Below are 55283 nucleotides of genomic sequence, written 5' to 3' on the forward strand. Positions count from 1 at the left end.
GGCGGCATCTTTGTTATTTTCCGCCTCCGCCTTGTCCAGCGCATCTAACTGAGCGGCGCTTAGTAATTTATACTTTTCGTCCAACGCACGGATGGCTGAGAAGTCACCGGAAATACTTTTAGATAGAACAGAGCCTATTTTATCCAGATCTTCTTTCTTGGTAACATTCCCAATCGTGGCCATGGTTTCGGCGAAGTCGGCGGCCATATGCTGTAATGGGGCTGACAGCGTTGGCGCCGCGTTGGTGACTGCCTCTATCATATTTAGGGCGGCCAGCTTGCCAGCGCCGAACTGGATAACCAGCTGATTGGCCCAACCTTCCACCACCTTGGGAGCGGCCTCAGCCCCCCTACCCATCAGGGCCATGTGACCCGATATGGATTTGATTTTGTCGTCCATCTCCATGAAATACCGGACGGTGCTATAGGCTGCGGCCCCGACCGCCGCGACGGCAATTCCAGCTAAACCACATTTTCCTGCCAACTCAGCGAACGTGACGACAAGCTCAGGAAGTTGATCCATTAACACCTGGAGGGGACTGGCGCCTTCCTCCATCGCCTTCCTGGCGTCCTCCGACGCTTTCGATAGCTCCTTGAACGCCTCAGCACCGCCTTTTAGTTTTTCACTGACCCCCTCCACATGTTCGCTTAGGTTTTTTACCTCTTTACCGAGATTCTTGACCTCACCTGCCGCGTTCTGAGTATCGGCATTGACTTTGATGTCGGCAGAGCTGGCCATGACATTCTCCCTCTTGAAGGCGACACGTCTTATGGAGGTGGGCGTAAAGCTCAGCCCGCGCCTCGTACCAAGCACCGCTGAGTAGAAATTGTCGCGGTTTTGCTCGGCACCGAGGCTTGAGGGGGTGGTTCGACTGATAGGCAGCATCAACGTAACCTGCCGCCCCCAAATAAGGAAAAATACTTAAACTCCCCGCATATTGATATTATTTTATATTTCGCCAAAATTAAACCGTTATTATCTCATTTTTTGCCGTAAGCCGCCCTCATTTCCGATATGATTGGTCTCTTTATTTGCATTAAATCCAATAGATCTTTTTCGTTCATATCTACCATTTTCATTTCCACATCAATCAAGTCCAAATCACCTTCTATCGACCATCTTGCACACGCCGGATGTAATGTGGCCTTTAGTTTAATAGCCGATATGCACCCGAATTCCTCGTCTGCGATGTATAAGTCAGAAATAAAAAATCCAAGATCAACTGACGAACCGGCAATAATCTTCCCACTCTTTATGAGGGTGTTTGGCTGACTGAGCTTCGCAGACCTCGCTGCCTGAATACAGGGCCAGAGTTCAGACGTCTTTTTATTCTGCTCGCAATGGAGGAGCGGCATTGCGCCAGCCACCATCAACTTCTGTATCGCACCGGCCAAGTCAGCCGACACGGCCGCTTTCCCTACGTCACACGTCAGGAAAATCGTAATGAGACAGCTCAGAAAACCCATGAAAAGCCGGCGCATTGAACTCCCCCACATTGGTTGCCTTTTCAGCATCCAACGACACCACCAATATGGCAACAAGATACTGCAACTTTCAGCCGATATTCCCCTCACCAAACATCGCCAGCAAGTCTGCCAACCCGACCTCGTCAACCGGCGGCGGCCCCTCTGGCTTGACGCCGAGATAGGCCGCCACCATCAGATGAACAGGCGGGTGGTGGCGCCAATAGCGCCACAGCGCCTGATAGCGCGGCAGGGTGAACTGCCGCTCCACCTCGTCCCAGGCGCCGCAGCCTGACGCCACAAGCTCCGCAGTCAGGTCGTCGATGTCATCGACGATCCCGCCTGCGGTATCGGCTCCCCCGTCGGGATCAGCCCCGACTCGCGCAGGATGCCCACCACCGCCGACACCAGGGCCGGGAACTCGGTGGCGGCCAGTTTCTGCTCAATGACCTCAGCCGTCAGGTCCGGCGCGGTGCTTTTAAGGGCAGCCGCCACGATGCGGATGCCGGCGGCCGCTTGGTCCACCGGATCGGTTAGCAGGGGCAGGCCCTTGATGTCGGCCCAAGCGGCCTTCAGGGCGGCGAAGTTCATGGGCGGCACGGGATAGTCCGTGCCGCCGATCACCACATTGGCGCCCATGGCCTTAGCCCTGCACGCTGAGCTTGCCCACCGTGCCGGAGGCATCGGCGAAAGCCATGAAGTCCAGTTCCGGCTGCATGTAATCGCCCTGCTTGGTCGCCAGTTGCAGCTTGCTGGAGGTGCAAGCATTCAGGCTGAGCACGAAGTTCTGGCCGCCGAAGGGCGTGGTCAGCACGCAGGAGAAGGTGGGGGCGACACCCTGCAACTGGTTGGAAATGGTGGTGACGGTGCCGCCGGTGGCGCTGGTGTAGCTGTAACTGATCAGCAGGCCGGCGCCGGTGTCGGCGGCGGCGAAGGTGTAGGTGCCGCCCGACTGGCTGTACTGGCCGGTTGCCGGCGCGCTGGCCACCTTGGCCAGCGGCACACCGGTGGCGGCGAACACCACGCCTTGGTCCGCCTGGAAGCCGGTACTGTTGGCCACCGTGACGGTATAGGGGTTGGTGGCCGGCACGCTGGCCGCCTCGTTCAGGGCCACGAGCTGCTGTCCTGTGGACTGGCCGCCGCCGAAGAACAGGTTGTTGAACAGGGCGCCCTGGATCTGGCCGGTCTTGGCCTTGCCCTGGATCTTGGCCTGGCCACGGGCGACGGACACCGGGAACTGGTTCTGGCCGTACAGTTCCTTGAGCGTGAAATCGATGTCCACGGAGACGGACTGCAGGGTCCCGAACTGGACGGGGGTCGCGTTGGCCACACCGACGGGTGTGCCGAACAGGGAACCGGCGCCGAAGGAATATTGGGGCATGGGATCAGATCTCCTGCAGAATGCGGGCCTTCAGCCCGTCCAGGGTGGTGACAAGGTGGTTGTAGGCGTCGGTCACCCGTGCCACGGGCGAGTTGTGGATTTCCTCCGCCAGCCAGGCGGCCACCGCCCGCTCCAGCCGCTCGGGCCAGTCACAGGGGGCCGGTGCGGAAATGGGCACGGGTTCAGCGGCGGCGGCCGTATCGGCCGGCACGTCGGCATCGGTCATGACAAGTATCCTTGATAGCGATTAGGGAATAAGCAGGTGCAGCGGCACGATCGCCACAGCCTGGGAGCCCAACGCGCCCTCGTCCGTGGTCACTTGCCCCTCGATCCAGCAGTCGTAGACCAGCCCGCCCAGGGTCTGCTTGTCCTGACCGGGCGGGGGACGCAGGGTGGCCTCCACCGCGTCCAGCAGCGGGTTCAGCACCACGGCGCCGGCAGTGTCATCGTCTGGCGCCTGGGCGTAGAGCAGAATGTCCACCCGCAGAACGCGGTGGGCCGGCAAGGTGTCGCGGCGTGTCACCTCCTCCCCCCGGCTCATCAGGAACAGGGCGGGCTGCTGCGCCGGTGACAGGTCGTTCCACAGCCGTACGCGGCGGCTGGCGGTGGCGAAAGGGGCCGCCGCCGTCAGCCGGGCGAACAGGGCGGCGTGGATATCCTCACGGGCCATGATGGATCCTGGTTTCAAGAACTGAGCTGATTGGTGACGGCCGCGCCGATGGCATCGGCCAGGGCGGCACGCATGCTGTCCGTGTGATCCGCTAGGGTCGGCGCCAGGAAGGGATGGCCGTCGTAGTCCACCCGGCGGTCGTAGGCGTGGACCGGGACGCTGACCGGGGAGATGGACCGGCCGAAAGCCTGGGTGATGGTCCGCAGGTGGGCCCGCACGGATTCCGTGGCGTGAAAGCCATATTCCTGGAACGCGGCGTAAGCGGCCGCGGACGAGGCCGCGTCCACCGTCACGCCCGCCGTCGCTGCCAGGCCGTTGACCGTCAGCGTGGGAATGAGGGCCCGGCTGAGCGTGCCGGTCCCCCCTTTCACCTGGCCATCCAAGCGGGCTCCCGCGGCGGCGGCCAGCGCTTGCGCCTGGCCCCGCATGCTGTCCGCCAGGGTAGCCGCGATCACCGCGGGCAGGCCGGCCAGCCTGTCCCGCAGCCGCTCCAACCCACTGGCATCGATAGCCCCACCGCTCATACCGGCACCACGCGGCGGTAGGGGGCCAAGGCGGCCGCCAGGCTGTCCGGCATTTCCTTCTGCAGGTAGCTGGTGGTTTCCCCGCCGTGGGCCTTGGAGACCAGGCCAACCCGGTCACGTTCCCGGTAGCGCAGGGCCACCAGTTCAACGCAGGCCTGCTGCAGGATGGCCGGCACGGGATCGTAGCCCGCCGTCCAGGTGACGACGACCCGTCGGCGCCCCCGGGGGAAAATGCCGCCGGTCAGCACCAGGCTGGTGTCGTCATGTGCATACCCGTAGGCCAGGGGCTGGCCCGCCGGCTGGGCCGGGACCGGCACCCCATCCACCGCCACCGCCATTACCCCGGTCACGGGGTAATGGGGCAGCGGCAGCACGGCGTTGCCGCTGCCGTCCAGGGTTTGGGTATAGGTGGCCAACGATGGGTCACGCCCCAGCCAGGCGCGGATGAAGCCGCTTTCCGCCTGGATCAACCGCGTCAGCAGGGCGTCGTCCGCCGTGCTGGTCAAGGGCGGGCTGAACCAAGCCTTGACCGTGGCCACGTCGGTTAGGGACACGTCAGTAAACGGCGTGGTGTCGTCCATGGGCAGCAACCTCCGAAGGGACGGGGCACGGACGCGCCGGCCCCGCCCGGCCCGCGTCAGCCGTTGGCGATGTTGGTGATCACGCCGAAGGCGGGCGGGAAGTAGTTCTGCAGCACGCCATCGCAATAGACGCCGTACTCGTACCGCCGGGTGCGCAGCGGCCACTCGATCTGGTAGTAGTCGCGCCGCATGCGCATCTGCGTCACGTTGGTGACGTTGGCCAGGGGATAGGGCAGCCGGGTGGTGCGGAACAGGATGGTGCCCGCTGGCATGTTGGGGTGCACTTTGATGTCCAGCGTCTGGCCACCGACCATGCTGTAACGGTTCAGGTAGGTGCGCACCATGACGCCACCGCCCAGCAGGGCCTGGTCGGTGTTGAAGACGAAGCGCTGGGCCGAATTGGCGGTGCCGGTCAGGATCTTGCGGCTGATGGTCTGCGCCTCCTGGCTGCTGACCCAGATTTCCTGGGGCGACAGGCGGTAATTGTCCCAGAAGGCCTTCAGCGCCGTCTCGATCTCCACGATGCCGCCAGCGCCATCGGCGGTCAGCGGGGTGCCGGTGCCGGCCGCGCCCGTGGGCATGACCTGGACATAGGCGTTGGAGCCGCCCTTGAACGCCTGGTACAGCAGGCCGTCGAAGGACAGGCTGTTCTGGCTGTTGTCACCGCCACCGAGGCTGGCCGCCGTCTGAGTGCCCGCTGCCAGGTCCGTGATGACGACGGAATTGATGGTGGTGATGGCGCCCAGCTTCTCCGCCCCGGCGGCCCCCCAGAACCAGGCATAGGCGACGGCGCCCGCCAGCGGCGCCACGGTGGCCGCCAGGCTGCCGGCCGAACCGGTGGTGGTGCCGCTGGCGGCGGTGGACGGCTTGGCGGCCCCACCGCCGAATTGGTCGCTGGAACCGTCGGCATTGGTGCGGGTCATCTGGCCCTGGATGCCGCCGGTCACGGAACCATTCAGATAGCCTTCCAGCGTCAGACCCACGGCGATGACGGACCAGGCGCCGGCCGCCAGTGTGCCGCCGCTGTTGGACGCGGTGACCAGCGGCGTGGCCGTGGTTCCCAGCGCCACCGAGGCGTTGCCGCCCAGGATCATCTGCTCTTCCTGGATCATCAGGCTTTCCAGAAGGTTCTGCACCGCCAACGCCCGCACATCGTCCAGGCCTTCGGCAGCGTAGTCGGCCTCGAAGTCCACGCTGGCCTCCAGGCCCAGGCCGCGATAGACGGCGTTCATGTCCTGGGTACGGACGGCGATGACGCCGCCGCGGTTGCCGCCGGACACACCGGCCCGCACGCCGGTGGTGTTGACGCCGGTGATGGCTTTCCAGTTGGCCTGGATGCCGCCCCGACCAGAGACGCGGGGGATGCTGTTGCGCAGTGGCGTCAGCACCGGATAGAGCAGCTTGGCCCCGGGCTCCAGGTCATAGAAGGTCAGGCCCGAGGTGGGGTTGCCGGACTGGGTGAAGGTGGACTTGGCGAGGTCGTCGCCAGCCAGGCGCTGGCCCTGCGCGGCCTTGAAGGCCGCCAGGGTGTCCCCGGTGACGGTGTGGGGGGCGGCGGTGGGAATGCCGGTCATCGATGTCTCCAACAGGGTAAAAATGGCGTGCGGCAGCCCACGCCGCCGTCATCAGGTGACGGGGCGGGCGAACCAGCCGGGGATGGATCAGGTCGGAAGGAAGGGGATCAGAAAGCCGGGCTCATGTGCGCCGGGTGGCGCTGGGCCTTCTTGATGGCGTCCAGCGCGGTGGCCGGGCCATCCAGGGCGGTCTTGGCATCGGCGACGCCCACCACGGCGGTTTTCAGGACATAGTCCTCGGCGCGGGGCTGTGCCTCCAGCGCCTTCACCCGGGCGGCCAGCGCGTCGCGCTGGCGCAGCAGGCCGGCGCGGTCTGCCCGGGCACGGTTCAGCGCCTTGCGCAGGGTGTCGACGCCCAGGCTGGCGGTCTTGTCGTCCGTCGGCTCTTCCTCCTCATCGGTGTCGGCATCGTCATCCGGCGCCTCGTCCGTGTTGGCGGCTTCCAGGGTGGACAGCAGGCTTTCCATGTCCTTGGCCGACAAGCCGGCCACGGCGGCGCTCAGCGCCTTGAGGATGGTGGCCAGCGGGGCACAGTCGGCCAGGGCGTCGCAACTCTCGCCGCCGTCCGACTTCTTGGGCGGGGTGTCGGTTTCGGTCATGTCGGTATCCTCCAGCTTGACCAGGGTGATGACGGCGTCGGGGTTGGCCGGGCGGTCCACCAGGCTGATTTCCGTGAGGCGCAGGGCGGTGATGGTGTTGCGGTCGTCCGGATCACGGGCCACGACCTTGCCGCCGATGGAAAAGCCCTTGTAGACGCCCGCCTTGACCTTGCGGATGGCCACCGGGTCCACCACCGTGGCGGTGATGCGGGTGCGACGGTCGGCGCCCACGGCGGCGGCGTCCACCCGGCCGGCGGCCAGGGGCTGGTGCATCTCGCGCAGGGGCCCGGACCCAAGGCGCAGGAAGTCGGGCAAGGCCGCTTTCACGGCATCGGCCTCCACCACCTCGCCATCGCCGTCCACGGTCTCGGTGGTGGCGATGCCCTCCACCATCAGGGTGCCGTCGGCGCCCTCCTCCACCTTGGTGAAATTGCCGAACAGGCGCATGGCGTCAGGTCTCCTCTTCAGGGGGCGGGTTAGGGGACGTTTCGGGTTCCTGCCCTGGCAGAGCTTGCGTCGCCTGCTCCAGCGGCACGGCCCCGCCACCGGTGTAGATCAGCGGCCGGTCGCCGCCGGGCACGGGGGGATAGCCGATGTCGGCCCGCACCTCGTTCAGGGTCTTGATGCCGGCGCGCACATGGATGTTGGCGATGGTCGCGGCCTTGACGGGGTCGACCTCGCGGGTATCGTTCCAGGCGAATTCCAGGTCGGCGGCGTCAAACTCGCGCTCCAGAACGTCGTCGATCAGTTCCTTGACCCACAACATGGTGGGCCCCAGCCCTTCCTCATGCGCGGCGTCGTGGGCGGTCTGGGCGGTGGCGCGGTTCATCTGCGCCACGAAGGCCTGAGGGCTGACGGAGAAGGCGAAGCACGCCACCCGCGCCAGCCACTCGTCAAACACGCCCTTCAACTCCGGTTCCTTGATGGGGATGAAGGTGCGGGCGACGCCACCGGGTACGAACTTGGCGTGGCGGCGGCTGGCGGTGTCGCCCTCGTGCAGGGCATCCCAATAGGTCTGGAATTGGCGGATCTGGTCGGGCGTCCAGGCGTCGGGCACGCCGATCAGCGCCTCGGGGATGTTGCCCTCGGTATAGTATTGCAGCTGCCAGATCTGGCGGCGCAGCGCGATGTTGACCGTGGTCTCGATCTGCTCCACCGGGCTCAGCCCATAGACCCGGTGTGGCCGCGGGTTGCGGGGGGCATAGATCAAATCGTCGGTGGTGTAGTCCACCGCCGGCAGGCCCTTCAGTTCCTGCTGATACGCCACGGCCGGCGGCAGGGGCGTGCGGCCAAAGGGGTCGATCACCCGCTTTATGGTGGCGCCGTCCATGACCTGCAGCGCTCGCGCCCGGCCGCCCAGGGTGCGCGCCACATAGAGCGTGGGCGCGTCGATGACCAGCAGATCCTCCAGCAGCAGGCGCAGCCAGCGCGACCAGGACTGCACACCATCCGGCCGGCGCAGGAAGGCGGTCAGCGCCGCGATGCGGGCGTCGGGCCGGGCATCGGCGGCGTTGCTGGTTGGCGCCGCCCCGCGCACCCGGATGGTCCAGGTCAGGCCCGCCATCTGGTCCTTGCGGGTTTCGATCAGCAGGCGCAGCAGGTCCCAGCTGTCGGCGAGCGCGCGCAGCGCCTCGAACCGCGTGCCCTCGTAGGCTTTGGGCCGCTGCAGCAGATTGTAGCCGGAGGGGAAATCGAACTGCCGCCCCGCCACCTCGGGCGCCGAGGGCGGCAACGGGTCCAGGGGCCCGAACCAGGAGGAGGCATCACCCGTCACCGTGTAGGAGACGGCCGCCCCCAGGGCGCGGCTGGCGCGGGCAAGAATCCCCGGCGCCACCGCGCGCCCCTTGCTATCGCGGTTACTTGACATGCGTTTCGTCTTTCTTGGTGGAAAGCGGGCAAATGGGATTACGCCGCAGCGCTTTTCGCAGCGGCATGTTTGACCTGAACCCGAAGGATAGGCCGGTGGTTAATGAACGATGTTGGGGCCGCGCGCCGGCGCCAACAGCTGTTTAACCGTGGGCGACAGCGCCGCGATCGACGGCAAACCCGCCCGGCATCTCTTCAAAAGTGCTCCCACCATAGTCAGCGAGAGCCTCCCTTGCCGCCGGGGTGACCTGGCATCCAAACACACTCAATCGGCGCCACGCGGGATGATGCTGGTCAATCATATCCAGAAGGGAGACGAACGCGTTCTTCGGTGACGTCATATCCGCCCTGGTGAAGACCGTGACCTGGTGAGCCTGATCACCCTTGGCCCACAGTTGCTCGGCGGCTTCCCTATTCGCGGGTGATTGACATACCCAAACAGGATGCAGCCCGGCGATTTCGCTGAGCCGCTCACCGAAATCAGGAGCCCGACCATACTATGAGCTTGCCTCAAAGAACTTCGTATTCCCGTGCCGCCACCACCGCGTCACAACCCCAGGAGGGATTAAGAACACACAACAGGATGTCGCCCTTCTTTATTTTACTAACGTAATCATCGATTGTTTTTTTCGGAATCAAGTCCTGGAAAACCCATCTGGCCGCTGACCGCACCTCGTACTCCACGGCCACCACCAACCAGTTCCGGCTGTTTCTACACGCCGGAGCTCATTGGCTGATGTGGTCCTTGCGCTCGATGATTCCCGAGCGCTCATCCTGGCGCGTCGCTCAATTCGACACCTTGCGCCTGCGCCTGATCAAAATCGCCGCGCGGGTCATCGAGATGAAGACGCAGATCAAGGTTCATCTGCCCTCCGCCACGCCTTATCATATCAGGACATCCTGCGGCTCATCCTCGGACGCCTGCCGCGATTGGTCACCTGACCGCCAGGGCTATGTGCCCTCCCGCAAGAAACCCCGTGCCTTCAACCCACCAGACCAATGCTCTCAACCTCGCCGTTTGCGGCGGGAGGCGGAATGGCACGCCTGAAAACAACCAGAAGGGGATGAATCGCCACACACCATTCCGTCCGGCAGCAGCGCGGTGCATAATGGCCGTTAGGATTACACCTGCGCATAACTTATGCGCATTTTATCACGTAAGCCGGTTAGGGCTTTGATTCGGAAGGGATAAAATCGCCTTTTCCCATTCAGCTTTGAACTGACGACTCCACTCCGCTAGCAGCCCATAGTAACCCTCAAGCTCAATCTCAACGCTCTCAATAGTACCGATAAAGTCCTCATCATCTTCCAGATTTTTGAACGCAACTATCTGCACCATGTCTCCACAGTCAAACTGCAGAACAATACTACTATCATCGAAAGCGGCGTCACCATCAGGTGCCCAAATTATAGAATTATCCGAAAGAGAAGCACGCAGATCCTCCGCCGACAGCCCACCAAAGAATATATCATCTTGGCGATTCTCATCGAATTCTGCCGCCCTAACGGCGTCGGCCACCTTATAAGCTTCCTCTGAACAAAAGGGCGCCAGATGACTCCCCCGCTGCTTTATCCTGTCTTGCACAGAATAGAATGAGCAACCCAAGGCAGTCGCCTCCGGTGAATGGACGCCGTACACTTGCCCATTTATGTGAAGGACGAAGTAGCCAATGCCCAGCTGAGATTGCCGAGCCAAAGGAGTTGTTATGCTCGATTCAATGGCAAAACTTGAAATATCTCCAATAATCATTTGCCCGCCTTTGGCTCTAACAGCCGCCTAATTTCGATGGGAATATCACGCGCCTTAATAGGATCAGTTCCGCCCGTGGAGCCATTCCAGTGCGTCTCTCCGTTTCTCGACGCGCTAAATCGATGGATAATGCCATCATTATCTTTCGCCCACCTCACACCTTTATCATCCGGAATCGAATTCTCATAAAGCTCTCCGGCGTTCTTTGGCTCCGGGCTTACCGAGTTTTGATGATGCTTCGGGTTAGTTACGCGGTTAGGCTTTTCCTTTCCATCATCATTTTCCGGACCCGGCGGCGTCGCACTATTGGCTCCAGCTTGGTTGCGCTGAGAAGCCGCTGGTGACTTCTTGCCGTTCTTTATTCTATCTGCAGGCGACCCTGTCTGCCCGTCCTGAGCACTCTGGCCAGGGTTGATTGCCCAGGTTCCAGGCTCTCCTTCGTTAGGCGTCTTCGTCTTCTGCGAGAAAACCCTGTCGCCACCGGCCAGCGCAGCGATGGCTCCCGGGGCCATCGCCAGACCATCCGGGCCTGCCTGTGGAAGCAGGACACCCTCGGGGGTTCGATATTGTCCATTAAGATCACCGCTGCCATCGTAGATCAGGCGCGTGTGCCCGTCACCGTCCTTGACCGTCAAAGTCAACTGGCCTTCCGCGTAGCCGTAGTCCACGTCGGTACCTGGAACCTGGCCGCTGCGTGTCTGGCCGATATTGCCGGGGATGAGGATGGCGCCCACAAGCGTGGCACGGCCCGCCATCGTCCGCGCCACCGCCAGGGCGGCGTCCAGGGCCGCTGTTCCACCGGCACCGATGGAAGTCCAGGTCCCGGGCTTCGCATCCTGGGCACCGGCGGGAATCCGGGGCTGGGTCAGATAATTGGAAGCTATCTGCTTGGCCAAACCATTCTCGTTCTTTCTCACAACGACCGCCCGTTCCGGCAATGGCGGTAGGCGGGCATGCAGCAGGGCGATGTGGGCCCGGACGACATCGCCCTCAGTCAAAGCTCTCGCGACTGCCGCGAGCGCAGGCATGCGGCCGACCAGTCCACAGCCTCGCCGTAGTGACGCGACAGCGTGCTTTCCAGCGCCACACGGTCGCGGGGCCGCCAGATGCCGGACGGCGACCGATCCAGCAATGGCAAGTCGCCTAGGCAGGCACCGGCCCTGCCATCCACGGACGCGTGCCGCCTGTCACCGCCCGGCGGCGCCAAGCGGTATTCGGTGGTCCAGGGATGCATAGGGGCTTTCCTCAGGCCTAGGCGTGGGATGCTGTGGCGGCGGGAACAAGCCCCGCCGCCATCTCGGCGTAGACGGCCAGCAGGCCGGTGCCGTCGCCGGCGGGTTGGGCGTGGGCCAGCACCACGGCGTCGCCCTACGGCATGACGGGCGGAGTCTATCCTTCACGCCAGCGAAATCAGGGGAAAATGGCTGTGACCTAGCCCAAATCCATACCTTACGACGCGCGGCGTCCGCTGATGTCGCCTGTCACGCGCGCCGATGGTCAGGCTTCTCCGTTACGCGAAGCTCTCACCCCATCATCCCGATCGGAAACACCTCCGAGAAGTGTGAGGGCATAAAGGCTTGTTCAAGCGTCGATCCACAGGATCCGTGTCTGATTTCGGCGCCAATGTATTATTGTTTTTTTAGCGTGGAATAGCTTGATGGCACATGTTCCCCGCCTCTTTTGTCATTGTATGAATAGAATTTCTTATGTACCTGTCCCGATTTATCTTCACCGCTGTCATATTGCTCCAGAACCCAAATCCCCTTACCGGTTGCACCTAGAAAAATTGCTGCATGGTTCCCTTTTGCTCGGTTTCCGTATCGTCCATTCGAGTCGAACGTGGCGATCACGGTGCCGGGCTTCAGCGTCTTGATGACATCGGGGGTCAGCTTTTCCCCCTCTCGCCAGTTACCAGACTTCGCTAAGCCATTGGTCAAAGATCGAACCAAGCTTACACACTGATGTTCGTTCCCAGCGTCTATGTTCGGCGCGGAAGAGAGCCAACCACCGACCTTTTGCGCTTCCGCAATTAGCTCCGTAACCTTAGCGTCCACTTGCGCCGCACTAAGTCCCGCAAAGCCGTCAGCGACCCAACGGCCCGCATCGTCTCGCGCTTCTTGCTGATAGGCATCGTTGGCGGCTTTGCCTAAAGGCGTCTTCGTCGCCCTCTCCACCGGCGGCAACCCCACTCGCACCAGGGCGATGGCCGCCAACGGACGTTTGCCCTCGCTTAACGCGCGTGCGACCGGCGCCAAACGTTGAGCCAAGCGCACACCATCGTCCAGGGTGTGGGGGCGGCCATAGGCTTGGGTCAGCATTGCCGCCAGCCGATCGGGCGTCTGTGGCTGCCATGCGTCTCCCAGACGTCGCAATAAGGGGAGACCGCTACCCAAGAAGGCCCCGTGATCGTTCACATAAGGCAGCCCCCCTTTGGGTGGAGCGCCATCAAAGCAGGCGTCCGCGCGGTGGACGGTGCCAGGCCAAAATTCCGTCGATCGTTGCGGCGGCATGGTGAGCAGACCTTTCCGGTCGCGCCCTTTCCGGGCGCTGACACAGCTTGAGCGAAGATGGCCTGAAGGCTCCCGGGCCTGATGGTTATCAGGCCAGGGAACTGGTTGATATGATGGGTGAGGCCAGCCCCGCCGCCATCTCGGCGTAGACGGCCAGCAGGCCGGTGCCGTCGCCGGCGGGTTGGGCGTGGGCCAGCACCACGGCGTCGCCCTTGTCGGGGCTGCGCCCGATGCGGGCCTTGATGTCGTCCTTGGCCTCGATCTGGATGCCGCGCGCCGTCATCTTCCAGCGCGGCGCCACCAGATCGGCCAGCAGTTCGCGGTCCGGCGGCAGGGCCAGGTCGGCGCCCAACGCGGGCTCCAGCGCCTCACGCAGGCTCCAGTACCATTCGGCGCGGCGGTTGACGAAGCCCAGGCGGCCGCCCCGGTCGCGGGCGCCGCTGGCCGCCGCGGCGTTCATCGCCACCATGCGCAAGCCATGCAGCATGCCGAGATCCTGGACGGAGGCGCCGACGCCGATGGCGTCCACCTGCACCGCGACACCGCCGGGCGTCTCCGCGGCCGTGGCACCCGCCAGGCGCCGGAGGACGAGGCCGACGACGGCGGCGCCATCGGGCGTTTCGCGGCCCGGCACCACATCCAGCGGGGCGAACCAGGCCCCATGACGGGCAGCCAGCACGGTTCGGTCCCGCCCGCCGCGCGCCACGTCCACGCCCAGCGCCACCAGGGGCAGGGTGGCCACACCGGCCGGCTGCCAGCGGGCCATGGCGGCCTCCACCCAGGCGGTGGGGATGACCTGCCAGGGATGGTCCTCCCGCCCCGCGCCGAAGTCGCCGCGCAGCATCTTGCTGCGCAGCGGTTCCGGCAGGGACTGCAGGGTGGCGATATAGCCAGCGCGCATCATCACGGGATTATCCTCCACCCGCGCCGGGATGAAGGTGCGGGACTTGGGCGTCAGCACGTCGCCATCATCCAAGGCTACAGGCTCCGGTCCCGGCACCTCACGATCCTGGCCCTGGCCGTCGGTCACAAACCAGCGCAGTTCGCCCGGCGCGGCCGGGTTGGGATACGTCGGATCCAGCCAGGGCGCCCAGAAGCGGATGACCCAGGCGCCCTCGGCATCGGTGGGTGGGTTGCCGGCGCCGATGACGCGGCAGCGCTGGGCAGGGTCCACGCCCGGGCCCGGACGGTTCCAGCCCACCAGGAAGCGGAACTGCGCCTCGGTGAAATGCGGCAGTTCATCAAAGGCGATCAGGTCGTGGGGCCGGCCTTGGTATTTGTGCACATCGTCGGCATGCTGCACGGCGCCGAACTCGATGATCCGGCCGTCATCCAGGCGCCAGGTCCAATCGGACTTGGACCAGCGTCCCCGGCCACGGAACAACTGCTGGGCACGGTCGGTGACGCCCTTCAGCTGCGGAAATTCGCGGCGGAAGATGATGGACAGGCGGTGGCGGGTGTGGGCAGCACCTAGCAGCAGGTCGGTCTTGCCGCCGCCGGCGGCCCCGCCGTAGTAGAGGAAATCGGCGTCGCTGGTCAGCGCCTGGGTCTGTGGCCCGGGAAAGGGCGCCCAGCGTGTGGCCGCCCGCCGCTCAATCTCCGCCCGAACCACCGTCAGGGCCCGGGTCAAAACCCGCCGCTTCCAGGCGGCGGAGAAGGGCTTCGAGTTGGGCATCGTTCAGGCTTTCCAAGGCCACGGGGTCGATGGGCGGCGAGGCGGCGCCACCACTGCGGGGGGACGGGCCATAGCCCTCGCCCTCGCCCTCAAGCGGACCACCATCGTCGACCTCGCCCGCCTTGCCCCCCCACCCCAAGCGCACCCGGCACCAGAAGATGAGCGAGGGGGCGTGGCCCTCCAACGCTTTGGCGTACAAGGTTTCCACGATACGGGCATGGGCGCGGGCCGCCCCCATCTCCAACTCACGCCCAAAATGGCGGCGCAGCGTACGCGGGCTGATGCCCAGCATGCGGGCGATGACGCCCCGGGGGACCCCCTTGCCGGCCAGATCCGCCACCTCCGCCCGGCGATCATCGCTGATCACCAGGCGGGTGCGGGCGGCACGAGCGGGGGTGAGGGCGGGCAGTGCCTGACTGTCGGTTGCGGGAGGAGAGGATAGGGCTTCAGGTTCCGCCCCCTTGATAAGGGACGGCATGGGCGGCTTCTTGCGCGTCGGCACGGCGGCGCACCTCTCGAAGGCTGCGATGTCTGATGGATGTGATGGATCAGGCCCGCCAGCGGCACCGGAGATCCAGCCTGAAAAACGAAGCGCCCGGCAAGGCGTTCAACCTTCCGGGCGCAAATCGGCATTTCATATTTCGATATATACTGGGATCGGCAATCAGCGTCAAGTCTCTTTTACGCTAACGAAACATTTTCCTTTGACCGCAGGACATACGGCTTACGCGGCCATGAACCAGAGACGCATGCCGTTGATGTGCGGCCGCAATCTGTTAAAAAGGCGCGTTGAGCGGGGAAAGCTCAAGACCATCAAGTTCCCCCCCCCCCCGGCGCATCAATCATCATCGTGGCTCTCCCATGGGGGCCCATCATCAGCCCATGGACTGCCGCGATCCTTGGCCTTCTGCCAATATCTTTGCGCCAGCTCCGTTTTGCCCAACTGCCAATAAAGAAGGGACAAATTGCTGCATGCCGCAGAGCTTCCCGCCAAGCAGGACTTTTTATAAAGGACTTCCGCCGTTTTGGCGTCTATGAAAGACGGGGGCGTACTCAGATAATCGGCAAGCATCGTTGTTATCCAGGTGTCCCCCAGGTGCGCACCAATTTTCAAAAGCGAAACTGCGCCTGCTATGTCACCAGATTCTTCTAGTTTCTGCGCAAGAAGACCAAGATTCTCCAGATCCTTATCGTCAATATTGAGATTGAATCGTTCCTGATCCTCGCTCATTGCCATGCCTCATATTGAATCGGGCAAACATCTGCCGGGGGTGAATTGGCACATCTGCTCCTCAAGAAGCTTACCGGGCAGAAGGGTGAATGGAAATAACCCAGGCACCCTGCGAAGGGCCCGATTAGCAAAATATTCCAACTCCTCCTTTGTCGAAGGGCGTTCTCGATCTTTACCATTCTGATCTTTCCACTGGGTCCATCCGGGTTTGTCGGAATGCGGCCGCAGTTTCTTAAACTGATTCCCACTTCCCGCTTTGCTGCTGGACCAATTGCGTTCACCGTCATATCCAACGGGCAGCACACCTGCGCGCCGCCCATCGTGTGCGAGATCATAGGGGGCGGAATGGATGGCCACTCACAGGTCCTGAATAACCAATCAGCATGGGCCGAATGCGACCGTCTGGGTCAGGCAGGTCCGAAAAACAAAACGCCCGGCAAGGCGTTCAGCCTTCCGGGCGCAAATGGGCATTTCATATTTCGATATATAACCGGATCGGAAAGCAGGGTCAAGCGTCTTTTACACTGCGTGGAAATTTTATGGGGTGGTTTCTCGCGTGAAGGTCTCGAACGTCACCGGTTCATAGCTGTAGCCGCTACCGGTCCAGGACAGCAGTTCATAATGCCTGGGATAGACACCATCTTTGCCCGGCCTGTCAGCGTTGGTGTCTTCGTAAATATGTATCAGCCGCCGATATCCCTTGTCAGATCGCCCCAGCACCAACAGGTCGCCCGGATCCGACCAGATCGGGGTGACGAAGGTCCATCGCTCTCCCCGTTTCTGGTAGAGGTAGACGGTGCATCCGGCGCTACCGCAATGGTAGGCATCGGCCACCGCTAGCAACACTTCCGGCGTACCGTCGTCATCCAGGTCGACTTCCGCATATCGCACCGACTTCCTGGGCGAGTCGACCTGGCTAGGCCGGTCGTCCTGCGGCGTGTTCAGCGCCAAAAGGTCACGTACGAACGCGATTTTCTTGCCACTGATCTCCTTGAAGACGATCAGATCCGCTCCAACCCGCGATTGCGCCCGATTCGCCCCCAGCAGGACCAGCGGCAGCGCGATGATAAGGCTTGCGGCATGCCACATTGACTTCATTTCTTGTCACCTTTCGCCGAAGGCTTTTTAGTGCCGTTCAAATCGGTGTAGGGGATGTTCTGGAAGCCCGCGAGACGGCGCTCCACCTGCTGGAAACGCGACGGCATGGCATCCGCCAAGCCTCGCGTATCTCTTCCCTCATATGTTTGGAAATAGGCGATTACCGCGGCTGAGCCCGCCCGCTGCGCCGCCCCTACCAGCCCCGCTTCCGTAATTTTGATGCTGACGCCAGCGCTACTGACAAAGGTCCGTCCTGCATATCGTTGAATAAGAGGGGCCAAAGCCACTTCCTGAAAGGCAAGAAGCGTAGAAAAAGCGCCTTCTTGGGCATCCTCATTATTAAGGAAATCATCGTCGCTCGAGAGATGGAACGCCTTGGCGAAATCTGTGCGCCCCCATCCATCACTTCCCCAACCGCGCTTCAACTCCAGCCCAATAAGGACACTACTGCGCAGCATGTAGCGCCCCAAGCTGGGATCATCAAACCGGGACTGGTCTGGATCGTTGGCCGCATCTACAGCCTTTCGCTTCGCAGCATAAGCCGGATAAACCGCCCCGGAGGCGATAACCCCAACCAACAAAGCACCAACCAGGATTATTCTAGCGCTATAACAGCTCATCGGTATCCCCCGCTCAGTCGAGCACTACTTATACGCAGCCCAGCACGGCACCATATACATTAAGAATTATACCTCCTCCATGGAATCAATTTTCGTAAGGCACGTCCTGGAACAAGCGCAAACGCGTTTCCACCCATTTCTCATGATCGGTTAGTGGACGACCTTTAGTATCCTTTCCTTTGTATCTTCGTAAATAACTCTTGAGGCCACCGATTCCCACTCGATGGTAGGCGGCAAATAAGCCGGATTTTGTTATCTTAATCGACTGCCCGTGCACGCCCACAAATTTTGACCCCTCATAATCAAGATAAATTTTATTTATCTGTCGATCAACATCCTTCTTATATAAGGAAAATGAAGCCTCTTGCGCATCTTCATTATTTAGAAAATCCGTATCATTTTTTATTCCATATTTCCTTCCAAAATCTGAATCGCACTCATTGGCGTGACGACCCGTCTTAATGCCAAGGCCAACAAGGCTATCTTCCAAAAACTGATACCTTCCGAGAGCGTTATTATCTCCAGCATCTGGATTTTTATTATTTCTGTTCGGATTATGCTTAAAAGCCTGATAACCAAAGGAATCTATATGTCCATTTTCGGACTCTTCCGCCGACGCCACAGCAGCTCGGAGTTGGCTATCCGGCTGTGTCTCCCAAGCGGAACGCCACTGCTTTCCGGACGTCGATGTCGATCCCACAGCCCGGGCCGCAAGCGGACGAGACAAGCCGCCATCTTCCGCATCTGGAGTGGCGATGAATCGGGGACCGGAGCTGGCGGATGCCGTGTCATGACCACCTTCCGATGTCCAGCGCCCGCGGCCGTCGCGGGGTTGGTCGGCCGTGTATTTGGCCACAGCGAAGCCCGCCGCCTTCATCAAGGCTGCCGAACTTATCCCCTGATCCAGAAGCGTTTCCGCCAGGAACAGACGCCATGCGGCGATGTCGGCATCCGGCAGGACGCCCAGGCCGGCATGGGCCAGGTGGATGGCCGCCTGCACAGGCTCATCCGCCGCCAGGGCGCGGCCGGCGGCCCGCACCTTGGCCAGGATGCGCCGCGCCTGCTCCGCCGTGTGGGGACGGTCATAGGCGCTGGCAAGCAAGGCCAGCAGGCGGTCGGCATCGAAATCCAAGGCCTGCGGCGCCCTGGCATCATCGGCGCGCTTGGCCAGCAAGGTGCCGGCGCCCAGGATCAGGCCAGCCGGGGCCAGGACGGGATGCCGGACGATGCCTCGGCACCGGCGGTCCCCCCAAGCCTTCGCCAAGGGGGAATGGTCGAACGCCGCTTCGTCAGTGGAAATGCGCAGGCTCATCGTGTGTCCTCCAACGGCGGTCAGTTACGGGGGATGCGGTAATGATCGGCCAAGGCGTCCAGCGCCGTGGTCAATGCCGCCCAGCCCTGGGGCCAATCGCCGGCCCAGGTGGCCTCGAACCGGCGGGGCATGACCTCGTCGGCACAGAGGCTTTCCACCAAGGTCAGGGCCAGCAGGCCATGGGGGCCGCTGGCCCGGATCAACGCGCGGGCCTGGGCCAGGCGGTCCTCAGTGCGGGCCCAGCGGTCGGGGTCGACATCCGGGCGGGCCACGCCGCTGCCGGACTCCGGCACATAGGCGTGGGGCTTGGGCGCCTCCGCCAAGGACAGCCAAGCGCGCCACAGGCCGCCCACAGCCTGTCCAGCATCGTGCTGCCGCTGGGTCAGGCGGCCACGCAGCAACAGCTGTCCCAAGGGCTGTCCCGCCCGCTGGTCCAGCAATTGAGCCATCGGCAGCGAAACCGGAGCCCCCAGGAGATCGGCCCGGCGCTCGAGCGCCTGGGGCAAGATGGCGGCGTCGGCGGCCTGCACCAGCTGGCCGCAGGCATGGCGGACACCGGCCTTGCGCGGACGGCCCGCCCGGCGGCGGGATGGCGCCTTGCGGGCGCCAGAAGCGGTGACAGCGGAAGCGGGGGCGGGAGGGGTCATTCCGAAGGCGTCCTTTTGCCGTAGAGGGACGTGGCGATGGCTTCCACCGCCAGGCGATCGAATTCGTTGGGCAGGTCATCCAGCCGGATCATGGCGACCCCCCGCTTGTGCCAGGCGGCGGTGGCCATGGAGCGCAAGTCATCGGGCGTGGAGGGCGTGCGACCCAGCCGGCCCTGCAAGCTGGTGGTGACGGGCGCGCCCGCGGCGCGCGACGCCGCCGCGCCTGCCGCGCATGGACGGGGGACGGCACCCCGGGAACTGGGGGACATGGGCTTCCTTTCCTATTTTGGGCTTCAGGACCGGCGGGCCGCATTAGCCCCTGGTCATACCGCCAAGGATAGGATAAAATTCTCCCGTTATCTAGGATATAATTCTCCCGCGACGCCGGTATCGCATCAGGGTAAATTTCCCCACATGACACGTGCCGCCAAAGCCCCCCCAGCACCCCCGCGCCCAGCCCGTTGGCTGAGCGGCTGGGCCACCGTCTGTCGGCGCTGGGCTTCGGGTATGCGGAGTTTGAACGGGCGGCCGGCCTGAACGAAGGCACCATCAAGGGCATCATGTACGGCAAGTCCGCATCCCCCCGGGCGGACACCATTTATAAGATCGCGCGGGGCCTGGGCTGCCGAATCGAGGATTTGATCGGCGAGAGCCGGCTGGGCGACAACTCGGCGGCCGGGACTGGTCATCTCGCCACCCCGCCGTCCGCGCCCTATGCTGGACAGGAACCGCCCCCCTTGCCGGAACATGCCGTTCTGGACGCGGTGCTGGACAAGGTGCGCGCCGCCTACCGCCGGGGCGACCTCGACCTGGCCGCCCAGCTTGTGCGCCTGTTCCAGCTGGACTTGGAAAAGCTGAAGATCGAGCGTGAGATCGCCCAGCGCTGAAGCGCTGTTGCCGCTGACCTCGCCAGCCTGGGCGAAGGAGGTCAGCATGACAGCCACCCCAGGCTTGCCGCCACGTCGCGACTGAGCATCATGTCCGCCGGCCCCCGGGTCTGGCCCGCCGTGGCCACCGGCTCAGCCGGCAGGGCGTCCACCAGATAGAGACGCACACGTAAGCCGCCCGGCGCGTCGGCAGGGGCAGGAGACGTATCGAGCGCGACCCAGGCGTCAGCCGCGATGGCCACGCCCCCTGCCACATGGTGGAGGGAGGGCAGCATATCGACCAGCCGATGGCGGGCCAGCGACAACAACGTCCAGGGCCAGGTATCGCTGACCGCAGCCTCCACCGGCACGCCACCCACCACCACCCGCAGGCGTCGCCCAACGGGCGACACCTCGGGCGTGCCGGGATAAACCTCCCCGGCCAAGGGCAAGCGCTGGTGTGACACGCGACCCGACATTCCACTCCTCTATTCCGCACTGGCGCCGGTCTGGTTCCCGGTGCGCTGTTTCCTGACGAGCTGCGCTCCAGCTGGTTCCCCATGAGGGAGAACCAAGCCGGAGCCCCACTGTGATGCGTACGATATCGTTAATGCGTGGCTGTAACTCCCGATTAACGTGCGCTAGCGGATACGAACCGCCCCTCGGCACACCGTCCGCATGTTCTCTTTACGTTCTCATTTTGCCGCAGGTCGGTCAAGCGGCGGCACTACTGCCACCAGCTGGAGAATTTTCCGGCTTGGATATTTTTCTCCCATTTCGCTTGACGGGGTGTTTTTCTCCTGTCAGGGTAAGTCTCACCGGCCGGCGCCTTCCCCCATCGGCGCCGCCTGGCGACGGCGACCCGCCCCCTGCCCCTCCCTGGGCGGGTCGCCCCTTCCCCGGGGCGGGTAGGCGCCCGAGCGGCAGCCACCGCCCCGGGGTTCATTTTTAAAACCAACGACGGAGCCTCCCCATGTCGCCCGCGTCATCCGCGCCGCCCATTACCGCCCTTCCAACCCGCACCTTGGCCATGCCCGCTTTGGCCGCGCAGGTCCCGGCCCTGGCCCGCCTGGTGGCACACGCGGCACTGAGCATCCGCCTGGCCAGCCGGCGGTTGGAGCAAGGGCATGGCCAAGCCGCCCTGAATGAACTGATGGATACGGCAGCACCGGCGCTGGAGCAGGCACTGGAGGGCATGGGGCGCCTGGAAACCGCCTTGGAGACGCAGGGTCAGACCCGCGAGGCGGACTTGCGCCCGGCGGCCACCTTGCGGGTGCGGATGGAGGCGGCGGCCAGCCTGCTGAAACAGGCCGAGGTACTGGCCCGGGCAGGCCTGCCGGAGGAGGCGGGCGACAGCCGTGAGGCGGCGCTGTGGACGCTGGAGCGCGGCCTGGCCCTGGTGCCGCCCTTCAGCCCCACACCGGCGGCGAACGTCCCCGTCCGCGCCCTGCCCCCCGCTATCCAGCCAACAACGTGATCTCGCCCTGACTCTTGGTGTCAGCGGCGCACCACGGTGGTGCCGCCGCTGCCCCAGGCGCTGACCCCGAGCAGGAAGCCGAAATCGTACCAGCGGCCCGGGTTGGGATAGGCGTAGACACGGGTATCGGAAACCAGGCTGTACAGGAAGCTGAAGGGCGCGATAAGCCCGTGCAGCAGCCCATAGAGGAATCCCGGCAATTCGCGGCCCGCCATGGGGGGCGGCTGGGTGGCACAGGCGCTGAGCAACAGCCCGGCGCCCATGATGGCCGCCCCCAACAGCACGGGCTTGAGCCAGCGCCGTCGACGCGCCTGGAGCGTGGGCGGGGACAGGGGCGGCACGACGGATTGGTCCACTTTAACCTCCCGGACGGAGAACAGGGCAACCCCCGCACTGTCCTGGTGATGCGGTGGAAGGCCAAGCCGGCCAAAAGGCGGCCCCCACGGGTGAACCACGGCCATAGGTCCTATCAGAACGGCGCGGACCAGGATCCGGAAGTCAGAGCCGACTGCGGCCACCACGGAATGACCGGATGCCCGCGATGCTGATCAAGAGCATCCAAACGGGCGAATGCCGGTTGCCTGCCGAGCGACGCGCCAGCGTCCTCGTCCACCCAGCGCGAGCAGGTGGCCGGCGCCACCCGCGGCGCCGGGATATCGCGGTCAACCCCGCCCTGCGGCGCGGCCTGCTGGACGGCGGCCACCGGGGGGTGCTGAGCAGGCGGCGGATCAGCCCGAAGCGCGGCCTTCAGCGGCAAGGCATCCGCAGGCAGCAGGTCAGGCGGCCAGGCCAAGGCCCGGTCGGCCATCCCCGCCCCGACGATCAAGGTCAATGTGAGCAATGCGGCGGCTTGCAGTTTCATGGCGGCCTTCCTCCCCTCGTGTCACGGAAACCGCTGATCACGCTAAAACCTCAAGCAAAGTTGAGGTCAAGCCCCATCAGGGCTTGGTCCACACACGATGACGGACATAACCTGACATCCTTTGTCAGGTATGATCTGATAGGCTGAAAATCATGCGCGCCAGCCGTCTTCTTTCCCTGCTCATGCTGCTTCAGACCCGGGGTCGCCAGACCGCCCAGATCCTGGCCGAGGAGCTTGAGGTCACCGTCCGCACCATCTACCGAGATATCGATGACCTGAGCGCGGCCGGCATCCCCGTCTATGCCGACCGGGGGCGGGAGGGTGGCTTTCAATTGATGGACGGCTATCGCACCCGGCTGACCGGCATGACGGCGCAGGAGGCGGAAAGCCTGTTCCTGGCGGGCCTGCCGGGGCCGGCGGCGGACCTGGGGCTGGGCGACACCTTGGCCGCCGCCCAGTTGAAGCTGCTGGCCGCCCTGCCCGAGCAGGGACGCCAGATGGCCGCGCGCCTGAACGCCCGCATCCACCTGGACCCCGTGGGCTGGTTCCAGGAACCGGGCAAGGTGGACATCCTGCCCGACATCGCCCGCGCGGTATGGAATGAGCAGGTCATCCGCATGCGCTATGAGCGCTGGACCGGGATCGTGGAGCGGACGGTGGAGCCCCTGGGGTTGGTGCTGAAGGGCGGCGTCTGGTATTTGGTCGCCCGGTCACGGACGGAGACGGACCAGCCGGACGCGAACACGGCGCCCCCGGCGCCCCGCACCTACCGCATCTCCAGCATCCTGGCCCACACGGTGCTGGAGCGGCGGTTCGACCGCCCGGCCGACTTCGACCTGCCCGCCCATTGGCAGGCATCGCTGCACAGCTTCGAGGCGGGCCTTTACATCGGCACGGCGCGGGTGAAGGCCACGGCCACCGGCCTGAAATTGTTGCGCAACCTGGGGCCGGCCTTCAATGAACGGATCAGCGCCTCACTGCAGCCGGCCAGCGCCGATGGCTGGGCGGAGGCCGACATCCCGCTGGAATCGGTGGAATGGACCGCCCGCCAGCTGTTGGGCCTGGGCCTCACGGTGGAGGTGCTGGGCCCGCCGGAGCTGCGCGCCCATATGGCCGAACTGGCGGCGGATCTGCACCGCCGGTATCAGACAACGCCGACGGCTGAAACGGAAAGGGCACCGGCGTCGCCACCGGTGCCCCCTTCCGACGATGATCCACCGGATCAGTAGGTGACCGTCATCTTGGCGGAAATGAAACGGGGCGGCGCCGGCTGATAGCTGGGCAGGTTGGCCGCCACGCCGTTGTAGGGCTGGGCGTTGTTGCCGAAGTTGATGCCGCCCAGATAGCGCTTGTCGAACAGGTTGGTGACCGACAGCACCAGGCGGGTGTTGAACCGGCCGGTCAGCGATTCCGGCAGGGTGTACCCGGCCGCAACGTCGAAGGTGTAGAAGGACGGCACCTCCTCGTCATTGGTCAGGCTGCTGAAGCGGTGGGCGGTGTACTTGCCCTGGATCTGGGCGAAGTAGTTGTCCCGCTCATAGCGCAGCAGCGAGGACACCAGCCATTCCGGCGTATCGGTCAGCTGCTTGCCCGCCGTCGGCAGGGGAACGGTCGTGCCGTTGGCCAGGCCGACATAAATGTCGTTCTTCAGATGGCTCTGGGTGTAGGCCGCCGACAGATAAGCGGAGAAGCCATCGATGGGCTTCGTGCCGACCTCGGCCTCCATGCCCTTGATGATGACGCCGCCGATGTTCTTCGACACCGTGGTGTTGGCGGTGACGTCGAACAGCGACTGCTGGCGGTTGCTGTAGTTGGTGTTGAAGATCGTGAAGGAGCTGATGAACCACGGCCCGCCGTAGCGGTAGCCCGCCTCCAGATCCACCGTCGTTTCCGGCTGGATGGTGGAGAGGTTCACGCCCGGGGTGTAGAGGGCGGAGTTGTCGGTGGCGCGGAAAGTCTGGGTGGCCGAGACGAAGACCTGGTTGCTGTCGTCGATATGATAGACGGCGCCGGCGCTGGGCACGAACTTGCCCTGGTCCAGTTCCGGCCGGGTCGGCGCCACGGCGTTGCCGGCGGTGCGCAGGCTGACCGGCAGATAGTTGATGCCGCTGCGGTTGATCTGCGAGTGCTGCAGGCCGACGCTGAGCGCCAGCTTGTCATCGAACAGGTTCAGGGTGTCGACCACGAAGGGGCGCACCACTTCCGTCGTCGTCTTCTGGTCCTGGGTGCGAACCACGGAACCATCGGCCCGGACCACGTGCTCGTTATAAAGGTCGGGCCACAGGCTGACCGGGTTGCCGTAGGCGTCCACCGACAGCAGCGGCTTCCATTCCCGCAGCTTGCCGATTTCATACTGGAAGCCCACGACCAGCTCGTTATGACCATAGCTCCACTTCCCGCGCGTCAGGAAGCCGGGACGCATCTGCTGCTGGGCGAAGGGGTTGTAAAACAGCTTGGTGTCCAGCTTGTCGCCGTCGCCGTTGAGGTCGACGCCCGTGAACTTCTGCCCCTGGACGCCGAACTGCGCCGCGTTGGTCTCGGAGAAATAGCCGGCGGTGCCGCCGCCGCCGAAGCCGTACCAGAGATAGGGCTGGACATCGAGGCGGATGCTGTCGGTCAGGGCGAAGTTGCCCTTCACCGACACCACCAGGTTTTCAAACGGATTGGTGGCCAGCTTGTAGTAGTTGGAGCGCTGGGTCAGCAGCGGGCCGTTGTTGTCGTTCTGCACCGTGCCGTTCACCGCCGGCGCGGTGGGGGCATAGGCGGTGGCGAAGTTGAAGTCATAGCCGTATTGAGCCAGCTGCGCCTTGTTCAGCGCCTGGTAGGAATAGGTTTCGGCCGTGTTGTAGAAGGCGCTGAGCGCGATGCGGCTGCTGTCGCCGATATCATGGGCAATGGAGGCGTCGACATGCTGGCGCTTGGTCGTGCCCTCGCCGCGCCACACGTCCACCGCGGCGTTGGAGTAGGAGATGAACGCCTTGGTGCGGAAGCCGATGTCGCCGGTATCCACGCGCACGAATTCACGGCGCAGGCTGTTGTCGCCCAGGCCCTGCTGCACCATGACATGGAAGTCGTCGGACGGCTTCTGGATCACCATGCCGATGTTGCCGCCCGTCTCACCCACGTTGGGGGTATCGGCGTCGCCCGCCCCCTGCATGATGTAGACCTGGGAGAGGTTCTCGGCGTCGATATATTCCTGGGGATAGACGTTGAAGGTGCCGCTGTCGTTCACCGGCACGCCGTCCAGGATCAGCCCGATCTGGTTGGACTGGAAGCCGCGCACGGAAATGGCGCCGCGACCGGTGCCAGTGGCGTCACGCCCGTTGGAGTTGACGCCCGGCGCCAGGTTGATCAGCTGGAAGGGGTTGGCCGCCGCCGGCTGGTCCTTGATGAATTCTTGCGTTACGGAGGAGGCGGACTTCGGCGCCTCCTGCACCGTGATCATACCGTTGGCGTTCACCGGCCGGCTGCCGTTGACCAGGATGGTTTCCACGTCGCCAGCCGAGGAGGCCTCCTGCGCCATGGCGCCAGCGCACACCACCACGTTGAGCGCCACACCGGCCAACAGCAGGCCGCGCAGGCGTGAGCGTTCGCGGGCGGCCGCACCGCCCCGCGTGAACATCATCATGAGAATCCCCCGATATTTATCCAACCGGCACCCTGCTTCCCAACGGGCGCCATCAATGTTTGTGCATTTGCACTAACATTGGAATGTTGCAGTTTCAAGACGTTGGCGGGAAAGCTCGGGGGCAGTATGCCCTTTGGGCTTCGCAAGCGCGAATTTGACAGAAACTTGATCAAACGGTCAGGTTTTGTGACTGTTTTCTGACCGCACGGTCAGACAAATTGCCGCACCTTCGGCCCGCAATGTCGCACGGAAAAGGCGAATCGGCGCAAAATCGCGACGATCGCATCTCGGGGCGTCATGTGAGGACACGGTCGGCGCTCAGCCGCCCTTCTTCCCCTTGCCTTTGCCCTTGGCGGGCAGGTCTGCCACCGTCAGCCGGCCATCGGCGACAGCCTGCTTCAGCAGGACATGGTCCGCCGCGCTGATCTCAGCATAGCCGGCGGCGAAATCGGCCACAGCCTCATCAAAGGTCTCGGAAGTGCCGAGATAGCCGGCGATGAGCGCGGCATCGCCGGAGCGGGCGTGGGCCCGGGCCAGCGTGGCGCCGCACAGGGTGGCATAGAAGTCCAGGCGATCGCTTTCCATCAAGGTGCCGGCCGACGCCAAGCGGCGGTCCTTCAACTGGCGGATATAGAAATGGCGGCCCGCATCATCCGCCGCCCAGCCCAGGAAACCATCGCTGACCGTCTGCAGGGTGCGCTGTCCCACCACCACCCGCTGCCCCTGGTTGGCGTAGGGGGAGGGTCCGGCATAAGGCGCGAGGACGGACGCGGTCGCCTCCTTCACCTGCAGGAATAGCGGGTGGCCATCGGGGTCGATGAACAGGCCGATGGCGCAGAAGGTGCCGACGGAACCGACGCCCACCACCTTGAAGGCCACGTCGGCCAACTGATAGCGGTCGATGAGGAAGCGCCGTTCCTCCGGCAAGGTGTCCCGGTAGCGGGCGAACAGGGCGCGGGCGCGCAGGGCCGCCTGGCCCTGACGGTCCGTCTCTTCATCGAAATGATAGATCAGGGGCGGGGCGTCCCGGATGCGCGCCTCACGCCCGTCACCCTCGGCCAGGCGGGGGAAATCGTCGCCGGCCGACGGCGTGGCCGCGGCCTTGGCCAGCACGTCCATTTCCTTGGCGCGGGCGGCCTCATCCTGGATGCATTGCGCCATGGCGGTAATGTCCACCCGGCTGCTCCAGGCGACCAGCGGGTCCAGCGTCGCCAGTTCGGCCATGCGCAGCCGATAGGCGGTGACGGCGGCCCGCGCCATGTCCTTCGCGGCGCCGGGCGCGTGACCGGCGTCCTGGGCGGCCAGCACCAGGGACGCCGCCAGACGCTTCACATCCCATTCGAAGGGAGCCGACTGCGTCTCGTCAAAGTCATTGAGGTCGAAGACCGCCCGCCCCTCCGGACTGGCGTAGACGCCGAAGTTCATCAGGTGGCAGTCGCCGGACGCCTGGACGCGGATGCCGCTGACGGGCAGTTGCCCCAGGTCGCGGGCCATGACCGCCGCGGCGCCACGCAGGAAGGTGAAAGGGCTGGCCGCCATGCGGGCCCAGCGCACCGGCAGCAGCGACTGGATGCGCTGGGCGGAGGTCGACAGCAGCAGGGCGATGGGATCGGACCGGCCCGCCAGGGCGGGCAGGACAGCGTTGCCGGAGCGGGGGGCGGCGTCGCGCAGGGCCTTGCCGGCGTCCTTGCGTTTTACCGCAGGCAGGGCGCGCAGGGCGGCGAGATCGGGCATAGGGCGTCTCCGGGCAATGGGGGCTCGGGAAGGCGGCGGTTCGGAAAGGCGGCGGAGCCGCGCGGCGAGCGCCAAAGTGTCGGAATGGATTATGGCACCGATACGAACCCCGCCCAAAAGGTCGGGTCACAAACGCGGCGGCGCGTGAGGCGTTTAGGGGCGGACTTTAACCGGACGCTGATCGTTCCCTGCCTGGGCATGGAAACAACACACCACGAAAACGACAACAGCCCGCACCGTCACGTTACCGCGACGCGGACCTAAGCATTTGATTTTTGGGAAGTTCGGATGGTGCTGCCAGAGAGGATTGAACTCTCGACCTCTCCCTTACCAAGGGAGTGCTCTACCACTGAGCTACGGCAGCGCCCGTCCGGTGGGCGGGGTAATTGCCACAGGGGCGGAGGGGATGCAAGCCTTTTGAGCGAAGAAAATGAAAGAATTTTGATCGGAGCGTTGGCGGCGCCCCGCTTCGCCAGGCCGAAACCCTTGGCGTGCCGCCATTCTGCGCCTATTTTCGAGGCCCCGCGATAGACCACAAGGCCTGGGCACCCGCACCAGCCGCCCCCTTAGGAGTAGCCCCACCCCATGACCGACAAGCCGCCCGCGAAATCCGGCGCCGATAAGACCATGACCCGGGAAGAGCGCCTGGCCGCCGCCCTGCGCGAGAACCTGCGCCGCCGCAAGGTGCAGTCGCGCGAGCGGGAGGACGCCACCGACACCCCGGCGGGCGGCAACGAATAAGCCCGGCGGCTTAACCACATGTGGTGGGTGCGGCCGCACACCGGCGCCCATTCCTGGTGCGTATCCCGGCCAGACAGGTGACAGAGTCACCTTGAGCGGCGGACAGGGAGGGTCTAAGAAGGGGAAGAGCACCATTTGTGCACGTCCCATCGACCCCGACCGCAGGAGCGACGCCCATGGCCATCATGCCCGACACCTGGATCCGCGACATGGCGCAGAACCGGGGCATGATCGAACCGTTCGTGGAGGCGCAGAAGCGCGAGGGCGTGATCTCCTACGGCTTGTCCTCCTACGGCTATGACGCGCGGGTGGCGGACGAGTTCAAAATCTTCACCAACGTCGACAGCGCCATCGTCGACCCCAAGCGGTTCGACGACGCCAGCTTCGTGGATCGCAAGACCGATGTTTGCGTCATCCCGCCCAACAGCTTCGCGCTGGCCCGCACGGTGGAGTATTTCCGCGTCCCCCGTAACGTGCTGGTGATCTGCCTGGGCAAGAGCACCTACGCCCGCTGCGGCCTGATTGTGAACGTCACGCCGCTGGAGCCGGAGTGGGAGGGCCACGTGACCCTGGAAATCAGCAACACCACGCCCCTGCCCGCCAAGGTCTACGCCAACGAGGGGCTGTGCCAGTTCCTGTTCCTCAAGGGCGACACCATCTGCGAGACGTCCTACGCCGACCGCTCGGGCAAGTACATGGGCCAGCGCGGCGTGACCTTGCCGCGCCTGTAATCACTAACCCCCGGGGCCGTTTGGGCGGCGGCCCGCCGTCGCCCCAATTCCGCCACACCGTTTCGTCATTACCCTTTCCGCCTTTACCCTTTTCGCCATCTCAGCCGGCACCGCCCGACACCGGGCCCAAGACCGGCATGTTCGAACCGATCGGCCCTTTCCCATGGACAAGTTACGCATCCGCGGCGGCGCGCCGCTGAACGGCAGCATCCGCATCAGCGGCGCCAAGAACGCGGCCCTGCCGCTGATGGCCGCCTGTCTCCTGACCGAGGGGACGCTGACGCTGGACAACCTGCCCCACCTGGCCGACATCACCACCATGGCCAACCTGCTGGCCCAGCATGGGGTGGACATGGTGTACGAGGGGGGCGCCACCTCCTGCGCCCAGCGGGCGGTGAACCTGACCGCCGCCACCATCACCTCCACCGAGGCGCCTTACGACCTGGTGCGCAAGATGCGCGCCAGCGTGCTGGTGCTGGGCCCGTTGGTGGCCCGCTTCGGCCAAGCCAAGGTGTCGCTGCCCGGCGGCTGCGCCATCGGCACCCGCCCCGTCGACCTGCACATCAAGGGGCTGCAGGCCATGGGCGCCAAGATCGAGCTTGAGGCCGGCTACATCCACGCCTCCGCCCCGGACGGGTTGCGGGGGGCCGAGTTCGTCTTCCCCCAGGTGTCGGTGGGCGCCACGGAGAACCTGCTGATGGCCGCCTGCCTGGCCAAGGGCGAGACGGTTCTGATCAACGCCGCGCGTGAGCCGGAGATCACCGATCTGGCCCACTGTCTGGTCGCCATGGGCGCCGAGATTCATGGTATCGGCACCGACCGCCTGCACATCGTGGGCAAGCCGACGCTGCACGGCGCCCGCCACCGCATCGTGTCCGACCGCATCGAGACGGGCACCTATGTCATGGCCGCCGCCATCACCGGGGGCGAGCTGGAACTGGTGGGGGGCAACCTTGAGCACATCCAGGCCGTGGCCACGGCCCTGACGGGCGCGGAGGTGGTGTTCACCCCCACCGACACCGGCTTCAAGGTGAAGCGCGCCAATGGTGAGGTGCTGGGCGTGGACGTGATGACGGAGCCCTTCCCCGGCTTCCCCACGGACCTGCAGGCCCAGATGATGGCCCTGATGTGCACGGCCAAGGGCGCCTCGATGATCACCGAGACCATCTTCGAGAACCGCTTCATGCATGTGCCGGAACTGGCGCGCATGGGCGCCAACATCACGGTCCACGGTTCGTCCGCCCTGGTGCGCGGCGTGCCGCGCCTGACCGGCGCGCCGGTAATGGCGACGGACCTGCGCGCCTCGGTCTCGCTGGTGCTGGCCGGCCTGGCCGCGCAGGGTGAAACCACCGTCAACCGCATCTACCACCTGGATCGCGGCTATGAGCGCATTGAGGACAAGCTGAACGCCTGCGGCGCCCAGATGGAGCGCCTGAAGGGCGACTGAGCCCGGAAGGACTCCGTGGGGCGGTGGCGCGCCGCCCCACGGATGAACTATCCTCATCCGAAAATGGATGAGCCGCCGCCATGCCCTACCACCTGCCGCCACTGAGCACCCTGCGCCCCTTCGAGGCCGCGGGTCGTCATCTCAGCTTCAAGCAGGCGGCGGCGGAATTGAACCTGACGCCCAGCGCCGTCAGCCATGCGCTGCAGACGTTGGAGGATTGGCTGGGCACGCCGCTGTTCACGCGCGGGCACCGCAGCCTGGCCCTGACGCCGGCAGGTGCGGCCTATCTGCCCGAGGTGCGCGGCATGCTGGAGCGGCTGGCCGTGGCCACGGCCGCCTTGCCGGGCCGCGCGCCCAGCGGCCGGTTGGCGGTGAGCGTGGCGCCCACGTTCGGCCTGCGCTGGCTGGTGCCACGCCTGCCCCGCTTCCGCGACCGGCATCCAGGGATCACCCTGACCCTGGACACAAGCCAACGCCCGGCCGACCTGCCGCGCGACGGCGTGGACGTGGCCATCCGCATGCGCCAGGACGACTGGCGCCCCGATGAGGGTGTCGGCCTGCACGCCACCTGCCTGGTGCGGGAAGCCTTGGTACCGGTTTGCGCCCCCGCCCTGGCAGCGCGCGTGACCGCCCCGGCCGACCTGGGGTCTCTGCCCCTGCTGCACGTCGACAGCGTGACGGAGGAGTGGTCCGCCTGGGCGGCGCTGGCCGGGGTGGAGCCCAGCACACTGACCCAGGGCACCCTGACCCAGGGCGCCCGGTTCGACACCGTGCATATGGCGCTGGAGGCGGCGGCGGGCGGCCTGGGCGTGGCCATGGGCCGCCTGCCCCTGGCGGACACCGACTTGGCCACCGGCCGCCTGGTGGCCGTGCTGGGCCCGCCCAGGCCCATCCGCACAGGTTACTGGCTGATCACGGGCCGGGCCGACCGCAACCGGCCGGAGGTTGCGGCCTTCCGCGCCTGGATCAAGGAAGAACTGGCGGCGCTGATAGCTGGTCAGGTGCCGGTGTAGACGGCGGGACGCCGCTCAATCCACGCGCCGAGCCCTTCCGTCAGGTCGTGGCCGGGCACCAGGGCGGCGAAGGCCGCGCTTTCCACCGCCAGCCCTTCGGCGATGGACACGTTCACGCCCCGCGTCACCGCGGCCAGGATGCCGGCCACGGCACCGGGCGCGTGGCGAATGATGCGCTGCGCCAGGTCCCGGGCGGCGGGCATCAACTGGTCATGCGGCACCACGCGGTTCACCAGCCCCATGTCCAGCGCCCGCTGCGGTGTGAAGCTGTCGCCGGTCAGCAGAAACTCCAACGCCCGCTTGCGTCCCGCCAGGCGGGGAAGGCGTTGCGTTCCGCCGAAGGTGGGCGGCATGGCCAGCTTGATCTCCGGCTTGGCGAACAGCGCGCGGTCGCTGGCCACGGCAAGCGGGGCGGCCTCCGTGATCTCGCACCCTCCGCCATAGGCCAGGCCGTTGACGGCAACAATGATGGGCTTGGGGTAGGCCTCGATGCGGCTGGTCAGCGTCTGGCCCCGGCGCACGAAGTCGCGCACCGCCGCCGTGGCCCCCCGGCGGACGCTGGCCGCGAATTCGGGGATATCGCCGCCAGCGGAAAAGGCGCGATCGCCGGCCCCGGTCAGGATGACGGCGCGCATCCTGGGGTCATCCTCCATCGCCTCCAACGCCGCCAGCAGGGCGTCCACCAGGGCGTAATTCAGGGCATTAAGCTTCTCGGGCCGATTCAGGGTCAGGGTGGCGATGCCGTGGTCATCAACGGCGCTGAGCAGGACGGGCGTGGTCATGGGACACCTCGTTGGGAAGGAGGCTCCACTGTTCCCAGGTCTCCACCATCCGGACAAACGGGCCTTTCTCACCCTCAGGTGAAGGATTTTCATCCAACGCGGCCGGGACCGCCTGCGCCTGGACACCCTGTCAACCGGGGCTGCCGTCCGCATACTCCACCCGGTTACGTCCCTGGTGTTTGGCGCGATAGAGCGCCTGGTCCGCCCGCTTGATGATCTCCGCCAGGGGCGGAACGGCGCTGCCAGGTCCGACGCTGATGACACCAAAGCTGCAGGTGACGGTCAGGCTGACGCCGAAGGCATCGACGTGCACGCCCGGCACCTGCCCCTCCGCCTCCGGGTCATCATGGGGGGCCGCAGGGACACCGTCACCCAGGGGGATGGGCGTCTGGCGAATGGCGTCATGGAGGCGGTTCAGCACATCGGCGCAATCGTTCCGCCCCAACCCGGGCAGCAGGATCAGGAATTCCTCGCCACCATAACGGCCGACAGCGTCGTAGCTGCGCACGGCGGCCGACAGCCGGCGCGCCACCTCGACCAACACGGCATCACCCGCCGGATGGCCGTGGGTGTCATTGATGCGCTTGAAATGATCGACGTCCGCCAGCACCACCGTCAGCGCGCCATCATCCCGCCGGCGCGCCAATTCCAGTTCCAGCAGGTCCAGGATGGCGCGACGGTTCCACAGGCGGGTCAGGCTGTCGTACATGGCCAGTTGGCGCAATTGCTCGCGCGAGGCCTCCAACTCCCGCGTCCGCGCCTCCACCAGGATTTCCAGGGTGCGCCGCCGTTCCAGGTCGGCATGGCTGCGCCAGCGATAGATCGCGACGCCCACCGCGACAATGCAGAGGGCGGCGCCGGCGAAGAACAGTCTGGTTTGCCACCACGGGGGCCGGATGGTGAAGGGCACCAGGACGGACGGCGCCATGGCCTGCAACGCCGTGTTGCGGGCGACGATCTCCAGCTCATAGGCACCGGGCGGCAGCGCCGAATAGCGGATTTCCTCCGTGGCGGTGACGTTCCAGTTCCCTTCCAGGCCATTCAGGCGATAGCGATAAATTTGCGCCCCGCGGCTGCGGAAGCTGGGGGTGGTCAAGTGGAAGGTCAGCGGGGAGGTATCCCACGGCAACTCGAAATTGCCATCCAGCGGCAGGTCGACGCCATTACGCTCGATGCCGGTCACCCGGGTCACCAGCGCCGGGCGATTGAACAGCAGATCCGGCCGGGTGATGTGGGTCAGGCCCTTGCTGGTGCCCACCCACAGGGTACCGTCGGCGTCCTCCATCAAGGCGCTCTGGTTGCAGTCGTTCCATGCCAGGCCGCTGTCGTGGCTGAACTGGCGCAGGGCCCCGGCGTTCCACACCAGAACACCGCTGTCCGTGGACAGCCATATCCATCCCCGCCTGTCCTCGACCACGCCCAACACCTGGCGATCCCCCACCAGATCGTTCGTGATGTCGCCCACCGGCTGCAGGACGGTGCCGACCGCGTCCGGCGCGGTGCCTGCCGGTTCCCGCAGATGGGCCAGGCGGACCGTCTCGCCGCCCAGCCACAGGCTGCCATCCCGGGCGCACGCGATGACGTTGAAGCGGGTGCTGGAGGCGACACCGGCGATGGCGGGTGCCGTCCACTTGCCCTCGCCATAGCGCAGGACGCCGGCTTCAGTCGCGAACCACAGCGTGCCGGATGGCGCCTGGCAGCCGCTGGAAATCGAACTGTCCGGGGGAATGGGCAGGGCGACGCCCAGGGGCGTCACCTGCGGATCGGGTCCGTCCGGCCTGTCGACGACGAACAGGCCTTTCTTCCGGGTCATGACCCAAAGTCGCCCCCGGTCATCGACCAGAAGCTGAAAGATCAGGGGCAGATGGCCCACGATGACAGCCGGCGGCGGCTCCGCGCCCTCCTTGGCGGCATCCTGATAAAACAGCAGGCCGGAGAAGGTCCCACCCCAGAGGCGCCCCGACTTGTCGAGCGTCAGGGCGCCCACCTGGTGGTTGCGCACCGGCTGGCCACCCGGCGCCGGGCCCAGACGCGGGGCGCCGTCATCCTCATCGTCCAGTCGGGCGAGGCCGGCGTCGGTGCCGATGACCAGGCCCCCTGCGCTGTCGCGGTGGAAGGACCAAACCGAATCATGAAGCAGCCCCTGGCGCACCGTCCAGTTGGCCCAACTGCGATAGCCAACCCAGTGTGTCAGGCCCAGGCCGCCAGAGCCTATCCAAAGGTCGCCGTCATGATCGACCAGCAACGCGCTGACTTCCCGCGCGGGCAGGCCATTGGCGTCGCTCACCTCTTCCCAATGGGGCTGGGTGTCCCCATCCCCGGACCGCGTCAGGCGTGACAATCCCCGATCGCCAAAGGTGACGATGGCGTGGTCCATGTCCTGCAGCAGCGGCAGGAAGACCCGCACGGTGCTGCGGTTGGACGGTTGCGGCAATTGCGCCGTGAAGCGGGTGGCACCGGGGGCCAGCGCCAGCAACTGGTGGGCGCCACGCGCCCACAGCGTACCGTCGACATCGCGCAGCACGCCGCCCCAGCGATCCTGGGGAACCCCCTGGTCGGGCCCCCATAGCGTCACCGCCCCCTGGCGTATCTCGCACAAGGCCTCCGCGCACCCCAGCCAGATATCACCCCCCCCTTGCTCCCCCACGCCGAAGACCCGAACGCTCTGGATTCGGGTCAGCGCCGGCTGGGCGGCCTTTTGGTCGGCGGTGAAGTAGGGGCGTGCGACCCAACTGGGTCCATCAGCGGCGGAGGCGGACCTTTCCGCCTCCACCACCAGCAATTCCTCCCGTCCCACGACCAGCAGGCGGCTGGCATCAAGCGACGCCAGCTTCTGCCCCTGCCAGACCGGCACGGGACGTCCGTCCCGTGTCACCGGAACGAAGGCGCGGCGGCCATCCCAACGATAAAGCCCCCCCGTGGTGCCGACCCACAGGACACCGGACGGGGTCAAGTGGATGGCACTGACATAGGGTTCTTTCAACCCATCAGCGGGGCCGAAACGCTGGAACTTTCCGCCATCGAAACGATAGAGGCCATTCTCCGTCCCCACCCAGAGGAAACCCAGGGAGTCCTGAGCCAGGGCGGTGATGGACAGGTTGCCCAGACCGTCTTCCTGGGTATAGGAGCGGAAGGCGTATTCCTGGGCGGTCGCCGGGGACCACACGAAGCCCAGGCCCAAAATGAGAAAAAGCAGGACGGCCGCCCAGCGGTGCAGCCTTGGCCCCCCGGCGGTGGTGGCGGTTGCCATGCTCACGATGGTGGCTGGATTCAAAACGATGCCTATGTCTGCCCCCGGCCATCCTCGAGGGTATTCCCCGGATGGCATACACCCCATGATCTGACGGGGTTGGGCGCGACAACGCAAGACCCTTTAGGGGCCTCACTGGCAAAGCGCCCCCATGCCCTGGGGGCGGGGCGGCCCAGGATCAGCCGGCGCCCTGTCAGCCGGCGCCCTTGCTCCGCAGTTCGCCGGGCATGACTTCGAACAGCTCAACCTTGAAGATCAGGGTGGCGCCCGGGGGAATGACCCCATCGCCCGAGCCCTTCTGGCCGTAGCCCATCTCCGCCGGGATGACCATTTCGATCTTGTCGCCGACATGCATGCGGGGGATCACCTCGACCCAACCCTTCACCACCTTTTCCAGCGACATGACCGCCGTCTCATCCCGCTGGTAGGAGCTGTCAAAGACGGTGCCGTCGATCAACCGGCCTTCGTAATGGACGCGGATGCGGTTGCTGGGGCCGGGCTGCTGGCCGACCGCCGGTTCCTTCTTGCGCAGGAAGCGATAGGCCACGCCATTGGTGGACATTTCCACGCCCGGCTGCTTGGCGTAATCAAGGATGAACTGGTGCTGGGCGTCGACCTGACCACCGATGGCGGAGCGGGCGTTCAACGGCACCTGCGCCTGGGCAGTCCCGGCGGCGGCCCCGGCCAGGAACGGAAGGGCCAGCGTCGCCGCCAGCAGGGTGGAGTACATAAAGCTATGCCCGCGCATCAAACCGCTCCTGCGAAACCGGCCGCCCCGCCAGCCCCGCGATAGGGAGGCGTCAGGCGTATGGGCGCCGGTGTTTATACCCTGGACCGTGGCTTGCCCCCACCACGCGGGAATAAGGATTACGGCTTGGGCGCGTCACCGCGCAAGCCTTCCGGCACGGGCGCGTCGATTGGGCCAAAATTCATCATGGTGTAGCCCTTGGGCAGCTCGAACAGGCCACCGTCCTGGCGCCCGCGCTTCAGGTTGGCAAGGTCCAGCCGGATGCTGACCGGACCGTCCCCGTCATTGGCCGTGCCCTCGACCCGCATGTAAATGCCATCGGCGGTGGACCAGACCTGGCCCTCGAAACCGCCCCCCTGCTCATAGGTGCCGACGACACGGTAACGTACCACCGCCTCGCCCCCCAATGTCTCCCGCCCCAAGGCCTCGGCGTCCAGCTGGGACAGGCGCGTCAGGTCGGGCGCGGCCTCTGGGTCCTGGGGCGACAGGGGGGCCGCCATGTGCGACTCCGGTTGCAGCACGAACGCCGCGTCGCGATCGGGCCGCAGGATCAGGATGGTGCTGAGCCCGCCTTCCGTCATCTCCCGCCGTTCCCGCCCCTGGTCCCGGAAGACGCGAAGGTCCTGGCGCACGCCATTGACCGTCAAGGTCTCCGCCGCTTGATAGTCGCCACCCAACCGGGGAAGCCCCCCGGCCGGCAAGTCGCCCGCCGGCCGCGAGGGGGCCGGCTTGCCAGGTGCTGTATTTGAGCCAGGCGCCTTGGCCGCCGGGGCCGCCTGCGAAAACGCCGGCGACGGCAGCGCCAGGGGCACCAGCGCCAGGAGGGTGGCAGGCAGGAGAGCCGGGAGGAGTGGACGTCGCATGGGCGGAATGCCCTTTCCGGTATGACGGGTTTGGACGGCGACCCTAGATCAGATCGTCCGGCGGCGGAATTGCCTTTCAGCATGGTCGGGCTCGCGCGGCCCCTCCGGCGGGGGGCCAAGCCGGTGCCCAGCCGCCCCTTGCCCCACCCCGGCGTCCGGGTTATGCCCAGGGCATCATCCGGGCTAGGTGGGCGCGCATCCCTTGAACATCCTGATCATCGCCGCCGGATCGCATGGGGACGTCCTGCCCTTCGTCGCCCTGGGACGGGAATTGCAACGGCGCGGACACGCGCCGCACCTCTATGCCGCCGCGGTGTTCGAGACCGTGGCGCGTGAAGCGGGCCTGCGTTTCACGGCGCTGGGCACGGCGGAATTTTACAACGCGCTGCTGCGCCATCCCAACCTGAACCGCCCGTTGCGATCACTGCGCGTCATGGCGCAGGCCATGGAACAGACGGGAGAAGCGGCCTGGCCCCTGCTGGATGACGCCGTCATACCCGGGGAAACGCTGGTGGTCGGCAGCACGCTGGCCTTCGTCACCCGGTCGCTGGCGGAACGGCACGGCGTTCCGTCCGTCACGATTCACCTGGCCCCCGCCGCCCTGCGCAGCGAAAACACCCTGCCCGGTCCCGCGAACGGGGCCGCCCTTCCGCCCTGGCTGAAGCGCCTCTTCTGGCGCCTGGTCGACGCCCTGGTGGTGGCGCCCACTTTGGGCGCGGTGCTGAACCGCCACCGGCGCGCCATTGGCCTGGCGCCGGTGCGCCGGCCCATGGGGGCGTGGCTGAACCAGTCGGACCGGGTGATCGGGCTGTTTCCCGACTGGTTCGCGCCGCGCCAGCCGGACTGGCCGCCAAATCTGGCCTTGACCGGCTTCCCCCTTTACGACGGCCTGCCGGGGGCGGAACTGTCCACGGAGCTGACGGACTTCCTGGCGGCGGGGCCGGCGCCCGTGGCTTTCACGTCCGGCACCGCCACGGCGCGGGCACTGGATTTCTTCACCACATCGGTCGCGGCCTGCCATCTGTCCGGCCACAGGGCCATCCTACTGACCCGCCATGCCGACCAGGTGCCGGCCCCCTTGCCAGCCGGTGTGATCCGGGTGGACTACGCCCCCTTCAGCCGGCTGCTGCCCCACTGCGCCGCCTTCGTCCACCATGGCGGCATCGGCACCACCAGCCAGGCCCTGGCGGCGGGCGTGCCGCAACTGATCCGCCCCATGGCCCACGACCAGTTCGACAACGCCGCCCGCGCCGTGGCGCTGGGCGTGGCCACGCGGCTATCCACGCGGGACTATCGCCCGGCCGCCGTGGGCGCGGCGCTGACGCGCCTGACGACCGACGGGACCATAACGCGGCGGTGTGCCGAGGTGGCGGCCGGCTTCGGCGCCGGCACCGCCGTGGCGGAGGCTTGCGACCATATCCTGGCCTTGGCCCAGCGGCGCTAGCCGGCTGCCGGCGGCGGTCCATCCAAGATTGCAAGGCGCTCAAGCCTTTGACGGCGGCCCTGGTACGCCTGGCAAAGAGACAAGCTATCCCGGGGCGATGCTTGACAACCGTTTGGGCCCCTTCCAAAGTGCCGCGCGGCGCCGTTCAGAAGGGACGCGCCGGGGAGTGTTTTCATGTTCCCGGAATGGGCAGAATGCCCACCCGGCAGGATTTCCTGACCGGCCACCGGATCGGAGGGGGCACTCTCCCGCGCCCTGTTTCCATCCTCCGCTCAACTTTTGGCTCTTGGGGGTTTGCGTGTCCTTGAATATCCAGGTCCTTGTCGTCGACGACTATGCGACGATGCGGCGCATCATCAGGAACCTGCTCACGCAGATCGGCTTCACCAAGATCGACGAGGCCGCCGACGGCGCCGAGGCCTTGGCCAAGCTGCGTGCGTCCAGCTTTGGCCTGGTCATCTCGGACTGGAACATGGAACCGATGACCGGCCTTCAACTTCTGAAGGAAGTGCGCGCCGACGTCCGCCTGAAGGGCACGCCCTTCATCATGGTGACCGCCGAGTCCAAGACCGAGAACGTGGTCGCCGCCAAGGAAGCCGGCGTCAACAACTACATCGTGAAACCTTTTAACGCCGACACGCTGAAGAAAAAGATCGAGAGCGTCATCGGCGCGTTGGGGTGATGCCTGTGTCGGATTTCTTTTCCGACCTGTCTGACGAGGAATACGCCCGTATCGAGGACGCGCTGCAGTCCACGGCGCGTGGACGTGCTTTTCTGCGCATGCGGGACCGCCGGGGCCGCGTCGTCGCCATTGACGACGTGCGCCGGCTGCTGAAGGAAGCCAAGACGGGGGGCGAGGTCGACAGCTCCGGCGCCCATATCCGCATCCTGCGACGCGAGTTGCAGGAAATGGCGTCGCACATCGCCCAGACCCGGCGTGAGATCGCGGCCTTGAAGCCGGACGATCCCTCCGCCAACCGCATCATGCTGGCGACCGAGGAATTGGACGCCATCCTGCAAGCCACCGAGCATGCCACCACCGAGATCCTGAACGGTGCCGAGCGCATCCAGTCGGTGGCCGACCGCTTGCGCGGCGAGTCGCCGGCGGTGGCCGGAGAGCTGGATAACGAGGTCATGGAGATCATGACCGCATGCAGCTTCCAGGACATCACCGGCCAGCGCATGACCAAGGTCGTGAACACCATGCGCTATATCGAGCGCCGGGTGCACACCATGATCGAGATCTGGGGGCTGGAGAGCGAGGCCGCCGAGGCCATCATGGACGACCCGCAGGATGTCCGGCCGGATTCGCACCTGATGCACGGACCGGCCCTGCGCGGCGGCATCGACCAAAACATGGTCGATGCGCTCATGGATGGCGGGTTCGCGCCCGTGGCGCCGGCCCCTCCCCCACCGCCGGCCCCTGTCGCGGCCCCCGCCCCGGTGCCGCCACCGCCGCCTCCCCCGCCACCGCCGCCCAAGCCCGCGAAAGCGCCGGAACCGCCCAGCAGTGACGGCAAGCTGAGCCAGAGCGCGGTGGACGATATGTTCCCGTGATACCGACACCCCCGGACGGCCAATCCGGGGGTTCGTTTTTTCCCCTGCAAAAGCCCCCGTGTGAAAGATCGGGGACGGACGACATAAGCGGGCGACAGCCCCATCGTCCTTTGCCATCCTGTCGGGGAATAATCTGGAGGGTTCGGCCGGCGATCGGTTGGACTGGATTTCCCGAGGCTGGGATGGACAGGCGCGGATGAGGACATCCGGCATCAGCATCGCCCAAGGCGTGATGGACCGCCGCCGCCTTCTGGGCCGCGGCATGGCCTGGGGCGCTGTCGCCATGGCCTCGATGGCCGGCAGCGGGGTGGCACAGCCCGGCGTCATCCGCATCGCCGGCAACCCCGCCTGGTACCCCTACAGCTGGGAGGAGGGCGACCACCTGCGCGGCCTGGGGGTGGAGCGGGCGCAAGCCGCCCTGGGGCATATGGGCCTGCCCATCGCCCCGCTGGCGTTCGGCCGTTGGCAGCGTGCCCTGGCGGCACTGGCCCATGGCCAGGTGGACCTGCTGGTATCCGCCCTGTGGAACGCGGAGCGGACGGATCGCATGCTCTACACCGCGCCCTACGCCAACGACGAGGTCTGCGCCTTCGTCCGCCGCCAGGACCTGGGGGCCTATCGCGGCGTGGACGACCTGATGGGGCGCGTCGGTGTCGCCCCGCTGGGCAGCGCCTACGGCGCCGACATGGACGCGCTGGAGGCGCGCGGCCTGAATTTGGAGCGCAGCGGCACGGTGGAGGGCATGCTGCAGCGCGTCCGCTATGGCCGGGCGGATTTCTGCGTCCTGGTACGCCTCAACGGCCTGCACCTGCTGGACAAGCTGCGATTGGCGGAGGAGCTGACACCCCTGCCCTTCGCCCTGGCGGCGCTTCAGGTCCGCATGCTGATCCGCCGCGACGGCCCCCTCGCTGGTCGTCTGGATGCCCTCAACACCATCATCACCGAGGCCTAGCGGATCGGCCCCCGCCTCGACCGGCCCGGACTGGCCTGGGCCGGAATGTCATGCATACTTGTCCCGGCGGCCACGATACCTGTATTCTATTGGGGCCTGTATTCTACTGGGGCTTGTATTCTCCGGGGGTTAGCCCCGCCCGCCAATGGGAACGCCGAACGGAAGACGCCCATGCCCGGCAAACGTTATTTGATCGAGTTCGTCGTCGCCCTGCTGGCTTACGGCCTGCTGATGGCCCTGTCCCTGGTGGCGCTGAACAACGGCTGGGTCCAAGGGGGTATGCGAACGGTGGTCGCCATCGCCCCCATGGTGGCCTGCGTCGGCATCTGGGGGGCGGTGGTGCGCCATCTGAAGCGCAGCGGGCCCGAGGAAGGCCGGGTGCAGCTGATCGCCATCGGTTTCGCCTTCGCCGGCACGGCCCTGCTCACCTTCACCTACGGCTTCATGGAGTTCGCGGGCTTCCCGCGCCTGTCCATGTTCATGATGTGGCCTCTGATGGTGCTGCTGCTGGTCGTTGGCCAGTTCCTCGGCCGCTGGCTGCAGGGGACGGCGGACCGGGATGAGGCGGAGGGGGATGAGAATGACGATGAGTGAGCCCCCGAGCGGCCACCAAGGGAACCTGTCGTCATGAACAACCGCCTGCGTGAGATGCGTGCCCGGTACGGGTGGACCCAGGCCGACCTGGCCCGCCGGCTGGAGGTGTCGCGCCAGACGGTCAACGCGCTGGAAACCGGGCGTTACGACCCCTCATTGCCCCTGGCCTTCAAGATCGGGCGGCTGTTCGGCCTGCCCATCGAAATGATCTTCCGCGACGACACGGCGTCCTGACAGCCATCGTCCGGGTTTACGCCCTTACGCCAGGGCTTCGGCCACGGCCCGCAGCACGGCCGGGTTGCGGCACATGGTGACGTGGGCGCCGTCCACGGCCACCACGCGGCCGAAGGGTTCGGGCACCCAGCAGCTTTCCCAGGCGACGACGCCGTCATCGCGGCTGTAGATCGCCGTGGTCGGCATGGGCAGGGGCTGCGATAGCCGGCTGGGCTCTAGATCCTCGGCATAGTGCCGCGCCAGCAGGCGGATCAAGGGTTCCAAAGGGGTGGCGGTGGGCAGGCGTACGGGGCTGCCGATGGTGACCACCCGACGCACCTGGCTCGGACGCGCCTGCGCCAGATCCCGGGCCAGAAGGCCGCCCAGGCTGATACCCACCAGATCGATGGGGCCGCCGCTGGCTTCAGATATCTCGTCCAAGCGGTGGCGCAGCCCGGCGCGGGCCGCCGCCGTGGGGCCGACGTTGAAGCCCTGCCGCCACGGGTGGGGGGTGTGGCCGCATCGGGCCAGGAAATGACGCAGGGGCTGGGTGAAGGGATCGGCGGTCAGGAAGGCGGGGATGACCAGGACGGTCCTGTCCCCCGTTGGCTCCGACGGCGGCGGGGCGGGGCGATAGGTCGGCAAGGACCAGAATTCCGCCCATAGGCCGCGAACGGGAGGACGGGGCAGCGCCCCGGACCGATCGAATACGCCCGTCAAATCCAGCATCGTCACCTCGCCCCGAAACGATGGGCGGAGAGGCGGGTGGTTTCAAGCGCTGACGCCCGCCCCTAACCCTAATGACCTGCCCCAAGGGCGCCTGGCGCCAGGACGGACCCGGCATGGGCGGCCAGCGCGTCCGCCAGCGCCGCGACCACACCGGGCCAGTCACCCGGCCGGGCCTGGCGGAACAGGGTGGCGGTGGGATACCAGGGGCTGTCTGTACGCGCGGTCAGCCACCGCCATTCCGCCCCGGTATCCAGCATCAGCCACAGGGGGCGCCCCAGGCCCCCGGCCAGGTGGGCGACGGCCGTGTCCATGCTGATGACGATGTCCACCTGGGCCAGGACGGCGGCGGTGTCGGCGAAGCTGCGCAGGCCATCGGCCATGTCCAGGAAGTCAGCCCGGGTCGCCAGGGGCAGGTCCACCGTCTCCAGGTCCCGGCGCCCATCGTCCGTCTGCACCGAAACCCAGCCCACCCGGCCGGCCAGGCGCGGATCGGTCAGCAGCGGCAGCAGGGGGGCCAGGCGCGGCGACCGGTGACGGTGATAGGGAAACAGCGTCGATCCCGCCCAACTGAGCGCCACACGCACCGGCGGCAGGGTATCCAACACGCCCTGCCAGCGGGCCACGGCGTCGGGCGGCGGCGTCAGGTAAGGGACGGTGTGCCCAGCCCAGCCCAGCTCCGTCGCCGCCAAGGACAAAAGGGCCACGCAATCCGCCTGCATCCAGCGGCAGCCTGGCCGGGGCGGCGGTAGGGGCCGGCCCAACGGGCCCACCTCCTCCACCAGGTTGGACGCGGTGATGAGGTCCAGCAGCGTGTCCATGCCACGGAACACCACGCGCATGCCCGCCGCCCGCAGAAGCGGGGCATAGCGGATGAAGTGCAGCACGTCGCCATGCCCCCGGGTGGCGGTGATGACCAGATGGGCGTTCGGCGTGACCGCGCCATCCCACTCCGGCAGGTCGGGCAGCGCGGGCCCCAGGCCGGGCATGTGGCGCCGCCAGGCGAAATGGGGGGCGCCGCCCGCGATGTCCCCTTGCTGCAACAGGGACATGCCCAGCCCCTGGTGCAGGACGGCGATGTTGGCGTCCCGCGTGGGCGGATGCCGCTCCAGGGCGGCGCGGAAGTCAGCCGCCGCCGCCACGGGGTCGCCTTGCCGCAAGGCGATGAAGCCGCGGTTGGCATGCGCTTCGGCGGAGCCGGGGTCCAGGTCCAGGGCGGTGGCGACATGGGCCGCCGCCTCATCGATGCGGTTGGCGTCGATGAAGGCGGCGGCGGCGGTCACCCGCAGATCGGCCCGCTCCGGCGCCGCCGTCACCGCGCGCAGAATGGGCTCGATCGCCGCGTCGGCGTCGTGGGCCGCCAGCAGGGTGATCGCCAGGTCGCGCCAGGCGTCGATGCCGGGCGCCGACGCAGCCCGCTCACGGGCCACCGCCACGGCGTCGCGGGCCAAGCCGCAGGCGCACAGCGCCCGGGCCAGGTTGCCCTGGACACGGGGACGCTCCACCCCCGGGGCCGTGCCTTGGTCCTGTTCCCGGTCCAGATGCTCCAGCGCCAACCGATAGGCGGCCGCGGCGGCGAAGCTGTCCCCCTGGGCGAAGCGGATGTCGCCCAGGTGCGCCAGCAGGCTGGCACGGGCCCCGATCACCACCAGGGCGTTGTTCACCACCTCGGCCGCGTCGGCCAGCCGGCCCAGATGATACAGGGCGGTGGCGTGGTTGGCGTGGTGGGCCGCGACCTGCGGCGCATGGCGCACCGCCGCCGCGAAATGGCCGATGGCCGCCTCATCCCGGGTTTGCAGGGCCAACACGCCCAGCATGTTCCAGGCGTCGGCATAACTGTCGTCCTCGGCCAGCGCCTCCCGGCACAGGCGTTCCGCCCCACCCAGGTCATCCGCGCGCAGTCGCTGCCGCGCCAGAGCCAGCAGGGCCGCGGCGTCACCCTTCGGCGGCGGTGCCGGCAGCGCCTTGGCGGCGACGGCCAGGCGCGCCCGTATCTCCTCGGCCCACGCGGCATCCGGCGGCGCCAGGGTGAGGGCGCGCCGCCAGCAGGCCGCCGCCTCCTCCAGGCGCTGCAGGTCGGCCAGGACCAGGCCCAGGCTGGCATGCAGGTCCGCCATGGTATCGAAACGTGTCAGGGCTTGGCGGATGTGGGTCTCCGCCTCTTTCAGGCGGCCGGTCTGCGCCAGGACCATGCCCAGAAGGTGCGCGGCATCGCCCCGGCCCGGGTCCCGCGCCAGCACCTGGCGGAAGACCGCCTCGGCGGCGTCATGCCGCCCCGCCTGGTGCAGGCCCACGGCATAGCGCACCAGATCGTCGGCGGGCAGCAGGTCGGTCATCGGCATCGCTTCCTTGAAGGCATGTACGTCTTGCACGGGCTTGGTGCCGCGAGTGGGCGCCGACCATTATGCGTTTGGACGCCTGATCCGGCCAAAGGGCGTTTTGCAACCGCCCGCGCCTGCCCTTATCTTCCCGCTATCCGGCATAGGTGACGAGGGTCGCCGTCCGGACCCAACAGGAGGAAGGCCATGTCTCATTCCCGCGCTCCGTCCCTCATCCGGAAGGCCACCGACACCCCGGCCGCCCCCCAGACGGCGGCCACCGTCGCGGTCGCCTTGGCCGGCGCCCTGGCGCTGGCGTCCTTCGCGGCCCCCGCCCATGCCGCCGACAGCACCGAGAAGTGCTACGGCGTTTCCAAGGCGGGTCAGAACAGCTGCGCCAACGCCGCCGGCACCCATTCCTGCGCCGGGCAGTCGACCAAGAACTATGACGGCCAGGATTGGAAGGCCGTGAAGGCCGGCACCTGCGCCAGCATGGGCGGCAAGACGGAACCGTTCAACGGCACCGGAACACCCAAGGACGGCAAGTAACGAGAACGGCAAGTAAGACGTCGGGCGAACGGCAGGGCTACCCGATGGGCAGCCCTGCCGCCGCCCTTGTTGGGGCATGATCCGCCCATCTTTTCCCCCGCGTTGGATGGGCGTACCCATGGCATTGGCAGCATATCGACGGACCCGGCGCTTGTGGTTTTCCCGCGAGGGCTGGCAGCGGCGCCTGGTGTTCTGGGGCGGCGGTGTGCTGGTGGGCCTGGCGGCGGTGGTGTTCGCCGCCTTGGCGGACAAGGCGCAGGAGCTGTTCGGCGCCGCCAGCGCCGGGCGCCCGTGGCTGCCCCTGCTGCTGACACCAGCGGGCTTGGCGCTGTCGGCCTGGCTGACGCGAAGCTATTTCCCCAACGCCGGCGGCAGCGGCATTCCCCAGGCCATCGCCGCGCGTGAACTGCGCGACCAGCGGGAACGGACGGCTCTGGTGTCCATCCGCCTGGCGGTGGGCAAGATCGTGCTGACCCTGGTAGGGCTGGCGGTCGGCGCCTCCATCGGGCGCGAGGGGCCGACGGTGCAGGTGGGCGCCTCGCTCATGCACCGGGTGGGCGCCACCTTCGGCGGACGCTTCCCCGGGCTGCTGTTGGCCGGTGGCGCCGCCGGCGTGGCCGCCGCCTTCAACACGCCCCTGGCCGGCATCGTCTTCGCCATCGAGGAGATGGGGCGCGGCTTCGACATGCGCACGGGCGCCCTGGTGCTGGCCGCCGTGACCGTGGCCGGCGCCGCCCCCCTGGCCATCCAGGGCGATTATCTCTACTTCGGCCAAAGCACGGTCCACATGGCCACCTGGCAGGACTGGGTCCTGGTGCCGTTGTGCGGGGTGGTGGGCGGCCTGGCCGGCGGCGCCTTCAGCCGCGTGGTGGTGCGCATGGCCAAGGGGATCGGCCACTGGCCCGGCCAGGCCGGCCGCGCCGGGCGCTGGATCAAGGCCCACCCCGTCCCCTTCGCCGCGCTGTGCGGCCTGGTCCTGGCCCTGCTGGGCCTGGCCACCGGCGGCGACACCTATGGCACCGGCTACGCCCAGGCCAAGGCCCTGCTGGAGGCGGCATCCCATCCAGAGGCCGCCGCCGCCGTTTCCCCCGTCTTCGGGCCGGCCAAGTGGCTGGCCACCGCCCTGTCGTCCGTCAGCGGCATCCCAGGCGGCATCTTCTCCCCCTCGCTGGCCGTGGGGGCGGGGTTGGGCGCGGAACTGGGGCACCTGCTGCCCGGCGCCAATGCCGAAATCGCGGTGCTGGTGGGCATGGTCGCCTATTTCGCCGGGGTGGTGCAGGCGCCCATCACCGCCTTCGTCATCGTGCTGGAGATGACCGGCAACCACGCCATGGCGGTGCCCATCATGGCCGGCAGCCTGATCGGCTGCGGCGCCGCCCGCATGATGGGGGCGGAAGCGGTGTACCATGCCCTGTCCCACGGTTTCCTGGACCGGGCGCACAAGGCCATCGCGGCGCGCGGCCCCTCCGCCGCCCGCTGAGTTTTCCGATATCGTCGCCCGCACCATGTCCGCTCATGCGGACATGGTGTAACTTATTTTTGACATCACCCGATGTCTGGTATATTTAACATCATGTCCGCTATTCCTGACCCAGAGTGGAGAAGCCGCATGACGTTCCGGGAGAAAAGCGCGTTGGCCACGGCCCTTACGCTGTCGCTGGTTTACGGATTGTATGCCTGGCGGGCCTGGGGTGCCGGCCTCACCCGGGCGGAGGCGATTCCGGGCATGGTAGGCGTGGTCCTGGCGCAGGCCATCGTCGTGGTCGTGGCCCACATCGCGCTGGCCATCCACCGCCGGCCCGAACGACCGGATGAACGGGACCAGGCCGCCGCCCTCCATGGTCTACGCAATGCCTATTACGTCTTGCTGACGGGGGCCGTCGGCGTGCTGTGGCTGTCGCTGTGCGACACGCCCGGCCTGACCGTGGCCCATGCCATGCTGGCCTCGGTCGTGCTGGCGGAAATCGTGCGCCATGCCTCGCAAGTTCTGTTCTATCGGTGGGGATATTGACCCCAATGGGCCAGACCCCCATCCGCAACACCATCCGCACCCTACGCTTTCAAAACGGCGAGATGACGCAGCAGGCCCTGGCCGACCGCGTCGGCCTGACCCGCCAGACCATCATCGCCATTGAACAGGGCCGCTACTCCCCCTCGCTGGAGGCCGCCTTCCGCATCGCCTCCGTTTTCGGTGTGCCGCTAGAAGTGGTGTTCCAATACGATGGCCATAAGGATTGCTGAAGGTCAGGTGCTGACCAACGGCCTATACCGGGTTCGAAAATCCTGATCGTATATTGCATACGATAAAAATCCCGGCTGGAGCCCTTCACGCCATGATCCGATCTCTCGTCCGCGCCGTCCGCATGCGCCTTTTACTGGGCGCCGCCCTGCTGGCCAGCACCACCGCCCTCGCCGCCGGGCCGGTGAAGCCGGTCACCCAAGAGGGTGACGTGACGGTGAGGGATTTCACGTTCAGGACCGGGGAGACCCTGCCGGAGGTGCGGCTGCACTACACGACGCTGGGCACGCCGCACCGCGACGCCAAGGGCCGTGTCGACAACGCCATCCTGATCATGCACGGCACGGGGGGAACCGGCGCCCAGTTCCTGCGGCCGCAGTTCAGCGACGTGCTGTTCCAGCCCGGTGGGGTGCTGGACCCGGCACGCTATTACATCATCCTGCCCGACGATGTGGGCCACGGTCAGTCCAGCAAGCCCAGCGACGGCCCGCATGCCCATTTTCCCCAGTACGATTACGACGACATGGTGGCGCTGGAGCATCAACTGGTGACCAAGCTGGGCGTGGACCATCTGCGCCTGGTCATGGGCACCTCCATGGGCTGCATGCACGCCTTCGTCTGGGGTGAGACCTACCCCGACGCCATGGACGCGCTGATGCCCCTGGCCTGCCTGCCGCAGACCATCGCGGGCCGCAACCGCCTGTGGCGCCAGATGGCCATCGCCGCCATCAAGGCCGACCCGGCCTGGCAGGGGGGCGAGTACAAGACCCAGCCGCAGCAGGGTCTGCGCACCGCCGCCAGCCTGCTGGTCATCGCCGGCAGCGCGCCCATCCAGATGCAGAAGGCCTATCCCACGCGGGACGCGGCCGACCAGGCGGTGGAAACCCTGACCCACGCCCAGATGGACCACATCGACGCCAACGACCTGATTTACCAGCTGGACGCCTCACGTACCTATGATCCCTCACCCAAGCTGGAAACCATCAAGGCGCCGGTGCTGTGGATCAACTCCGGCGACGATTTCATCAATCCGCCGGAACTGGGCATCGCCGAGCAGCTGGTGAAGCGCATCCCCCACGGGCAGTTCATCCTGATCCCGGCCAGCGATCAGACCCACGGCCACGGCAGCCATACCTGGGCGGTGCTGTGGCAGGACAAGCTGGCCGATCTGCTGGCCCGGACGGCGGCCAAGGGCTGAGAACCCCAGGGCGTCAGTCGCCACAAGAGTAACAGGGCGCATTATTTCCCAAATAAAGTGCCCACACTCTTTAGTATAGCTTTGCGCCACATCAATCACAGACGGATAAAATAAAGGACAAAGGCCGCAAAACGCCGCCACCGCCAAGACTTGGCAGGAAGACGACATGCGCGACAACGGCCCCGTCACCCAGCAGGAAGTGCCCATCACCGATGGGGACATGTTGGTTTCCAGAACCGATGACAAAGGCCGGATCACCTTTGTCAATCAAACCTTTGTCGCCACCAGCGGGTTCAGCGAAGCGGAACTGCTGGGCGCGCCCCATAACCTGGTCCGGCATCCCGACATGCCCCAGGCCGCCTTCGCCGACCTGTGGGCCACGGTGCGGGCGGGCCAGCCTTGGGAAGGAGTGGTGAAAAACCGCGCCAAGTCGGGCGACCATTACTGGGTGCGAGCCAACGTCACCCCGGTGCAGGAGGACGGCCGCGTCACCGGCTATGTTTCCATCCGCACCAAACCCAGCCGGGCCGATGTGGCGGCGGCGGAGCGGCTATACGCCAGGCTGCGGCGGAGCGGACACGGCCTCCGGCTGGTGGGGGGCCAGGTCCTGCGCAGGGGGACCCTGCATGCGGCCCTGCGTTGGCTGGGTACGCTGGACGCCCGCCTGGCGGGCCTGGCCTTGATGCCCATCGCCGGACTGGGGGCCGTCGCGGCCGGGGCGCCGGTCGCGGCGGCGACGGCCTTTGCGGTGCCGGGCGCGCTGGTGCAGGCGGGGCTGCTGGCACGGCGCATCCGCGGCATCCTGCGGCAACAGCGCCAGGATATCGACGCCCTGATCCAGGGCGATCACCTGCACCTTATCGACCTGCCGGTCCTGCGGGACTTCCAGCCCGCCGCCGCCCGGCTGCGCGCCTTGCGCGCCATCCTGGCCTATCAGGCGCGCGAGCGCGCGGAATTGGAAACCCGGAGCCGGGAGGCCAGCCGCCGCGCCCTGCTGGAAACCTGCCAGCTGATCGAAAGCGACCTGGAGGCCACCTGGCGCGACATCAACCGAACCTCGGCGGAGGTCGAGTCCGCCGTGACCGGGCTGCTGGGCAACATCCAGGAGGTGCGCCAGGACACCGTGATGGTGGCCGCCGCCGCCGCGCAGGCCAGCGGCACCGCCACCACCGTGGCCGCGGCGGCGGAGCAGCAAGGGGCGGCCGGAACGGAGATCGCCAGCCAGGCGGCCCGCTCCAGCGACATCGCCCGCCGCGCGGTCGAGGATGCCCGCAACGCCGCCCGCGCCCTGCAGCGCATGGAAACCGCGACGGCGGAGGTGGGCCAGGTGTTGGCCCTGATTCATGACATCGCCAGCCAAACCAACCTTCTGGCGCTGAACGCCACCATAGAGGCGGCGCGCGCGGGCGAAGCCGGCCGGGGCTTCGCCATCGTGGCGGGGGAGGTGAAGACCCTGTCGGCCCAAACCGCCCGGGCGACGGACCAGATCGCCCGGCAGGTGGCCGATATCAGCGGCGCCGTGGACGGCAGCGTCCAGGCGCTGGATGCCGTCATCCGCACGATCGAGCGGATCGACCAGGCGGCCACGGCGACGGCGGCGGCGGTGGAGGAACAAGCCGCCGCGAATGCCGAGATCGGGCGCGGGGCCGCGCAATCGGCCGATGTCGCCAACCAGGTCTCGGGCAGCGTCGATCATATCCGGGGGCAGGCTGAAACCGTTTGCCTGGCCGCCGGCACGGTCAGCCGCCAGGTCGCCGCCACCAACCAGGCGGTCGGCGAGATGAAGACGCGCCTGTTGATGGTGCTGCGCCAATCGATGGCGGGGGACAGGCGGGAATTCGACCGCATCCCCTGCGATCTGCCAGCAGCCCTTACCCTGGAGGGCCGGCGCCTGACCGTCCGGATCACGGATCTGTCCCTGGGCGGGGCGGTGGCCCTGCCGGACGGGCGGGAGCCGGACGGGACAGAAATGGCCACGGTATCCGACAGGGCGACCGTGACCCTCCATCTGGACGGCGTCGGCGACCTGGCTTGCGACCTGGCCGGCCGCAGCCCCGCCGGCCTGCATGTGCGCTTCCTCGATCTGGACGGCGCGACCCGGGAGCGGCTGGCGGCGGTATACCACACCCTGATCGCGGCCGATGAAACGCTGATCACCGCCGCGCAGGGGGTCGCCGCCGGCATGGCCCGGGCCTTGGCCGAGGCACTGCGCGACGGGCGCATCAGCCAGGGCGCGTTGTTCGACCAGGGTTTGGAGCCCATTCCAGGCACGGTGCCGGAGCAGTTTACCGCCCCCTATACCGCGTTGGCGGACGCGGTGTTCCCGCCCTTGCAGGACCCGGTGCTGGACCTGGACCGGCGGATCGTCTTCTGTGTGGCGACGGCGGCCAACGGCTACGTGCCCACCCACAACACCGGCCAAGGAGCCCAAGACGGGGCCCGGGGCCGCCGCCGCTACATGGACCGTACGGCGCTGGCGGCGGCGCGCAACAACCGCCCTTTCCTGATCCAGGCCTATCACCGCGACGAGGGGGATGGCCGCACCCGGCGCATGAAGGAAATCGACTGCCCCATCGTGGTGAACCACCGCCTTTGGGGAAACGTGCGCCTTGGCTTCGAGTTCTAGGTTGGACAGGGGCTAAAACCCCGGGCGCAGCATGTCCGCCACATCCTCGACATGGCCGTCATTGCGTTCGGGCTGAATGCTCACCAGGCGGGCCAACAGGGGATAGACATCGACATTGGGGAATTCCGGCACCACGACGCCATGGCGGAAGGCGGGGCCGTGGGCCACGAACAGGGCGCGCATGGCGGGAAGCGCGTTGTCATACCCGTGCTCGCCCAGGGGGGCCGGCTTTTCCTTGCGCGCCGCCAGGACGGCATTGGTGGTGATCACCCATCCCTCGTCCGCCAGGCAGAGGATGGCGGGCACCCGGTCGTTATGCCCGTAGTGGAAACGCGCCGGGACGTCTTCGCGGCGCCAGCACTCCATATGGTCCTGCCGTCCCAGCAGGCGGGCCGCCACCTCCGGTCGGGCCGCGTCGACGCTGAGGGCGGCCAGCGGGCCGGTGGCGACCACATGCAGCGCGGTCACGTCCACCCGGTCGTCCAGCACGATGCGGCGGTCCGGCGACGTGGCGGTCATGCCATGGTCCGAAACGATGACCAGGTTCACCCCGTCGAACAGCCGCCGCCGCTTCAAGCCCTCCACCAGGCGGGCCAGCGCCTGGTCCACTTGGGCGGCGGCCGCGTCGGCTGCGGGGGTGGCCGGCCCGGCCTCATGCTCCGCATGGTCGACCTGGTCGAAATAGAGCGTAATGAAGGCGGGCCGCTGGTCGCCCGGCAGGTCCAGCCAGCCGAGCACGGTGTCCACCCGCTGGTCCGGCGTCATGTTGGCATCGAAGGGCAGCCAATGGTCGGGCCGCACACCCTGGATGGCAGCCTCCGACCCCGGCCAGAACAGGGTGGCGCTGTGCCGCCCCGCTTCCTGCACGCTCACCCACAGGGGGGTAGCCTGGTTCCACCAGCGGGCGTCGCCCGCGGTGTCGCGATCGCTGTAGGCGAAGCGCCCCAGCACCCCATCCTCCATATGGTTGTCCACAATACCGTGGTGATCGGGATAGAGCCCCGTCACCAGGGTGTAATGGTTGGGAAAGGTCAGTGTCGGGAAGGACGGCCGCATGGCCTGGGCCCTGACGCCGTCGGCCGCCAGGGCCGACAGCGTGGGCGTCTGCCCCCGGTCGATCAGATCGGCCCGGAAGCCATCAATGGACACCAGGATCAGCGGTGGCGGCACGGCATCGGCCACATAGGCCGGTGGGGGCGGCGCCGCGGCATCCGGCAGCGGCGCGCCATCCGGAATGTCGACGCAGCCGGCAAGGGCGGCCAATGCCCCCACGGCAAAAGCCAACCCCAGCCGTCGCCCCGGACCCCGGGTCCAATTCCCCATTATCGCCATGATGCCAACCCGCCCCCTGTTGCCTGCGCTGCTGCGGCACTGACACGCGGCAAGGCTGCGGCACCCGTCGGCAAAAAGGGGCGCGGGGGCGTCAGACGGCCGGGCGGACCGTCACCATGACGACACCATGCCCCGCCACCTCGGCGGTGTAGCTGCCCTTGGACGTGCCCTGGTCCTTGGCCAGCCACAGGTCGCGCACCTTGGCCGGCAGCTTCGCCGGATATCCCAGGTCCGCCCAGTTGACGGTGATCGTCGCGGGCGCCGTGCCCCGGTTCAGCAGGACGACAGCCCTGTCGCCGCTGGCCAGGGGGCGGGCCCACACCTCCAGGTCGCCCTGCTTGGCCACACGGCGGCCCTGGGCGCCCAGGGGATCCTGGTCCACCGCGATGACCTCGGTGTTGGTCAGGATGGCCTTGATGGCCGGCGTCATGTTGGTCAGGTCGTTGCCGGCGATGAGCGGGGCGGCCAGCACGGACCACAGGCTGAAGTGGGCGCGGTATTCGGTATCCGACATGCCGCCGTTGCCGACCTCCAGCATGTCGGGGTCGTTCCAATGGCCGGGGCCGGCGTAGGGATAGAGCTCCGCCATCTGGTCCAGGATGTCCATCACTCCAAGCGAATTGCCCTGCCGGCCCTGCCAGCCGTCGTAAATATCCCAGGTGCTGCGCCACAGGTTGCCGACGTTGCGGCCCCACAGCCAGGGCTTGGCGGTGCCCCATTCGCACATGCTGAAGACGATGTCGCGGCCCGAGGCGCGCAACGCGTCACTCATCAGGGTGTAGGCGGCCTTGGCATCCTGCGTGCCGGTGAAGCACCAATCGTATTTCAGGTAATCCACCCCCCAGGCGGCATATTGGGCCGCGTCCTGGTACTCATGCCCCAGGCTGCCCGGCCGCTCAGCGCAGGTCAGGCGGCCGGCATCGGAATAGATGCCGAACTTCAGACCCTTGGCATGGATGTAGTCGGCCAGCGCCCGGATGCCCGACGGAAAGCGCGCCGGGTCGGCCTGGATATCGCCATGGGCGTCGCGCGCGCCGTGCCAGCAATCATCGATCACCACGTACTTGTACCCCACGGCGGCCATGCCGCTGCTCACCAGGGCGTCGGCGGCCTTGCGGATGACCTCCTCGTTGATCTCGCAGGCGAACTTGTTCCAGGTGTTCCAGCCCATGGGCGGGGTCAGGGCCAGGCCGTTGGGCTGGCGGGGCGGCTCCTTACGATCCTCCGCCTTGGCCGGATGGCCCAGCGTCAGCAGCGGGATCAAAAGCAGGGCCGCCAGGGCCAAGATCATTTTTCGCACCGAACGTCTCCTCCGTTCCGGCCCCGTTATGCTGTGGGGCCCTTTGTTGGGCGGGATGCCGCCTTGCGCTTAATTATACGATTAATATGCCTTCATCACAATTCATTCCCTGATGCCAGACCATTCCCCCATGACAAAACCCCCGGGGACGGTGCCCCGGGGGTTTGTCCTTCACACCAGGCGGTGTGCGAAAGGTGCGTTACAGGTGCGGCATGTCCGGCTGGCCGGTGGCGCCACTGTCACCGGGTGCGGCGTCGCCCTCATCACCCTCCATCTTTTTATGATGGGAGGTGTGCTTGCCGGACTTCTTGGATGCCTTGTGGGCCTTGCCCTTGTCATCGTTGGGATCGTGCGGGGGCAAGGGCTGGACCACCGGCGGCTTCTCCGTCACCGCCGGGGCGGAGGGGGAGGCCATGGGGCCGGCCTGGTCCGACGGTGCCGGCGGCATGGTCGAGGGTGAGGACACGTCCGGGCTGCCACGGTCGGCAGGCAGGCTGTGGGCATTGGACGGGCTGGGGGTGGTGGCATCCGGGCCCGGCGGCTGCATTGATGGCGTCGACGGCATGGCATCCCCCGACTGCGGCGTCCCCGG

At 66.5% G+C, this 55283-nt stretch carries 56 protein-coding genes, 1 tRNA gene and 2 pseudogenes (2 of these 59 running past the window's edge); 20 read left to right on the forward strand and 39 right to left on the reverse strand.

The window, feature by feature from the left end; genetic code table 11:
• The 12 genes from ULB03_RS17695 to ULB03_RS17750 form a co-directional block, all read right to left on the reverse strand.
• Window positions 1-738, reverse strand: the 5' end (the start) of a protein-coding gene (locus tag ULB03_RS17695) for a hypothetical protein (RefSeq protein ID WP_322484430.1). The gene continues 2028 nt to the left of window position 1, outside the view; only the first 738 of its 2766 coding nucleotides appear in the window; it begins with the start codon at window positions 736-738; its stop codon lies beyond the left edge, outside the window.
• 242 nt (window positions 739-980) lie between these two features.
• Window positions 981-1406: a hypothetical protein gene (locus tag ULB03_RS17700; protein ID WP_322484431.1), complete on the reverse strand. Its 426-nt coding sequence runs from the start codon at window positions 1404-1406 to the stop codon at window positions 981-983.
• A 148-nt stretch (window positions 1407-1554) separates the two neighbouring features.
• Window positions 1555-1764 (reverse strand): hypothetical protein, encoded by a 210-nt coding sequence (locus tag ULB03_RS17705; protein ID WP_322484432.1) that lies wholly within the window; start codon window positions 1762-1764, stop codon window positions 1555-1557.
• Between the two features lie 11 nt (window positions 1765-1775).
• The gene (locus ULB03_RS17710) at window positions 1776-2102 is read right to left on the reverse strand and encodes a hypothetical protein (RefSeq protein WP_322484433.1); all 327 of its coding nucleotides are present in this window, start codon (window positions 2100-2102) and stop codon (window positions 1776-1778) included.
• 4 nt (window positions 2103-2106) lie between these two features.
• The gene (locus ULB03_RS17715; RefSeq protein ID WP_322484434.1) at window positions 2107-2844 is read right to left on the reverse strand and encodes a hypothetical protein; all 738 of its coding nucleotides are present in this window, start codon (window positions 2842-2844) and stop codon (window positions 2107-2109) included.
• Between the two features lie 4 nt (window positions 2845-2848).
• Window positions 2849-3070 (reverse strand): hypothetical protein, encoded by a 222-nt coding sequence (locus tag ULB03_RS17720; RefSeq protein ID WP_322484435.1) that lies wholly within the window; start codon window positions 3068-3070, stop codon window positions 2849-2851.
• A 21-nt stretch (window positions 3071-3091) separates the two neighbouring features.
• The gene (locus ULB03_RS17725; RefSeq protein ID WP_322484436.1) at window positions 3092-3514 is read right to left on the reverse strand and encodes a hypothetical protein; all 423 of its coding nucleotides are present in this window, start codon (window positions 3512-3514) and stop codon (window positions 3092-3094) included.
• A 14-nt stretch (window positions 3515-3528) separates the two neighbouring features.
• Window positions 3529-4038: a hypothetical protein gene (locus ULB03_RS17730; protein WP_322484437.1), complete on the reverse strand. Its 510-nt coding sequence runs from the start codon at window positions 4036-4038 to the stop codon at window positions 3529-3531.
• Window positions 4035-4619, reverse strand: a complete 585-nt coding sequence (locus ULB03_RS17735; RefSeq protein WP_322484438.1) for a head-tail connector protein — start codon at window positions 4617-4619, stop codon at window positions 4035-4037. The genes ULB03_RS17730 and ULB03_RS17735 overlap by 4 nt, the downstream gene beginning before the upstream one ends.
• 56 nt (window positions 4620-4675) lie before the next feature.
• Window positions 4676-6193, reverse strand: coding sequence for a hypothetical protein (locus ULB03_RS17740; RefSeq protein ID WP_322484439.1), 1518 nt, complete (start codon window positions 6191-6193; stop codon window positions 4676-4678).
• Between the two features lie 107 nt (window positions 6194-6300).
• On the reverse strand, window positions 6301-7239 hold the full coding sequence (locus ULB03_RS17745; protein WP_322484440.1) for an HK97 family phage prohead protease: 939 nt from the start codon (window positions 7237-7239) through the stop codon (window positions 6301-6303).
• 4 nt (window positions 7240-7243) lie between these two features.
• Entirely contained in the window at window positions 7244-8659 is a 1416-nt protein-coding gene (locus ULB03_RS17750) for a phage portal protein (RefSeq protein WP_322484441.1), read from the reverse strand.
• A gap of 633 nt (window positions 8660-9292) precedes the next feature.
• Here ULB03_RS17750 and ULB03_RS17755 point away from each other — a divergent pair.
• Window positions 9293-9600, forward strand: a pseudogene (locus ULB03_RS17755) (transposase); the annotation flags it as partial.
• Window positions 9601-9811: 211 nt separating this feature from the next.
• Here ULB03_RS17755 and ULB03_RS17760 read toward each other — a convergent pair.
• The 12 genes and pseudogenes from ULB03_RS17760 to ULB03_RS17810 form a co-directional block, all read right to left on the reverse strand.
• Window positions 9812-10177: a hypothetical protein gene (locus ULB03_RS17760; RefSeq protein ID WP_322484442.1), complete on the reverse strand. Its 366-nt coding sequence runs from the start codon at window positions 10175-10177 to the stop codon at window positions 9812-9814.
• A 3-nt stretch (window positions 10178-10180) separates the two neighbouring features.
• Window positions 10181-10408 (reverse strand): annotated as a pseudogene (locus tag ULB03_RS27485) (Imm42 family immunity protein); the annotation flags it as partial.
• The gene (locus ULB03_RS17765; protein WP_322484443.1) at window positions 10405-11436 is read right to left on the reverse strand and encodes a hypothetical protein; all 1032 of its coding nucleotides are present in this window, start codon (window positions 11434-11436) and stop codon (window positions 10405-10407) included. The gene ULB03_RS17765 and the pseudogene ULB03_RS27485, both read right to left, overlap by 4 nt.
• Window positions 11437-12036: 600 nt before the next feature.
• Entirely contained in the window at window positions 12037-12726 is a 690-nt protein-coding gene (locus tag ULB03_RS17770; RefSeq protein WP_322484444.1) for a BPSL0067 family protein, read from the reverse strand.
• 280 nt (window positions 12727-13006) lie between these two features.
• Window positions 13007-14593 carry a terminase family protein gene (locus ULB03_RS17775; RefSeq protein ID WP_322484445.1) on the reverse strand — a complete coding sequence of 529 codons (1587 nt, stop codon included), beginning with the start codon at window positions 14591-14593 and terminating at the stop codon, window positions 13007-13009.
• Window positions 14511-15071, reverse strand: coding sequence for a helix-turn-helix domain-containing protein (locus tag ULB03_RS17780; RefSeq protein WP_322484446.1), 561 nt, complete (start codon window positions 15069-15071; stop codon window positions 14511-14513). The genes ULB03_RS17775 and ULB03_RS17780 overlap by 83 nt, the downstream gene beginning before the upstream one ends.
• Window positions 15072-15431: 360 nt before the next feature.
• Entirely contained in the window at window positions 15432-15824 is a 393-nt protein-coding gene (locus ULB03_RS17785) for an SEL1-like repeat protein (RefSeq protein WP_322484447.1), read from the reverse strand.
• A 537-nt stretch (window positions 15825-16361) separates the two neighbouring features.
• Window positions 16362-16922, reverse strand: a complete 561-nt coding sequence (locus tag ULB03_RS17790; protein WP_322484448.1) for a hypothetical protein — start codon at window positions 16920-16922, stop codon at window positions 16362-16364.
• Entirely contained in the window at window positions 16919-17542 is a 624-nt protein-coding gene (locus tag ULB03_RS17795) for a hypothetical protein (protein ID WP_322484449.1), read from the reverse strand. Before ULB03_RS17795 ends, ULB03_RS17790 begins: the two co-directional genes overlap by 4 nt.
• 85 nt (window positions 17543-17627) lie before the next feature.
• A complete protein-coding gene (locus ULB03_RS17800; RefSeq protein ID WP_322484450.1) occupies window positions 17628-18854 on the reverse strand; it encodes a hypothetical protein in 1227 nt (408 codons plus the stop codon).
• A 20-nt stretch (window positions 18855-18874) separates the two neighbouring features.
• Window positions 18875-19501 (reverse strand): hypothetical protein, encoded by a 627-nt coding sequence (locus tag ULB03_RS17805; protein ID WP_322484451.1) that lies wholly within the window; start codon window positions 19499-19501, stop codon window positions 18875-18877.
• A complete protein-coding gene (locus ULB03_RS17810) occupies window positions 19498-19770 on the reverse strand; it encodes a hypothetical protein (protein WP_322484452.1) in 273 nt (90 codons plus the stop codon). Before ULB03_RS17810 ends, ULB03_RS17805 begins: the two co-directional genes overlap by 4 nt.
• Before the next feature lie 192 nt (window positions 19771-19962).
• On the opposite strand from ULB03_RS17810, the gene ULB03_RS17815 reads away from it, so the two are divergent.
• Entirely contained in the window at window positions 19963-20388 is a 426-nt protein-coding gene (locus ULB03_RS17815) for a helix-turn-helix domain-containing protein (protein ID WP_322484453.1), read from the forward strand.
• Between the two features lie 41 nt (window positions 20389-20429).
• Here ULB03_RS17815 and ULB03_RS17820 read toward each other — a convergent pair whose 3' ends face one another.
• Complete coding sequence (locus ULB03_RS17820) at window positions 20430-20846, reverse strand: hypothetical protein (protein WP_322484454.1); 417 nt, start codon at window positions 20844-20846, stop codon at window positions 20430-20432.
• Window positions 20847-21340: 494 nt separating this feature from the next.
• Between ULB03_RS17820 and ULB03_RS17825 the strand changes: the two genes are divergently transcribed.
• Entirely contained in the window at window positions 21341-21844 is a 504-nt protein-coding gene (locus ULB03_RS17825) for a hypothetical protein (RefSeq protein WP_322484455.1), read from the forward strand.
• 20 nt (window positions 21845-21864) lie between these two features.
• Here ULB03_RS17825 and ULB03_RS17830 read toward each other — a convergent pair whose 3' ends face one another.
• Together ULB03_RS17830 and ULB03_RS17835 are read right to left on the reverse strand one after the other, a co-directional pair.
• Window positions 21865-22200, reverse strand: a complete 336-nt coding sequence (locus ULB03_RS17830; RefSeq protein ID WP_322484456.1) for a hypothetical protein — start codon at window positions 22198-22200, stop codon at window positions 21865-21867.
• A 113-nt stretch (window positions 22201-22313) separates the two neighbouring features.
• Entirely contained in the window at window positions 22314-22706 is a 393-nt protein-coding gene (locus ULB03_RS17835; RefSeq protein WP_322484457.1) for a hypothetical protein, read from the reverse strand.
• Between the two features lie 152 nt (window positions 22707-22858).
• On the opposite strand from ULB03_RS17835, the gene ULB03_RS17840 reads away from it, so the two are divergent.
• Window positions 22859-23935 carry a helix-turn-helix transcriptional regulator gene (locus ULB03_RS17840; protein ID WP_322484458.1) on the forward strand — a complete coding sequence of 359 codons (1077 nt, stop codon included), beginning with the start codon at window positions 22859-22861 and terminating at the stop codon, window positions 23933-23935.
• Here ULB03_RS17840 and ULB03_RS17845 read toward each other — a convergent pair.
• From ULB03_RS17845 to ULB03_RS17855, 3 genes are all read right to left on the reverse strand, one after another.
• Window positions 23929-26334 carry a TonB-dependent receptor gene (locus ULB03_RS17845; protein WP_322484459.1) on the reverse strand — a complete coding sequence of 802 codons (2406 nt, stop codon included), beginning with the start codon at window positions 26332-26334 and terminating at the stop codon, window positions 23929-23931. The two genes, ULB03_RS17840 and ULB03_RS17845, sit on opposite strands and share 7 nt — an antisense overlap.
• Before the next feature lie 318 nt (window positions 26335-26652).
• The gene (locus tag ULB03_RS17850; RefSeq protein WP_322484460.1) at window positions 26653-28068 is read right to left on the reverse strand and encodes a DUF2252 domain-containing protein; all 1416 of its coding nucleotides are present in this window, start codon (window positions 28066-28068) and stop codon (window positions 26653-26655) included.
• 289 nt (window positions 28069-28357) lie between these two features.
• Window positions 28358-28432, reverse strand: a tRNA-Thr gene (locus tag ULB03_RS17855).
• Window positions 28433-28653: 221 nt separating this feature from the next.
• Between ULB03_RS17855 and ULB03_RS17860 the strand changes: the two genes are divergently transcribed.
• The 4 genes from ULB03_RS17860 to gcvA all read left to right on the forward strand — a co-directional run bounded on the left by ULB03_RS17860 (window position 28654) and on the right by gcvA (window position 32000).
• On the forward strand, window positions 28654-28809 hold the full coding sequence (locus ULB03_RS17860) for a hypothetical protein (protein ID WP_322484461.1): 156 nt from the start codon (window positions 28654-28656) through the stop codon (window positions 28807-28809).
• 176 nt (window positions 28810-28985) lie between these two features.
• A complete protein-coding gene (gene dcd / locus ULB03_RS17865; RefSeq protein ID WP_322484462.1) occupies window positions 28986-29540 on the forward strand; it encodes a dCTP deaminase in 555 nt (184 codons plus the stop codon).
• Window positions 29541-29703: 163 nt separating this feature from the next.
• A complete protein-coding gene (murA, locus tag ULB03_RS17870; protein ID WP_322484463.1) occupies window positions 29704-30987 on the forward strand; it encodes a UDP-N-acetylglucosamine 1-carboxyvinyltransferase in 1284 nt (427 codons plus the stop codon).
• Between the two features lie 80 nt (window positions 30988-31067).
• Window positions 31068-32000, forward strand: coding sequence for a transcriptional regulator GcvA (gcvA, locus tag ULB03_RS17875; RefSeq protein WP_322484464.1), 933 nt, complete (start codon window positions 31068-31070; stop codon window positions 31998-32000).
• On the opposite strand, the gene ULB03_RS17880 is transcribed toward gcvA, so the two are convergent.
• The 4 genes from ULB03_RS17880 to ULB03_RS17895 all read right to left on the reverse strand — a co-directional run bounded on the left by ULB03_RS17880 (window position 31985) and on the right by ULB03_RS17895 (window position 37643).
• A complete protein-coding gene (locus ULB03_RS17880) occupies window positions 31985-32782 on the reverse strand; it encodes a crotonase/enoyl-CoA hydratase family protein (RefSeq protein WP_322484465.1) in 798 nt (265 codons plus the stop codon). The two genes, gcvA and ULB03_RS17880, sit on opposite strands and share 16 nt — an antisense overlap.
• 130 nt (window positions 32783-32912) lie before the next feature.
• On the reverse strand, window positions 32913-36032 hold the full coding sequence (locus ULB03_RS17885) for a ligand-binding sensor domain-containing diguanylate cyclase (RefSeq protein ID WP_322485224.1): 3120 nt from the start codon (window positions 36030-36032) through the stop codon (window positions 32913-32915).
• Window positions 36033-36225: 193 nt separating this feature from the next.
• Window positions 36226-36780 (reverse strand): FKBP-type peptidyl-prolyl cis-trans isomerase, encoded by a 555-nt coding sequence (locus ULB03_RS17890; protein WP_322484466.1) that lies wholly within the window; start codon window positions 36778-36780, stop codon window positions 36226-36228.
• Window positions 36781-36899: 119 nt separating this feature from the next.
• On the reverse strand, window positions 36900-37643 hold the full coding sequence (locus ULB03_RS17895; RefSeq protein ID WP_322484467.1) for a hypothetical protein: 744 nt from the start codon (window positions 37641-37643) through the stop codon (window positions 36900-36902).
• A gap of 202 nt (window positions 37644-37845) precedes the next feature.
• Between ULB03_RS17895 and ULB03_RS17900 the strand changes: the two genes are divergently transcribed.
• The 6 genes from ULB03_RS17900 to ULB03_RS17925 all read left to right on the forward strand — a co-directional run bounded on the left by ULB03_RS17900 (window position 37846) and on the right by ULB03_RS17925 (window position 42424).
• On the forward strand, window positions 37846-39087 hold the full coding sequence (locus ULB03_RS17900; protein WP_322484468.1) for a glycosyltransferase: 1242 nt from the start codon (window positions 37846-37848) through the stop codon (window positions 39085-39087).
• A gap of 310 nt (window positions 39088-39397) precedes the next feature.
• The gene (locus tag ULB03_RS17905; RefSeq protein ID WP_145732648.1) at window positions 39398-39769 is read left to right on the forward strand and encodes a chemotaxis response regulator CheY; all 372 of its coding nucleotides are present in this window, start codon (window positions 39398-39400) and stop codon (window positions 39767-39769) included.
• Window positions 39769-40644, forward strand: a complete 876-nt coding sequence (locus ULB03_RS17910) for a protein phosphatase CheZ (protein WP_322484469.1) — start codon at window positions 39769-39771, stop codon at window positions 40642-40644. Before ULB03_RS17905 ends, ULB03_RS17910 begins: the two co-directional genes overlap by 1 nt.
• 196 nt (window positions 40645-40840) lie before the next feature.
• Window positions 40841-41596: a substrate-binding periplasmic protein gene (locus tag ULB03_RS17915; protein ID WP_322484470.1), complete on the forward strand. Its 756-nt coding sequence runs from the start codon at window positions 40841-40843 to the stop codon at window positions 41594-41596.
• Window positions 41597-41767: 171 nt separating this feature from the next.
• Window positions 41768-42190, forward strand: coding sequence for a hypothetical protein (locus tag ULB03_RS17920; protein ID WP_322484471.1), 423 nt, complete (start codon window positions 41768-41770; stop codon window positions 42188-42190).
• A gap of 33 nt (window positions 42191-42223) precedes the next feature.
• Entirely contained in the window at window positions 42224-42424 is a 201-nt protein-coding gene (locus ULB03_RS17925) for a helix-turn-helix transcriptional regulator (protein WP_322484472.1), read from the forward strand.
• Window positions 42425-42448: 24 nt separating this feature from the next.
• Here ULB03_RS17925 and ULB03_RS17930 read toward each other — a convergent pair whose 3' ends face one another.
• Together ULB03_RS17930 and ULB03_RS17935 are read right to left on the reverse strand one after the other, a co-directional pair.
• On the reverse strand, window positions 42449-43048 hold the full coding sequence (locus tag ULB03_RS17930; RefSeq protein WP_322484473.1) for a hypothetical protein: 600 nt from the start codon (window positions 43046-43048) through the stop codon (window positions 42449-42451).
• Window positions 43049-43200: 152 nt separating this feature from the next.
• Window positions 43201-45465 (reverse strand): tetratricopeptide repeat-containing glycosyltransferase family protein, encoded by a 2265-nt coding sequence (locus ULB03_RS17935; protein WP_322484474.1) that lies wholly within the window; start codon window positions 45463-45465, stop codon window positions 43201-43203.
• 189 nt (window positions 45466-45654) lie between these two features.
• Between ULB03_RS17935 and ULB03_RS17940 the strand changes: the two genes are divergently transcribed.
• From ULB03_RS17940 to ULB03_RS17965, 6 genes are all read left to right on the forward strand, one after another.
• The gene (locus tag ULB03_RS17940; RefSeq protein WP_322484475.1) at window positions 45655-45996 is read left to right on the forward strand and encodes a BufA1 family periplasmic bufferin-type metallophore; all 342 of its coding nucleotides are present in this window, start codon (window positions 45655-45657) and stop codon (window positions 45994-45996) included.
• 151 nt (window positions 45997-46147) lie between these two features.
• Window positions 46148-47476 carry a chloride channel protein gene (locus ULB03_RS17945; RefSeq protein ID WP_322484476.1) on the forward strand — a complete coding sequence of 443 codons (1329 nt, stop codon included), beginning with the start codon at window positions 46148-46150 and terminating at the stop codon, window positions 47474-47476.
• A gap of 129 nt (window positions 47477-47605) precedes the next feature.
• Window positions 47606-48007 carry a hypothetical protein gene (locus ULB03_RS17950; protein ID WP_322484477.1) on the forward strand — a complete coding sequence of 134 codons (402 nt, stop codon included), beginning with the start codon at window positions 47606-47608 and terminating at the stop codon, window positions 48005-48007.
• Window positions 48008-48012: 5 nt separating this feature from the next.
• Window positions 48013-48237, forward strand: coding sequence for a helix-turn-helix transcriptional regulator (locus tag ULB03_RS17955; protein WP_416211158.1), 225 nt, complete (start codon window positions 48013-48015; stop codon window positions 48235-48237).
• A gap of 92 nt (window positions 48238-48329) precedes the next feature.
• On the forward strand, window positions 48330-49433 hold the full coding sequence (locus ULB03_RS17960; protein WP_322484478.1) for an alpha/beta fold hydrolase: 1104 nt from the start codon (window positions 48330-48332) through the stop codon (window positions 49431-49433).
• A gap of 166 nt (window positions 49434-49599) precedes the next feature.
• Window positions 49600-52059, forward strand: coding sequence for a methyl-accepting chemotaxis protein (locus tag ULB03_RS17965; RefSeq protein WP_322484479.1), 2460 nt, complete (start codon window positions 49600-49602; stop codon window positions 52057-52059).
• Window positions 52060-52071: 12 nt separating this feature from the next.
• On the opposite strand, the gene ULB03_RS17970 is transcribed toward ULB03_RS17965, so the two are convergent.
• The 3 genes from ULB03_RS17970 to ULB03_RS17980 all read right to left on the reverse strand — a co-directional run.
• Window positions 52072-53331 (reverse strand): alkaline phosphatase family protein, encoded by a 1260-nt coding sequence (locus tag ULB03_RS17970; protein ID WP_322484480.1) that lies wholly within the window; start codon window positions 53329-53331, stop codon window positions 52072-52074.
• 151 nt (window positions 53332-53482) lie between these two features.
• A complete protein-coding gene (locus ULB03_RS17975) occupies window positions 53483-54682 on the reverse strand; it encodes a glycoside hydrolase family 27 protein (RefSeq protein ID WP_322485226.1) in 1200 nt (399 codons plus the stop codon).
• Between the two features lie 208 nt (window positions 54683-54890).
• Window positions 54891-55283: the 3' portion of a hypothetical protein gene (locus ULB03_RS17980; protein WP_322484481.1), read on the reverse strand. Its footprint extends 135 nt past the window's final position; 393 of the gene's 528 nt are visible here — the last part of the coding sequence; the start codon falls outside the window, past its right edge; the stop codon is at window positions 54891-54893.

This window comes from Nitrospirillum goiasense (assembly GCF_034427435.1).
In the GTDB taxonomy this organism is placed as follows: Bacteria; Pseudomonadota; Alphaproteobacteria; order Azospirillales; family Azospirillaceae; genus Nitrospirillum.

What these genes read in the sequence shown, in the direction of transcription:
- ULB03_RS17720 (WP_322484435.1), bottom strand. Translation starts at nt 3,070, where the DNA reads ATGACCGATGCCGACGTGCCGGCCGATACGGCCGCCGCCGCTGAACCC.
- ULB03_RS17940 (WP_322484475.1), top strand. Translation starts at nt 45,655, where the DNA reads ATGTCTCATTCCCGCGCTCCGTCCCTCATCCGGAAGGCCACCGACACC.
- ULB03_RS17825 (WP_322484455.1), top strand. Translation starts at nt 21,341, where the DNA reads ATGTCGCCCGCGTCATCCGCGCCGCCCATTACCGCCCTTCCAACCCGC.
- ULB03_RS17750 (WP_322484441.1), bottom strand. Translation starts at nt 8,659, where the DNA reads ATGTCAAGTAACCGCGATAGCAAGGGGCGCGCGGTGGCGCCGGGGATT.
- ULB03_RS17910 (WP_322484469.1), top strand. Translation starts at nt 39,769, where the DNA reads ATGCCTGTGTCGGATTTCTTTTCCGACCTGTCTGACGAGGAATACGCC.
- ULB03_RS17885 (WP_322485224.1), bottom strand. Translation starts at nt 36,032, where the DNA reads ATGGCAACCGCCACCACCGCCGGGGGGCCAAGGCTGCACCGCTGGGCG.
- dcd (WP_322484462.1), top strand. Translation starts at nt 28,986, where the DNA reads ATGGCCATCATGCCCGACACCTGGATCCGCGACATGGCGCAGAACCGG.
- ULB03_RS17810 (WP_322484452.1), bottom strand. Translation starts at nt 19,770, where the DNA reads ATGTCCCCCAGTTCCCGGGGTGCCGTCCCCCGTCCATGCGCGGCAGGC.
- ULB03_RS17710 (WP_322484433.1), bottom strand. Translation starts at nt 2,102, where the DNA reads ATGGGCGCCAATGTGGTGATCGGCGGCACGGACTATCCCGTGCCGCCC.
- ULB03_RS17780 (WP_322484446.1), bottom strand. Translation starts at nt 15,071, where the DNA reads ATGCCGTCCCTTATCAAGGGGGCGGAACCTGAAGCCCTATCCTCTCCT.
- ULB03_RS17820 (WP_322484454.1), bottom strand. Translation starts at nt 20,846, where the DNA reads ATGTCGGGTCGCGTGTCACACCAGCGCTTGCCCTTGGCCGGGGAGGTT.
- ULB03_RS17975 (WP_322485226.1), bottom strand. Translation starts at nt 54,682, where the DNA reads ATGATCTTGGCCCTGGCGGCCCTGCTTTTGATCCCGCTGCTGACGCTG.
- ULB03_RS17785 (WP_322484447.1), bottom strand. Translation starts at nt 15,824, where the DNA reads ATGAGCGAGGATCAGGAACGATTCAATCTCAATATTGACGATAAGGAT.
- ULB03_RS17895 (WP_322484467.1), bottom strand. Translation starts at nt 37,643, where the DNA reads ATGCGACGTCCACTCCTCCCGGCTCTCCTGCCTGCCACCCTCCTGGCG.
- ULB03_RS17950 (WP_322484477.1), top strand. Translation starts at nt 47,606, where the DNA reads ATGACGTTCCGGGAGAAAAGCGCGTTGGCCACGGCCCTTACGCTGTCG.
- ULB03_RS17800 (WP_322484450.1), bottom strand. Translation starts at nt 18,854, where the DNA reads ATGAGCCTGCGCATTTCCACTGACGAAGCGGCGTTCGACCATTCCCCC.
- ULB03_RS17765 (WP_322484443.1), bottom strand. Translation starts at nt 11,436, where the DNA reads ATGCCTGCGCTCGCGGCAGTCGCGAGAGCTTTGACTGAGGGCGATGTC.
- ULB03_RS17925 (WP_322484472.1), top strand. Translation starts at nt 42,224, where the DNA reads ATGAACAACCGCCTGCGTGAGATGCGTGCCCGGTACGGGTGGACCCAG.
- ULB03_RS17890 (WP_322484466.1), bottom strand. Translation starts at nt 36,780, where the DNA reads ATGCGCGGGCATAGCTTTATGTACTCCACCCTGCTGGCGGCGACGCTG.
- ULB03_RS17805 (WP_322484451.1), bottom strand. Translation starts at nt 19,501, where the DNA reads ATGACCCCTCCCGCCCCCGCTTCCGCTGTCACCGCTTCTGGCGCCCGC.
- ULB03_RS17960 (WP_322484478.1), top strand. Translation starts at nt 48,330, where the DNA reads ATGATCCGATCTCTCGTCCGCGCCGTCCGCATGCGCCTTTTACTGGGC.
- ULB03_RS17725 (WP_322484436.1), bottom strand. Translation starts at nt 3,514, where the DNA reads ATGGCCCGTGAGGATATCCACGCCGCCCTGTTCGCCCGGCTGACGGCG.
- ULB03_RS17935 (WP_322484474.1), bottom strand. Translation starts at nt 45,465, where the DNA reads ATGACCGACCTGCTGCCCGCCGACGATCTGGTGCGCTATGCCGTGGGC.
- ULB03_RS17795 (WP_322484449.1), bottom strand. Translation starts at nt 17,542, where the DNA reads ATGAGCTGTTATAGCGCTAGAATAATCCTGGTTGGTGCTTTGTTGGTT.
- ULB03_RS17715 (WP_322484434.1), bottom strand. Translation starts at nt 2,844, where the DNA reads ATGCCCCAATATTCCTTCGGCGCCGGTTCCCTGTTCGGCACACCCGTC.
- ULB03_RS17880 (WP_322484465.1), bottom strand. Translation starts at nt 32,782, where the DNA reads ATGACCACGCCCGTCCTGCTCAGCGCCGTTGATGACCACGGCATCGCC.
- murA (WP_322484463.1), top strand. Translation starts at nt 29,704, where the DNA reads ATGGACAAGTTACGCATCCGCGGCGGCGCGCCGCTGAACGGCAGCATC.
- ULB03_RS17860 (WP_322484461.1), top strand. Translation starts at nt 28,654, where the DNA reads ATGACCGACAAGCCGCCCGCGAAATCCGGCGCCGATAAGACCATGACC.
- ULB03_RS17965 (WP_322484479.1), top strand. Translation starts at nt 49,600, where the DNA reads ATGCGCGACAACGGCCCCGTCACCCAGCAGGAAGTGCCCATCACCGAT.
- ULB03_RS17915 (WP_322484470.1), top strand. Translation starts at nt 40,841, where the DNA reads ATGAGGACATCCGGCATCAGCATCGCCCAAGGCGTGATGGACCGCCGC.
- ULB03_RS17835 (WP_322484457.1), bottom strand. Translation starts at nt 22,706, where the DNA reads ATGAAACTGCAAGCCGCCGCATTGCTCACATTGACCTTGATCGTCGGG.
- ULB03_RS17735 (WP_322484438.1), bottom strand. Translation starts at nt 4,619, where the DNA reads ATGGACGACACCACGCCGTTTACTGACGTGTCCCTAACCGACGTGGCC.
- ULB03_RS17850 (WP_322484460.1), bottom strand. Translation starts at nt 28,068, where the DNA reads ATGCCCGATCTCGCCGCCCTGCGCGCCCTGCCTGCGGTAAAACGCAAG.
- gcvA (WP_322484464.1), top strand. Translation starts at nt 31,068, where the DNA reads ATGCCCTACCACCTGCCGCCACTGAGCACCCTGCGCCCCTTCGAGGCC.
- ULB03_RS17775 (WP_322484445.1), bottom strand. Translation starts at nt 14,593, where the DNA reads ATGCCCAACTCGAAGCCCTTCTCCGCCGCCTGGAAGCGGCGGGTTTTG.
- ULB03_RS17770 (WP_322484444.1), bottom strand. Translation starts at nt 12,726, where the DNA reads ATGCTGACCCAAGCCTATGGCCGCCCCCACACCCTGGACGATGGTGTG.
- ULB03_RS17955 (WP_416211158.1), top strand. Translation starts at nt 48,013, where the DNA reads ATGGGCCAGACCCCCATCCGCAACACCATCCGCACCCTACGCTTTCAA.
- ULB03_RS17740 (WP_322484439.1), bottom strand. Translation starts at nt 6,193, where the DNA reads ATGACCGGCATTCCCACCGCCGCCCCCCACACCGTCACCGGGGACACC.
- ULB03_RS17840 (WP_322484458.1), top strand. Translation starts at nt 22,859, where the DNA reads ATGCGCGCCAGCCGTCTTCTTTCCCTGCTCATGCTGCTTCAGACCCGG.
- ULB03_RS17745 (WP_322484440.1), bottom strand. Translation starts at nt 7,239, where the DNA reads ATGCGCCTGTTCGGCAATTTCACCAAGGTGGAGGAGGGCGCCGACGGC.
- ULB03_RS17920 (WP_322484471.1), top strand. Translation starts at nt 41,768, where the DNA reads ATGCCCGGCAAACGTTATTTGATCGAGTTCGTCGTCGCCCTGCTGGCT.
- ULB03_RS17730 (WP_322484437.1), bottom strand. Translation starts at nt 4,038, where the DNA reads ATGAGCGGTGGGGCTATCGATGCCAGTGGGTTGGAGCGGCTGCGGGAC.
- ULB03_RS17845 (WP_322484459.1), bottom strand. Translation starts at nt 26,334, where the DNA reads ATGATGATGTTCACGCGGGGCGGTGCGGCCGCCCGCGAACGCTCACGC.
- ULB03_RS17790 (WP_322484448.1), bottom strand. Translation starts at nt 16,922, where the DNA reads ATGAAGTCAATGTGGCATGCCGCAAGCCTTATCATCGCGCTGCCGCTG.